This is a genomic window from Thiothrix lacustris DSM 21227, assembly GCF_000621325.1.
GTDB classification, from domain to species: Bacteria; Pseudomonadota; Gammaproteobacteria; order Thiotrichales; family Thiotrichaceae; genus Thiothrix; species Thiothrix lacustris.
On sequence record NZ_JHYQ01000018.1, the window covers coordinates 1 to 56924 of the forward strand.

A 56924-nucleotide genomic window follows, 5' to 3' on the forward strand; every position below is an offset into this window, starting at 1 on the left:
CGGGAGGACATACGTTGAGATAGGGAGATTCTTCCCGTCCACTAAACGCTGTTCCTGCTGTGGGTTCGTGAAAGAAAACATGCCGCTGGACGTGCGATCGTGGGAGTGCCCCGAATGCGGCACAACCCACGACCGTGACGTGAATGCAGCACGTAACATTTTAGCCGCCGGGCTGGCGGTGTTAGCCTTTGGAGAGAATGTTAGTGGCGATGGCATTTCGGTGTCGTCGTCCTGTTCTCGGTGAATTAGGAATCCCCCGGCTTTAGCCGTGGGGAGTAGTCAACCATCACTCCTTTCAATCGTTTCTAATTGCCGCTGTGCCTGCTGATAACTCAAGCCAGCGATACCTGACAGTTGCATCGACTTACCCAACGAACTCGCCAAAGCCGAGGCAAACACCCGCTGGTAAAACGGCAGCGCTTGCACGTAGACGGGTAACGCCTCATCCAATGATTGGCTAGCTTGCAAGGCTTGTTGAAAACGTTCGCGCCGAGTCGCGATAAACGCCATGAAGCTCTGATCATGGCTGGCTTCTTCACTCAAGGTCAGCGTCCACGCAAGGTCATTGTGCAACTCACAACAACCAATAACCTGATCAAACGTGCCTACACTCCATTGCTGTGGTGCCATCAAGGATAACTGGAAACGCTCACCGTAACGGTACAGCCAATAGCTGCGCCCCCTCACCGGCTTGAAGCTAAAGCGGCTTTCCAGAATAAACATTGATGTAAACAACTCAGCAGCAATCTGCTCAACCTGTTTGGGTAAGACAATAACCCCTGACTTCGCCCCACCCAAAGCAGCCAGCACCGGAACCAGCCCTTTGCCTTGTGGGTTTGGATTTTTATACGTCATGCTTTGCTCCTAACGAGTACGCTGCGATGGGCACACAAACCGCCCCACCCCAAACCCGCGCTTGCCGAGGTGCTTAGTGGTGCGCCCCGCCATGCGCTTGCGCCACATCCGAAAACTGGAGGGCTGCATCTGGTCGCGCATCAGTTTGATGACCGCCGCTTCATTGAGCGCGTATTGGGTTTGAATCGCCTCAAACGGGGTACGATCTTCCCACGCCATTTCAATAATCCGGCCAATATCGGCTTCTTCCATCTTCCCATCTGCCATTGCCAATTAATAGTGATATTATCCCGACAAAAACACATTTTGTCACACTCTTGTATAAATACCTGATACCTAGCAAGCCTAATTGCAAAGTTTAGGTACAATGAAGACACTTGTATAACCTTAATCACTAGACGGAACCCTATCATGCGCATCTGTACAGGCCACTAACCATGACACCCACGCCCCGCAATGTATTAGTCGCAGGCGCGTCGGGCGGTATCGGGCAAGCCTTTTGCCAGCAACTGGCAGCGCAATTTCCCGACATCCACCTGATTCGCTTAGCACGTGACACCGACGCGTTGTTACCGTTAAGCATTGCAACGCAAGACATAGGCTTTGATCTCACCGACGAAGCCAGCATGATCAGCGCACTGCAAGCCCTGCCCGCCAAAGCCGAAATAGATTGGGTTTTTATCGCAACAGGTTGGTTGCACGATAACACGACCCAACCCGAAAAAACCTGGCGCAATCTGGAAGCTGATCACCTGCTACGCGCTTTCACCCTGAACACCATCGGCCCCGCATTGCTGGTCAAACACTTGCTGGCAACACTTAACCCCAAACACCCGACCACTATCGGCGTGTTATCCGCACGGGTCGGCAGCATCAGCGACAACCGTTTAGGCGGCTGGCATTCCTACCGCGCCAGCAAAGCCGCGCTGAATATGCTGATTAAAAACTTTGCCATTGAATGCAATCGTATGAAGCGCCCAACCATTATCGTGGGCTTACAACCCGGCACCACCGCGACCGCGCTGTCCGCCCCTTTCCAACGCAATGTGCCTCCCGAACATTTGCAGACAACCGAATTCACCGCCAAGCACTTGCTTAACGTTATGCAAACGCTACAATTGAGCGATTCAGGGCAGCTTTTCGATTTCAAGGGCTTACCCTTCGCACCCTAGGCGTTGTGTTATCTGAAAGGAAACCTCCATGTACCGAGCCAAACTGCAAGCCCAACTCAAATCCCTCAGCACGATTAACCCCACCACCCAATGCTGGGAATGGCAGGGGCAAATCAGCAATAGTGGGCGTGGGCGCATCATGATTCAGGATGACGGAATGCCGCGCACTGTCGGTGCAGACGATGCCAGTTACATCGCATTTTTCGGGGAAATCCCGCCGAAATCGCTGGTACGCCAAACCTGCGGCAATCGCCTGTGCATCAACCCTGAACACCTCGAAGCGATGAAATTGCCATGAGTACCATTGACGAAAAACACAATGCCAGTGTCCCGGCCGGACGGTTGGCACGCATGGCACGCCTAGGCTCACTCGCTACCGGCGTTGCAGGCGGCATGATTGCCGAAGGCGCACGCCAACTCGCCCAAGGCAACCGCCCCACAGTCAGCGACTTGCTGCTCACCCCGGCGAATGCCAAGCGCGTGGCCGATGAGTTGGCACGCTTGCGCGGCGCAGCGATGAAAGTCGGGCAACTGCTGTCGATGGATGCGGGCGATATGCTTCCCCCCGAACTCACCGAGATCCTCTCGCGGCTGCGTTCCGACGCCAAACCCATGCCGTTAAGCCAACTCGCCAAAGTGCTGGATGAGAATTGGGGCAAAGGCTGGAACACGCACTTCCAGCAATTTTCTTTCCAACCCTTAGCGGCGGCTTCCATCGGGCAAGTGCATTCGGCGCAAACCAAAGACGGGCGGCATCTAGCACTGAAAATTCAGTACCCCGGCGTGCGCGAAAGCATCGGCAGCGATGTGGATAATGTCGCCACCTTGCTGCGCATTTCCGGGCTGATCCCCAAAGGCATCGACTACCAGCACCTGTTGGAAGAAGCCAAACTGCAATTGCATCAGGAAGCTGATTATTTGCAGGAAGCGGCGCACATGCGTCATTACCAAACCCTGCTGGCGGATAGCCCTGAATTTACGATCGCGACAGTGCATGACGATTTCACTACCGTGAATATTCTGGCGATGGATTACATTGGTGGTGTGCCGATTGAATCGCTGTCGAGTGCGCCGCAAGAAGAGCGTGATCGCGTCATGACCTTGCTGATGAGCTTATTGTTCCGCGAAATCTTCGACTTCCAGCTGGTGCAGACCGACCCGAATTTTGCCAATTACCGCTATGACCGCGCCACGCAGCAATTGATCCTGCTCGACTTTGGGGCAACCCGCGCCTACCCCACCAGCATTGCCGAAGGCTACCATCAGGTGATGCAGGGCGCTGTGCAAAAAGACCGCGCCATGATGGATGCGGGTGCGACGCAAATCGGTTTCTTCCAGGAATTTATTCGCCCGGAACAGCGCGAAGCGGTGCTGGATTTGTTTGTGCAAGCCTGTGAACCACTACGTTGGGATGGCGTGTATGATTTCGGCACGTCGAATCTGGCAACACGTATCCGCGATGCGGGCATGGCCTTGAGCATGGAACAGGACTATTGGCATACCCCACCGGCGGATGCGCTGTTTTTGCACCGTAAGCTCGGCGGGCTGTATTTGCTGGCGGCGAAGCTGCGGGCGCGGGTGGATGTGGGTGGGTTGTTTGCGCAAAGTACTTAGTGCAAAGTAAACGACTATCCTAGCGTGGACTCAAAGTGTGGACTACACTAAGCCAACTGCTATAGGAGATACTGCCATGTACGCAACCAATGTCCGTGAACTCAAGAAAAACCCATCCCTTGCTATGCGCCATGCGCGTACCGCCCCCGTGTTGATTTTAAAAGGAGATGAACCCGATTCGCTGCTAGTGCATCTGGATGAAACCCTCAGCTGTACCGAAAGTGGTTTGCGCCCCGCATTAGCTGCCAGCTTGTACCGTGAGGGGCTGATGTCCTTGGGCAAAGCGAGCAAACTCAGTAACTTGAGCATGAGTGACTTCATCCGGCATTTAGGGCATTTGGGCATCGAGATTGCACGAGTGGATGAAACAACCCCCTATGAAGCCAAAGATTTGTCTGCATGGCTGTCATAATCAGCGATACCGGCCCATTGCTAGCACTGGCAGGGGTTGGGCAATTGTCTCTGTTGCAGATACTATTCCAACAGGTGCTGATTCCGACGGCAGTGTGGCAAGAGTGCCAAGCACAAAGCGATGGCGCAGCACTGGCGCTTGCACAAGCGCAACAACAGGGATGGTTGGTAGTAAAAACGGTAACAGCACCACAAGATTTCCCAGTCTGTTTGGGGAATGGTGAACAAGAAGCGATGCAGCTTGCCGCCGAATATCCCACCCCATTATTGATCATGGATGACAGACTGGCACGGCGGGAAGCCCTGCAACGGCGACTGACATTTGTTGGGACAGTGAAAATTCTCTGGGTGGCGCAACAACGCGGTGTGATTACCGATGCTGTTAGTGTGTTGGATACAATGGCTGCCAATGGGTATTACCTGTCACGGCAATTACTGGAACAGGCAAGCCAAACGGCAACTGATATTGATGGCTACAACTGAAGCAGAGTATTGGTAATGCCATTTCTGCAAACGCTGGTTGCGGAAACATACCCGAAAAATTGTTGCAACAGCACCCTGATATTGCCCGTACACCCGCACGTTATGGTCTGCGGCCTTCGGAGTGGGAACACTGGTCTGCCTCGCAATAGACCTTCGGAACGCAAATTGTGCTACCCTTGCCGCCTTTTAGCCGAGGTTAAACCCCCATGAGCACTCTGCCAGCCTGCCCCAAATGCGCTTCTGAATACACCTACGAAGACGGTGCCATGTTCGTCTGCCCGGAATGCGCCCACGAATGGCCACAAGTCGCCACTGCCGATGACACCGACAAAGCCCGCGTGATCAAGGATTCCAACGGCAATATCTTGCAAGACGGCGATACCGTCACCGTCATCAAAGACCTGAAACTGAAAGGCTCATCACTGGTGGTCAAGGTTGGCACTAAAGTGAAAAATATCCGTCTGGTCGAAGGCGATCACGATATTGATTGCAAAATTGACGGTATCGGCGCAATGAGCCTGAAATCCGAGTTCGTCAAGAAGATCTAAGCGCTTGCGCCTGCGCCCGCATTTTTTCGACAATCGCATAAATTCCCACATGCCGCGTTGGGCTGAGATTTTCCGCCAGCCGAATGCGATCAAATAACACATCAACGTCCAGATCAATGATGTGTTGGGGGGATTTGTGTGCAAACAGATTGACCAGCAAGGCCACCACACCCTTAATAATAGCGGTGTCACAATCGCCCTGAAACACCAGATTGCCGGGGTGTTGCGGGTCGGGCAAAGCATTCACCCATACCTTGCTCATGCAGGCTTTCACCCGATTATCTTCGGTTTTCTCCGCTTCCGGCATCGGCTCCAAAGCTTCGCCCAACTCGGTCAGGTATTGGTAACGCTGTTCCCAGTCTTCCAGAAAATCAAAGTCGCTGGCAATGCTGTCGATTTCATCCATCGCTTGGTGCCTTAAAACATATCCAGTTGCAAACGGGCATCTTCGCTCATGCGCGATTGATCCCACGGCGGATTCCACACCAATTCCACGGTGACATCGTTGACTTCTACCGGGGAATGCGCCGCCGCTTCCACCATACCCGGTAAACTGCCTGCCACCGGGCAGCCGGGGCTGGTCAGGGTCATGCGGATATGCACGTTATTGCCCTCATCCAGCGCCAAATCGTAAATCAGCCCAAGGTCATACACATTGACGGGGATTTCCGGGTCATACACTTGGCGGATGGCGTTGATGATTTCGCCACGCAACCATTCGCGCTTGGCTTCCAGATCAAGCATCGTTCACTCCCGCAAGGGCGGTAACGCTTGCCAGCCGTTTAGCCAGCAGGGTTTGCGCCTGTTGCTGCAAGGCGGCAGCGTTACAGGTGTCGATGATTTCGCTGGCAAAGCCATCGCATACCATCAGGGTTGCTTGCGTTTGCGGAATGCCCCGCGCTCGCAAGTAAAACAGCATTTCCGGGTCAAGCTGGCCGACAGTCGTGCCGTGGCTGCATTGCACATCATCGGCGTAAATTTCCAGACGTGGGCGGGTGTCGATTTCGGCAGCGCGTGACAACAGCAGGTTATCGTTGCTGAGGCGGGCATCGGTTTTTTGCGCATCGGGTTTGACCACGATATTGCCGTTAAACACTGCCTTGCCATTGCCATACAAAATACCCTTGAAGCGTGCATTACTGCTGCAACCGGGCAAGTTGTGGATCACATCCAAATGCATGTCGTGCGTTTGCTGATCCCCGACGAGGTAAAAACCGTTGAGGTCGCAATGCGCCCCCGTGCCGCTGAAAGCGACGTGGAACTCGGTGCGTGACCATGCTCCGCCGAAGGCCAGCGTCGTACCGTGATAATGGCTGCCAGCCGCCTGATTCACATGCAAACTGGACAAATGCCGGGTACGTAGGCTTTCTTGCTGCAAACGCGGGTGTGACAGCCGCGCCCCCGCTTCCAGAAACACCTCCACCACCGCGTTATTCAGGCACAAGGTGTCGGATAAATGCGTGTATTGCTCGACCAGTGTCGCGTGTGCGCCCGCTTCCAACACCACCCGTAGGCGCGGCTGGGCGATGAATTCGCTCTCGAAGCTAAAGCTGACGTGCAGCACTTCCAGCGCTTGCGCCAATACGCTGCCAGCCTTGATGCGGATAGACACACCCTCGTCGGGTGAATCGGTATTCAGGGTAGTTGCCACCGTGACACTGCCATCCTGCGGTAGCGTCGACAGTTCTGGCATGAAAAAGCCGTTGAGCATGACCACGCGCAGGCTCTCCACCGGGGTCAGGCGCAATTGTTCCACGTCATCCGGGGTCAGCAAATCATCTTCCAGCGCAACGGGTTGGAAACTCCCCAGCAAGGTAGCAATGGCTTCGGGTGAAGTGGGTAAGGTATTCATGCTGCTTGCTCCAAGCCATCCTGAACCCAGCCGTAGCCTTTGGCTTCCAGTTCTAACGCCAGTGATTTGTCGCCGGACATAACGATTTTGCCGCCGCTCAATACATGCACCACGTCAGGCTCGATGTAATCCAGCAGCCGTTGGTAGTGGGTAATCACCAGCATGGCACGTTCCGGGCTGCGCAAGGTATTCACCCCACGCGCCACGATTTTCAGCGCGTCAATGTCGAGGCCGGAATCGGTTTCATCCAGAATCGCCAGACTCGGTTCCAGCAGCGTCATTTGCAGGATCTCGTTGCGCTTCATTTCGCCGCCAGAAAAACCGGCGTTGACGTAACGTTTTAGCAGGCTTTCATCCATTTCCAGCGCTTTGAGCTTGTCACGCACCAGCCGCATAAAGGCCAGCGAATTCAATTCAGCCTCGCCGCGTGCCTTGCGGATGGCATTCAAGGCCATTTGCAGGAAATAGGTGTTGTTGACGCCGGGGATTTCCACCGGATACTGGAACGCCATGAAAATACCCTGCTGGGCACGCACTTCCGGCGCCAACGCCAGCAAATCCTGCCCCTTGTAGGTCACGCTGCCCTCGGTCACGACGTATTCTTCACGCCCTGCCAACACTTTGGAGAGGGTACTTTTACCCGAACCGTTCGGCCCCATCAGGGCGTGGATTTCACCGGGTTTGATCTCCAGATTCAAGCCAGTGAGGATTTCCTTGCCGTTAACGACTACGTGTAGGTCTTTGACTGATAACATGTTCATTCTCCTGTATTACCCCACTGCGCCTTCTAAACTGATTGCCAGCAATTTCCGCGCTTCCACCGCGAATTCCATCGGCAATTCCTTGAAGACTTCCTTGCAGAAACCGTTGACGATCATCGACACCGCGTCTTCCGGCGATAAGCCGCGTTGGCGGCAGTAGAACAATTGGTCTTCACCGATTTTCGAGGTAGTGGCTTCGTGTTCAACTTTGGCGGTTGGGTTGGCGACTTCGATATAGGGGAAGGTGTGCGCCCCGCACTTGTCCCCGATCAGCAGCGAATCGCACTGGGTGTGGTTGCGCCCGTTTTCCGCGCTCTGGTTCATGCGCACCAAGCCACGGTAGGTGTTTTGCCCACGGTCGGCGGAAATGCCTTTAGAAACAATGGTGCTGCGAGTGTTTTTGCCGATGTGATACATTTTCGTGCCAGTGTCGGCCTGTTGTGCGCCACGGGTCACGGCAACCGAATAGAATTCGCCCACCGCATCGTCACCTTTGAGGATGCAACTGGGGTATTTCCAAGTAATCGCTGAGCCGGTTTCCACCTGTGTCCACGAAATGTGTGAACGGTCGCCCGCACACAAACCGCGCTTGGTGACGAAGTTGTAAATGCCGCCTTTGCCGTTAGCATCGCCGGGATACCAGTTTTGCACGGTGGAATATTTGATCTCGGCATCTTCCAGCGCAATCAGCTCGACCACGGCGGCGTGGAGCTGGTTTTCATCACGTTGCGGCGCGGTGCAACCTTCCAGATAGCTAACGTAGCTGCCTTTGTCGGCAATGATCAGAGTACGCTCGAACTGCCCGGTATTGCGTTCATTAATGCGGAAATAGGTAGAAAGCTCCATCGGGCAACGCACACCGGGCGGGATGTACACAAACGTGCCATCCGTAAACACGGCGGCATTCAGGGCAGCGAAATAGTTGTCGTCGGGCGGCACGACCGTGCCAAGGTATTGTTGCACCATTGCCGGGTATTCGCGCATCGCTTCGGAAATCGAGCAGAAAATCACCCCGGCTTCGGCGAGTTGCTTGCGGAACGTGGTCGCTACCGACACGCTGTCGAACACCATATCGACCGCAACACCTGCCAGCACTTTTTGCTCTTGCAACGGAATACCGAGTTTCTCGTAAGTACGCAGCAATTCCGGGTCGACCTCATCCAGGCTTTTGGGGCCGTCAGACGCCGATTTTGGGGCGGAATAATAGGAAATGGCTTGGTAGTCGATCTTGGGGTAATGCAGGTGTGCCCACGTCGGCTCGGTCATCGTCAGCCACTGGCGGAAGGCTTGCAAACGCCACTCGCACATGAACTCAGGCTCGCGTTTCTTGGCGGAAATGAAGCGGATCACTGACTCATCCACACCCGGCGGCACGGTGTCAGACTCAATATCGGTAATGAACCCGGCGGCATAACCGGCGTGGTTCATTGCATCAAGCTGTCGTTCTGCGGCTTCCATTCTCACTGCCTCTCAAATAGTTGAGTTGGTTAGTAGGAATATAGGCAAGTGAGGGGGAAGCCGCAAATAGGCTTGTAAGGAGTGGAGCTATTCCGATCCCCCTAAATACCCCAAATTCTCCAGCGCAAAGCGTTTCGGCGTCATCCTGAACGTTTGCCACGCGGAGTTATCGCTACAGGTATTCCCTTCCAGCAACATCACGATCTGGTCACGGGTAATCGGGAACCATGCCTGCTTATCCAACACACCAGCAACCACCTTGAGGATTGCCGCCGGGGCAGGCACGGCGAGTTTGCCACTGCGCCCGGAAGCCTGCGCCAAGGTCTGGATAATGGCTTTCCAGCTCACCGCATCCGCCCCGCACAACGCAAAGGTTTTGCCGATGGCAGCAGGATTATCCAACGCCCCTACGAACGCTTGCGCCACATCCGTCACATGCACGGGCTGCATCTGAAATTCACCCGCTTGCAAGATATTCACCCCACCGAAAAACAGCGGCGCGGGAATCGGCGGCAACACCAGTTCTTTCTGCAATTGCGTGCAGAATTCCATCTTGCCACGCGGCTCACCGAAAATGACCGAAGGCCGGAACACCGTCCACGCCAGCCCGGAAGCTTGCACACATTGTTCGGCGCGGAACTTGGTATCCTGATATTTCGTGCCGCCCGCTTTCACGCCGTTGGCACTCATCAGGATGAAATGTTTCACCCCCTGACGTTGCGCGGCCGCGACTGTGCGCTCCACACCCAGAAACTGGCTTTCTTCGTAAGTGATGCCCTTGGCGGGGAATTCGCGCAGGATGCCGATCAGGTAAATCACCGCATCCGTGCCTTGCAAGCAGTTATCCAGCGCGGCGCTATCACCAATGTTGCCAGAAACGGTTTCACACTGGCTGGCAGCGGCGAGTTTGCCCTCGCTCCCCGCCCGCACTAACACACGCGGGGTATGCCCGGCCTGTAACAACGCATCAATGAGGTAAGTGCCGACGAAGCCTGTACCGCCGATAATGCTGACATTCATATTTAAAATCCTTGTGATTGCTGCCTATTAGGAATTATCGCCCCATATCCACTGCAATAGCCATAAACACCAGTTTAATGATGGATGTTGTAAGACTCTTGTATAAATACCCGATGCATTATAGGACTAATTGCATCACTTTCGTACAAGAAAGACACTTAACCAACAATAACCGCTAGGAGAATTTGATTATGCGCGTCTGCACGCTTGACCCGATCACACTGGAAGATGTCACCGACCTCGAAAACGCCCCGTTCATCATGGATGGCGACCTGAAAATCTACTTCCAGTCCGAAGCCAACAAATGTGAATACCTTGATATTCCCATGCATGGCGGTGAAAACAGCCCCGGCTTGAAGAAAATTTTCGACGACATGGCTAACTGCTCCATCACGGGCAGCATCAACTAATGCCGCAGTACTGATACTTGAAATTTCCCCGGCTAGCACAATCTTATCCAATAAGAATAGTTGACCTTTTCACTAGGTTAATACACATACCATAGAGGCAAAAGCATGAACGAACCACTGATCCTGATCCCCATGCGTGACATTGTGCTATTTCCCGGCATGGCTATCCCCATCACCGTTGGGCGTGAACAATCACTGGCAGCCGCACAGGAAGCCGTCAAAAATGGCAGCAAAATCGGTCTGGTACTGCAAAAGCAGCCCGACATTAACGAGCCAGCTAGCGACCACCTGCACCCTATTGGCACGCTGGCCAATATTGTGCGCTACGTCACCACCTCCAGCGGCACACACCATTTAGTGGTGCAAGGTGAGGAACGTTTCCGCGTGCGCGATTACGTGGAAGGCTTGCCGTATCTGGCAGCACACGTCGACATGATTCCTGAAGCCGATGACGACGACCCCGAAATCAAGGCACGGATGCGCCACTTGCAGGAAAAAGCCATCGAAACCCTGCAACTGTTACCGCAAGCCCCGCCCGAAGCGGTAGCTGCTATCCAGAGCATGGAATACGCAGGCGCACTCGCCGATTTAGTCAGCAATTTCCTCGATATCAGCCCGCAGGAAAAGCAGGTGATCCTCGAAACCACCGCGCTGCGCGAACGCCTCGACAAGGTAGCCGAACACGTGCGCCACCAGCTTGAAGTGTTAAAACTCACCCGCGAAATCGACCAGCAAACCAAACAGTCGATGGATGCCCGCCAGCGCGAATACATGCTGCGCGAACGCCTCAAAGCCATCCAAAAGGAACTGGGCGAAGACGATGACGACAGCAACCAAAGCGAAATCGACGAACTGAAACAAGCGATTGCCGACGCCAATATGTCCACCGAGGCTGCCGAACAAGCCCGCAAGGAACTCAAGCGCCTGCAAAAAATGCCGGAATCCTCCGGTGAATATTCCATGATCCGCACCTACCTCGACTGGCTCATCGACCTACCGTGGAACACGCTGGAAGCGGAAAACATCGACATCGCCAAAGCCCGCGAAGTGCTCGACGAAGACCATTACGGTTTGGAGAAAATCAAAAAGCGCATCCTCGAATACCTCGCGGTACGCAAACTCAACCCGCAAGGCCGCAGCCCGATTCTGTGTTTCGTGGGGCCTCCCGGTGTCGGCAAAACCTCGCTGGGCAAAAGCATTGCGCGGTCGCTTGGCCTGCCCTTCGTGCGTTCCAGCCTTGGCGGGGTACATGACGAAGCTGAAATCCGGGGGCATCGCCGCACCTACATGGGCGCATTACCCGGCAATATCATTCAGGAAATGCGCAAAGCCGGAAGCCGCAACCCGGTGTTCATGCTCGACGAAATCGACAAACTCGGCGGCGGCGGTTTCCACGGCGACCCAGCAGCGGCTTTACTGGAAGTGCTTGACCCGGCGCAAAACGAAACTTTCCGCGACAACTATCTGGCGTTGCCGTTTGACCTGAGCAAAGTGGTATTCATTGCTACTGCCAACGTGCTGGATTCCATTCCAGGGCCGTTGCGTGACCGCATGGAAATCATCAGCCTGCCCGGTTACACCGAAGACGAAAAGGTCGAAATCGCCAAACGCTACCTGCTGTCACGTCAGCTTGAAGCGCATGGCCTGAAACCGGCACAAGCCCACGTCAGCGAAGCCGCTTTGCGCAGCATCGTCAGCGATTACACCCGCGAGGCCGGTTGCCGCAACTTGGAACGCGAAATCGCAGCCGTGTTGCGCAATGCCGCCATCCAGATTGCTGAGGGCAACACCGAGCGGGTAGCGATTACCCCGGCGGAATTGCCCGCGATCCTCGGCTCGCAACGCTTTGAAAGCGAAGTGGCCATGCGCACCAGCGTACCCGGCGTGGCGACTGGCTTGGCGTGGACGCCTGTGGGTGGCGACATCCTGTTCATCGAAACCACTAAAATGCCGGGGCATGGCAAGCTGATCATCACCGGGCAACTCGGCGACGTGATGAAGGAAAGTGCACAAGCCGCCCTGAGCCTGATCAAGTCGCAAGCCAGACGCTTTGGGGTTGACCCGCAAGTCTTCGAAAAACACGACATCCACTTGCACGTTCCGGCGGGCGCAATCCCCAAGGATGGCCCCAGTGCAGGCGTGTCGATTTTCACTTCGCTGGTCTCCTTGCTGAGTGATCGTAAGGTACGCAGTGATGTAGCAATGACCGGCGAAATCAGCTTACGCGGCTTGGTGCTACCGATTGGTGGGGTCAAGGAAAAATGCCTCGCCGCCTTGCGTGCCGGGATTCACACCGTGATGTTGCCCGCACGTAACCGCCGCGATCTGGAAGATGTGCCGGAAAATGCCCGCAAACAGCTCAACTTCATCTGGCTGGAACGGGTGGAAGATGCGATTGCAGCGGCACTGGAACTGCCGGAAGTGGCGATGCAGACGGCAGCTTGATTGACCCTACTCCGTTAATCTTTCAGGCAAGCATCCCGTAAGCGTGCCTCGACCCGTAACGCTGTCATGCGCTGCGGGTCAGCAACGGCTGGGTATAGATGGAAGCTGGCTGCCACTTCTTGTGCATACTGGCTGGCCATTTGCTCTACGCGGTCGCGGCTTTCCAGCGACAAGCCTTGCAGCATCAGCAGGTGCGGCGATAAGCGCTGTAGGTAACGTTCACACAATGCCTGTTCCGCTGGGTTATCCCAGGTTTCGCGTAATAACAGGGGGGGGAAATAGTCCGCTGGCAAGTGTGCGTCTAGCACTTCAGCAGCGGTATTCAGCGCTTGACCGCTACCATCCGCCGCACGCAAGAACCAGCGGGTTTGGGGGTTTTGTCCGGCACGCTGTTTGACGTTTTGTTCAAGTCGGTAACTGGGTGGGGGTGCGCCGCGCTGTTCTTCTTCGGGGGTGTTGTACAGGTCTAGCTGGCTGGCATTGAGCGCTTTCCAGATCGGGTGGATGCTGGTTTGCAGCATTTCGCTGGCAAGGCGGCAACTGGCGAGCAGCGCCAAAGGTTGGCGGTGTTTTTCATCCAGCAACCAGAATTCGTAGTGATCGTCTTGTGGCAGAGGTACGGCGGTGGTTTCGAGTGCCGTTACCAGTGGTCGGTAGGCGCTTTCTACTGCGTCACGCTCAATGCTGGGGTCGAGGGGATAGGGGCGGAAACCGTTGCGCTTTGTCCAACGCCCGATACGAGCGTACTGGATACCGCGTGGCGTATGACATTGGAATTGAAGTTCCCACTCCAATCCATTGTAACTTAAGGCACGAATCTGCTCTGATGCCACTACCTGAACAGCACCGTTAAAGGGATTGTGCAAGCGTTTGGCATAGGCTTTCATGCGGGAAACTCCTTAGACTTAACCGGCTGGGTTGGGGCGTCTGCGCCGCCGTCCACCGCCCCCCTGACCACCGCCACTGTGTTGACGGGGTGGGCGGTTGCCATCAGGGTGATGGTTGACCCGCTCACGCTGAGTGCGCTGCGGACGCTTCAGTTCAGTGGGGAGCAATTCGGCAGTAATCCGTTCCACCGGAATCGACTTGCCGGTGTATTCCTCAATATCCGGCAGGTAGAACGCGGTGTCTTCACACGCAAAACTGTGCGCCTCTCCCGATGCCCCGGCGCGCGCAGTACGCCCGATACGGTGGACATAATCTTCCGCCAATTGCGGCAAATCGAAGTTGAAGACGTGCGACACATCGGGGATGTGCAAACCACGCGCCGCCACATCGGTGGCAATCATCACTTGAAACTCACCCGCCTCAAACGCTTGCAGCAGCTTTTCACGCTTGTTCTGGCGTACATCGCCGGAAATCAGGTCGGAGGTAATGCCATTCGCCCGCAAGAAATCATCAATCTTTTCCGCAATGTGCTTGGTATTGACGAACACAATCGCCCGGAACGGCTGGAGCTTGCGAATCAGGCCAATCAACAGGGGAATCTTTTCATCATTCGCCGGGAAGTACACATGCTCGGTAATATTATCCGCCCGCACCGATTCGGTCTCGATTTTGACCTGTTGCGGGTTATTCATGTGTTCATACGCCAATTCCAGCACGCGCTGCGACAGCGTAGCAGAAAACAGCATGTTCAAACGTTTCGCAGGCGGCGGCATTTTGTGCATCAGGAAGCGCACATCTTGAATGAAACCCATGTCAAACATGCGGTCGGCTTCATCCATCACCAAAGCTTGGGTGTATTTTAGGGTGAAAACGTGTTGTTTCCAGTAATCAATCACCCGACCCGGCGTACCGATTAACACATCCACCGGCTCTTCAAATTGACGGCGTTGCTTGTCGTAGCCTGCCCCACCGTAGACCAGTACCGAACGTAAGCCGGTATGCTTGCCCAGCTCTTCAGCATCACGCGCAATCTGGATCGCCAGTTCGCGGGTCGGCGCGAGGATCATGCAACGCACGGTGCCTGCCCCGGCATCCGGCAACGGATTACTCAGTAAATGCTGGAACACAGCTACCAGAAACGCGCCGGTTTTACCCGTACCCGTTTGTGCCTGACCAGCAATATCCTGCCCTGCCAAGGTGAATGGCAAGGTTTCCGCCTGAATGCGCGAGCAAAATTCAAAGCCGGTTTCCCGAATAGAGGCTAATAAGCGTTCATCCAGCGGGAAATCGTCGAAACGTGTTTGACTTAAATACAAATTTTCCATTGCGTGAGAATATCACACTGCCTCAACAAGTCGTCACAAAAAGCACCGCAACTTTGACCTATTTTTCAAGAAAACCGTACACACGTTTGTATTGTCGACAGCTTTCTTGAGCAATGTCGACAATGAAGCTGATTAAACCTGATTTTCGGATGAAATGTATTCTAATAGTCGACACCATACGATATTATCTTTTGCCTTCTTTATACCTGAACGACATATTGTCGACATTACACAGCGCTACCGGAGGCGTCACATGAGTACAACAGGCACACTGGCACAACATCTTGCCAGCACGTTGGGACTGAAAACTTCACAAAATCTTTACTGGAACCAATCATCCCCGGTTCTATACGAACAAGCCCTAAACCGCAGCGAAGGCAAAATCAGCGAAGATGGCGTATTTGTTGCCTACACAGGCACCTTTACAGGCCGCGCCCCCAACGATAAATTTATCGTGGATGATGCTGGCTCGCATGACAAGGTATGGTGGGGCAAAGTCAACAAGGCGTTGAGTGAAGCACAGTTCAACCAAATTTTGGCAGATGCCCTTCAGTTCCTTGATGGACGTGAACTGTTTGTACAAGACCTGTTAGCAGGCGCAAGCGAAGCCGATGAATTGCCGGTGCGTATTATTACCCAATATGCTTGGCACGCTTTGTTTGCCCGCAATATGTTTATCCGCCCAGACGAATTGAACCGCACGCTAGATGTGGCTGAACCCAAATTTACCGTCATCCATGTGCCTGATATGCAGGCAGACCCGGAAACGCACGGCACACATTCCGGGGCTTTCGTCCTGTTGAACCTGAGCCGTGGGCTGATTCTGATTGGCGGCACGCATTACGCGGGCGAAATCAAGAAATCCATCTTCTCGGTACTCAACTACCTGCTGCCGCAACGTGGCATTATGTCGATGCACGCTTCCGCCAATGTTGGCAAAGAAGGCGACGTTGCTATCCTGTTCGGGCTTTCTGGCACGGGCAAGACGACCCTTTCCGCTGATCCAAAACGCTCGCTGATTGGTGATGACGAGCACGGTTGGAGCGACAATGGCGTGTTCAATCTGGAAGGCGGCTGCTACGCCAAGGTCATCAACCTTTCGGCAGAACAAGAGCCGATGATCTACCAAACCACCAAAACCTTCGGCACGGTGCTGGAAAACGTGGTAATGGATCAGGCAACCCGCAAGCTGAATCTGGATGATAACAGCCTGACCGAAAACACCCGTGCCAGCTACCCCATTACCCAGATTCCGGGCGCGTTGTACCCCGGCAAAGCAGGCCACCCCAAGCACATTATCATGCTGACCTGTGATGCTTTCGGTGTATTGCCACCGATTTCCAAACTGACCACCGAACAGGCGATGTACCACTTCATTTCCGGTTATACCGCCAAGGTTGCGGGCACGGAAAAAGGTGTAACTGAACCGACGGCTACTTTCAGCACTTGCTTTGGTGCACCGTTCATGGCCTTACATCCGTCGGTTTACGCGGATTTGTTGGGCAAGAAGATCAATGAACACGAGGTTTCGTGCTGGCTGGTAAATACGGGCTGGACAGGCGGCGCTTACGGCGTGGGCAAGCGCATGAACATCCATCACACCCGCAGCATGGTCAATGCGGCACTGAGCGGTGAATTGGATGGCGTAGCAATGCGTCAGGATGCCATTTTCGGCCTGAATATCCCGGTTGAATGCCCGGATGTGCCTTCGGCAGTGCTAGACCCGTCTTCAACCTGGGCAGACAAAGCCGCGTATGAAGCAAAAGCAACACATCTGGCCTCGCTGTTCCACCAGAACTTTGCGGAATACAGCGCGGGTGTGGCGGATAGCATTTGTGCAGCAGGGCCGTTGAAAGGCCAAGTTTAACCATACGCAGACAAAAGCCCGTGCGGATTAACATCTGCATGGGTTTTTTACGTTGATGCTGCTTTTGAAATAAAAAAGCCCTTGCAGAACACAGTCTGCAAGGGCTTTTGAGATTTCATGATACATCATGAAATCATTATATGGCGGAGAGCGAGGGATTCGAACCCCCGGAGGTTTAACCCTCAACGGTTTTCAAGACCGCCGCATTCGACCACTCTGCCAGCTCTCCGAAGGATGCGTATGTTACGTAAAACTCAATGACATTTCCAGTCTTTTTTCGCATAAAGCGTTACTTTTCTGTCTGTCAGCCTTGGGGTGGCTATGATAGAATCCCGCCTTTATGACTGCCCTAACAGAGACAGGCTTAATGGACTCAAGCAAACCCTCCCTAACTTACCGTGATGCTGGCGTTGATATTGATGCAGGCAACAATTTGGTTGAACGCATCAAACCTCTTGCCCAGCGCACTAGACGCCCTGAAATGCTGAGTGGGCTAGGTGGCTTCGGCGCACTCATGTCGATCCCCTCGCACTACAAAAACCCAGTACTGGTCTCTGGTACAGATGGCGTCGGCACCAAGCTGAAACTGGCGATTGATACTGGCATTTACGACAGCATCGGCATTGACCTCGTGGCCATGTGCGTAAATGACATTATCGTCAGCGGTGCAGAACCCCTATTTTTCCTCGACTACTACGCCACTGGCAAACTGGATGTAGCTGTCGCCGAACAAGTCATCAGCGGCATTGCCGAAGGCTGTGTACAAGCAGGCGCGGCACTTTCCGGCGGTGAAACCGCAGAAATGCCCGGCATGTACCACGGCGATGATTTCGATCTGGCAGGTTTCTGCGTCGGCGTGGTCGAGCGTGACAATATTCTGGATAATTCCCGCGTACACCGCAACGACGTGCTGATTGGCTTGGCCTCCACCGGCCCACATTCCAACGGCTACTCACTGATCCGCAAAATCATTGAAGTCAGTGGCGCGTCGCTGGACGAGCCGTTCGGTGACAGCACACTGGGGCGTACCCTGCTGGAACCTACCCGCATTTACGTCAAAGCCATACTCGGCCTGATGCGCCGTTACAACCTGCACGCAGTAGCGCACATCACTGGCGGCGGCATCACCGAAAACCTGCCACGGGTACTACCTGCCCGCACCAAAGCCAAAATCAGCCTCAGTAGCTGGCAGCGCCCAGAAATCTTCGGCTGGTTACAGGAAAAAGGTCAGGTATCCGATGATGAAATGCTACGTACCTTCAACTGCGGCATTGGTATGATTCTGGTCGTACCCGCCGATAAATCCGAAGAGATTATCAGCACTTGCCGCCTAGAAAACATCAAGGCATGGGAAATCGGCTCGATGGATGCTTCCGACAGTGAAACACCTTTTGTCGAATATGGCGCATAAACCCCTGACAGCACTGCCAACGTTGGTAGTGCTGATTTCCGGCAGCGGCAGCAACCTGCAAGCCATCCTTAAAGCCATCCAGACGGGTCGCTTGCAAGCCCGTATCGGGGCGGTCATCAGTAACCGCCCCGATGTCTACGGCTTGCAACGCGCGGCTGAGGCAGGCATTCCCACTGCAGTCGTTGATCACACCGCCTTCGCCAACCGTGACGGCTTCGATGAAACCTTGCAGCAGCAAATTGATAGCTTCAAACCTGATCTGGTGGTGCTGGCTGGTTTCATGCGCATCCTCACCCCCGCGTTTGTACGCCATTACCAAGGGCGGATGCTGAATATCCACCCTTCCCTGCTGCCCTTGTACAAAGGCATCCATACCCATCGGCGGGTACTGGAAGACGGTGGCGATGAACACGGCGTCAGCGTCCATTTCGTCACCCCAGAACTCGACGGCGGCCCGCTCATTATGCAAGCCAAAGTACCGGTATTACCGAGTGATTCCGAAACTAGTCTCGCAGAACGGGTACAGGTACAGGAACACGTCATTTACCCGCAAGTGGTGAAATGGTTCGTGGAAGGCAGGCTAAAACTGGAAGGCAATCAGGCAATGCTGGACGGAAACGCGTTAACACGCCCCATCCAGCATCTCAGCGGCGAATAAATCAGCCGAAATGGCAAACGTAGTGCAAATCTTCCAACGTCTCAATGTCGAAGGATGAGTTAGCACCCACCTCGAAAGATTGACCGCCTGCGTATTCTACCCAGGCGTCGTTCCCCGCCAGACGCACCTTGCAACGGCCTTGCAGCAATTCCATGATCTCCGGCGCACCGGTATTGAATTTCAAGGTGGATGGCAAAATCACCCCAACACTTTTGCGCGTCCCATCCGCCAGCGTCACGGTGTGGCTGACACACTTGCCATCGAAATACACATTCGCTGTCTTGCTAACGCTGACATTCTCAAACTGACTCATACACTTCCTTTCTAAAATGAGGGGGTAAACTATTGCCCTGCAATAGTCATCTTATCAATCAAAATCGAACCCGTGCGAATACTGCCACGCTCATCCACATCATCGCCGATCGCCACAATGCCTTTGAACATGTCTTTCAAGTTACCCGCAATGGTCACTTCTTCAACCGGGTGGACAATCATGCCGTTTTCGACCCAGTAACCCACCGCACCGCGCGAATAATCGCCGGTAATGCCGTTGATACCGTTGCCGATCAGCTCCGTAACCATCAAACCCGTACCCATCGCTGCCAACAGGCCGGGGAAACTCACCCCGGTATCCGCCAACAACAAATTGGTTGCACCACTTGCGCTGCCGGTGCTTTGCATCCCCAGCTTGCGAGCGCTGTAGCTGCCTAGGAAATAATCCTGAATCACACCATCCTTCACAATGTCACGCGCCTGTGTCGCGACACCTTCTGCATCATAGGAACGGCTACCCAAGGCTTGACGAATGAAAGGGTCTTCACGCAATTGCACGAAACCCGGGAAAGCTTGCTGCCCCAGCGAGTTCAGCAAAAAGCTGGCCTTGCGGTACTGGGAACTGCCACTGATGGCAGAAATCAATTGCCCCACCAGCCCACGCGCCATTTGCGGCACAAACAAGACCGGCGCTTCACGGGTAGACAAGGAACGGGCATTCAAACGCCGCACGGTACGCTGCGCTGCTTCCGCCCCCACACTATCCGCTGATTCCAGCAAACCCGGCACACGCGAGACGCTGTACCAGTAATCACGCTGCATCGACGCCCCATCCTGCGCCACCACGGAACAGCTCAGGGAATGGCGCGTCGCATGGTTAATGCCCATGAAGCCGTGCGAGTTGGCATACAAGCTCATCCCCGCATAGCTGTCAACGCCAGCACCTTCACTGTTGGTAATGCGGGCATCGTGTTCGCGGGCAACGGCCTCGGTCTGGAGCGCCATTTCGATGGCTCTATCCGCATCCAGTTCCCACGGGTGGTACAAGTCCAGCTTAGGCAGGTAGCTAGCCATACGGTCGGCATCCGCCAACCCATTGAAATCGTCTTCGGAGGTATAACGCGCAATCCGGCAAGCCGCCTCAAGCGTGTCTTCCAGCGCTTGCGGCGAGAAATCACCTGTGGAGGCATAGCCTTTGCGATGCCCGAAATACACCGTCAGGTTAATGCCTTGGTCGCGGTGGTATTGCAATTTATCCACCTGCCCCATACGCACTTCCACCGACAGACCCATGCCTTTGTCGAGATCCAGTTCTGCGGCGGTTGCACCTTTGGCTTGCGCTGCTTCTAATACGCGCTCTGCCATTGCCTGAAATTCGGTAGCAATGTCAAAACGGTTTTCCAATTCAATCATGATTCTTGTCCTTATGCTGTCGCAGTGCCGCCGACGGTGATACCGTCAATTCTGAGGGTAGGTTGACCCACGCCGACGGGAACGCTTTGCCCATCTTTGCCGCAAACGCCAATCCCGGTATCGAGTTGCAAGTCATTGCCCACCATACTGACACGGGTCAACACATCCGGGCCATTGCCGATCAAGGTAGCATTTTTCAGCGGCTTGCCGAGCTTACCGTTTTCGATCTGGTAGGCTTCGGAAGCTGAAAACACGAACTTGCCAGAAGTAATATCGACCTGCCCACCGGAGAAGTTCACGGCATAAATGCCTTTCTCTACCGAGGCAATGATTTCAGCCGGATCGTATGCGCCTGCCCGCATATAGGTATTGGTCATACGCGGCATCGGCAGATGCGCGTAAGATTGACGCCGCCCGTTGCCAGTGGATTGCGTACCCATCAGCGCTGCATTCTGGCGGTCGAACAAGTAGCCTTTGAGGATACCGTCTTCAATCAGGGTAGTGCATTGGGTTTGCGTGCCTTCGTCATCCACACTCAGGGAACCACGGCGCTGTTCCAGCGTGCCATCGTCCACCACGGTAATGCCTTTGGCCGCAACCTGTTCACCGATGCGCCCCGCAAAAGCGGAAGTGCCTTTGCGGTTGAAATCGCCTTCCAGCCCGTGACCAATCGCTTCGTGCAACAGAACACCCGGCCAGCCGTTACCCAGCACCACGGTCATGCTGCCAGCAGGCGCTGCTTCGGCATCCAGATTAATCAGCGCCTTGCGTACCGCGTCTTCAGCGTATTCCTGCGCCTTGTTACCATGAGTGAAAAAGTCGAGGCTGAAACGCCCACCACCGCCTGCGGTAGCACTTTCGGTTTGCCCATTACGCTCAACAATCACAGAAACATTGGCGCGAACCAATGGGCGGACATCGGCAGTCATGCGCCCGGTTTCATCCACGACCAGAATGATTTCATGCACCGCCACCATATTGGCCATGACTTGCTGCACGTAAGGGCTTGCCGCACGGGCAATGCTGTCAATCTGGCGCAAAAAGCTGATCTTGTCGTCTTCGGACAACGACGCCAGCGGGTCATCCATCCCATACAGTTGGCGTTGCGGAGCGCTGATTTTCCACGCATTCACCGAGCCGGATTGCCCGGCGCGGGTAATCGCGCGTGCCGCCTTAGCCGATTCCAGCAAGGCAGGCAGGGTAATTTCGCCGCTGTAAGCAAAACCGGTTTGCTCACCACAAACCGAACGCACCCCAACACCCTGTTCGATGCTGTAACTGCCGCTCTTGATAATGCTTTCTTCCAGCCCCCAGGACTCATAACGGGCTGACTGGAAATACAAATCTGCCAAGGTAGTGTCTTGGGTTAACAACTGGCTAAAAACCTGTTCCAGATGTTGCTCACTTAAGCCCGTTGGTGAGAAAAAAGCCTCACGGGCATAATCATATGCCTGTTGTTTACTATTCATGATGTTCCTTCGGTAATCGTTTGAGTGGAGCAGCGATGTGATAACACTGGAAATGTTTTTCGGGTTTGTTCCAATGCATCAAGGTCAATGTCCGCCAGTACTACACCTGCGCCTTTTTCGCGGACATCGCGTACCCGCCCCCAGTAATCTACGATCATGCTGTGACCGTAAGTGGTGCGCCCGCTGACATGGTAGCCACCTTGACCGGGTGCTATGACGTAACAAAGGTTTTCGATAGCGCGAGCGCGGATCAAGACATCCCAATGGGCTTTGCCCGTCAGTTCTGTGAATGCCGCCGGTATCACCAGAATTTGCGCCCCTTGTTCCGACAAACGTCGGTAGAGTTCGGGGAAACGCAAATCATAACAGACTGACATCCCCAGTTTTCCAAAGGGGGTATCCACCACTACCGGCTGGTGACCGGGCATCGTGGTATCGCTTTCGGTATACACTTCGTGATTTTCGCTTAACTCAACGTCAAACAGGTGAATTTTGTCGTAACGTGCCACGACTTTACCCTTGGCATCATACAGGATGGAAGCTGCGTATGATTTTGCTGGGTCTTCGGAACGGATCGGGATAGTTCCCGCCACAATCCATACACCATATTTGATCGCTTGTTGGCTGATGAAGGTCTGGATGGGACCATCGCCAAAGGTTTCGGCAATTTTCACCCTATCGGCTTCATCCGCACCCATCATGGCAAAAGTTTCTGGCAACACGACCATTCTGGCACCGCGTGCTGCTGCTTCCTTAATCAGACGCCCAGCCTCCATCAGGTTGGCCGGAACGTTTGGACCCGCTGCCATTTGTAGTGCTGCGATTAGCGCCATGCGAATGTCTCCCCTTACTTCTGCGTTTATATCGGTGATGTCATTGTCTGTTCAATGCGTTAAAACATCAACATCCGTCTTTTTGAATGGTAGTTTTAATTCGACAATTTCTGGTTTCTCCCACGATCCTGTTACTTGGTAGCGCCAGCCGCCGCCAGTCTTTAACTTGTCCGCCGCCTTTTTCTCGGTGAGGGAATTCAGCAACAACATGGCCGCGCCGCCGCCTATTCCGCCAACCGCTGCCCCGACTACTGGCAAAGCAGAACGCAGATTGGGTATAACCGTCAGGGTCTGGTCAAGCGTTTTACGGGCAAGATCAACCTTGCCCTGAATACCAGCCGTCATCGCAGCGGCTTCAATAACCGTATCGGTGGTTTGCAACACGCCTTGATGCAGTTGAAAATTGCCGGTAATGGCATCAAAGGCCACCCCTTTGCTGGTTATGTCACGAAAATCCAGCGACAAACGTCCGGGCAAATGTTCAACATCCAGCAAGCCCAGCAAACGCCCCACACCGGGGTCGACCCCGCTCAGGCTACCTTGGCCGAGACTGGCATGAATTTCACCATTCAAGCTGGGCAAGGCAAAACTGAACGGTGCACCCGCCCAATGTAGCTTAGCCTCTGCCTGCAAATGCCCGCCTTCCAGCATGGCTTCCTCACCCGGTTGCGCCAACAGTTTGCCGGGTTCAGGAATAGTGGCTGTCGCGCTGATAGTAGTATGGGAAGTACCATCAGCCGCCGTATACCAGCGACCACTGGAAGAAGACAGCTCCAGTAACGGAGAAAGCACTTCCAGCTTGTCGATATTCATGTCATTACGTACCTTGTTCAGGCTGAGCGTCAGTTGTTCGATAGGCAAAGCGCCTTTACGGCAATTCCGACAGGTAATCCGCATCGACGGGAAGTCGTGAGGGGCTATACTCTTACCAGCGGTTTTCCCGGATGTTGGCAGGTGATCAGCGATCTGGTCGAGGTCAATACCGTTCAGATCAAGGTTGACCCGTCCGCTGGCGGGTGCACTCAAAGGCAAGTGCAAGTTAGCTTGCAGCTTATCGGCACGCACATGGGCTTTCAATAACGTATCCGCCACCGCACTCACGCTGGCTTTACCCAGTGACTGTACCCCCAATTTAAGATCGCCAATCTTGAGATTCGCCTGAATGTCAGGCAAAGCAATGCTAGGCTTGCCCCCGCCACTTGCCACACCCAAGCTTTGCCACGCCAACAGATCCAGTTCCGCCAATTCCCCACCGACGTGAATGCCACGTTCAGGCAAACGGGCAGATTTACCCCCCAGACTGATACCAATCGCAGTGGGCAGCTTATCACTATGAGGCAAGCGTGCCAGAATACCCAGTTGCTTGCCCATTTCTACCAATACCTTCCAAGGCTTGGCAGAATCAAACGGCAGCTCAACCTGCACCGTCAAGTCACGCGCTTCTTGCGCTGATTTACCGAATGGTGCAGGCAGCGCAATCGTCACCCCCTGTAACTGGCTATGCGACTGCACCAGCAGGCTACTGAGCTGGCTGGTGTTGAACGCAGGCAACTCCAACGACGTCTCAATCGCGGCTTTACCGTGTAAGTATTGTTTCAAGCCCGCGAGATTCTCAGGCAGAAAAGCCCACGGCTCATTGGACTGCTGCAAACCGACACGAATAACCCCTTTAGCCTTATCGGTCTTCGCAGACAGTTTAACCGGCTGCTCACGGTATTCACCGCTCGCACCACTCACATCGACACCGTATTGGTCAAAGTGCACCTTACCGTTAAGCTCGGTAAAGTGCTGGTTATAATCGGGAATCGAAAAACGGTTGTTATGCAAACTGACTACTCCATCCACCGCCACACCTTGCTTGTCGAGCGTCTCTGTTTTCAAGGGAACATCCAGTTTCAGGTGCAAATCAGAACCACCAGAAAACTGCGCCACCTGCATAAAATCACGCAAGCTGCGCCCGATGGGTGCGTCCTGCAAGTAATTCATGTGTGCCTGCAAATTTCCCTCGGTATTCAAGTCGAGTAATAAGTGGTTATCATCAGTATGCATATCAGGAATGGCGACACTCCCCCCCGTCACTGCCAAATCCATAATTCGCGCACTGTGTACTGTGGCATTCATCTCAGCATTGTGGAAACGCAGCTCCCCCTTAACCTCGCGAGCTTCTGGCCATTCCGGCAAATACGCCAGCACCCCTTTTTCAATATCAAAACGGATATCAAACAAGCCCGGTCGTTGCTGGAACGGGAAATCCGCCGGATGCCCCCGCAACACAAATTCGCCCTTGGGCACATAGCCTTGCACAATCGCGGTTTTCAGCCACGCTTCAGTATTGTCGGGAACTACGGCGGGAATGTAGTTCCGCACATTATCCAGCGTGCGGCGCGTGGCAAACTGCATAGTGAGGTCTATATCGGCAGGTTTTTGGCTGGGCATTGCCAGCTTGCCTGCACCTGTCAGCTCAATATCGGCATTACGGGCTATCAGGCGCGGCATTTGCCAGTGCCAGCCGTCGGCTTGTACCTGCCAGTTCAGGTCAGCCTCCAGCGTCTCCAGCGGCAAGGTTTTTTCAAACCATTTGGGGTAACTGACCGCACTATCCTTGATATTGACCTTAACCTTGCCTTGAGCATTGTCAGCCGCAAACGTGGCATTCACTTCTTGCAAGGCAGGTACGTCGGCATTGCCCTTCCAACCCAGATGAGAAATCTCGCCTTCACCACTGATATGCAAAGGTTTACCGGCTTCTGCATTAATGGTGGCATCCAGTTTCAGGCCGCCCGCTGTCACGCCATACGATTTGAGCAAAGGGGACGGCAATGCTGCGAGGTTGAAAATCTGGGTGCGGGTATGCAACCTGCCATCCCATTGCGATGAGCCATCCGGCTTTTGCACCTGATGCAACACGGCATCCAGCGCCAAGGAATCGCCAATGGCAGGTGGAAATAGCGCATCGGCCTGCAACGTGATTTCATGCGGTAAAATTTCGCCGATAAATTGCAGATCACTGAGTGCCAATGTGCGGTGATTGACTACATCCATCCAGTGTACAAAGCCACTGTTGATACTGATGCGGATCGGCGACTGGCGCTCAATATTCAAGACAGTGTTTTTCTGCCCCGGTAACGGAAAACGCAACCCCTGAATATCTGGCAATTCATTGGCACTTTGGCGCAGGATGAATTCCACTCCTTCCAGCTTGACCTCGGCAGGTTGTAAACGCAGGGTGCGCAGACTTTCACGCCAGTCCAGTGTCAAAGCCAATTGGCGGATAAAGATAGGGGATTCGCCCGACGGCTCAGTAAGTTGCAGATTATCAATCACCCACAACAAATCATCGCCGTCACTATCGACACGAATTTGCCCGATATTGATCTGATTGCCGACGAAACCCGACAATTCAGCCTCCAGAATGCCCTTGTAGTCATTGACCATTGGCAACCAGAGCTGCGCCAAGCCCACTAGCGCAACCAGAAAAATAGCCCAATGAAAGAAAAACGTTAGTAGCAGGTAGGTGAGGCGTAATACAAAACCGCCCTGCCTCCTAGAGAAGTACAACGTCGAAATGCTCCTGCGTATAAAGTGCTTCTACCTGTAAACGGATCGGGATCCCCACGAATTGTTGTAACTCTGCCAGACTGTCGGACTCTTCATCCAACAACAAATCCACCACTTCCTGCGAAGCCAGCACCAGTAATTCGCGAGCATCAAACTGACGCACTGCCCGCAAAATTTCCCGGAACACTTCGTAGCACACCGTTTCCGCACTTTTGACAAAGCCGTTGCCATTACAACATGGACAAGGTTGGCACAGGATATGTTCCAAACTTTCGCGGGTACGTTTGCGGGTCATTTCCACCAAACCCAGTGGGGAAACGTCGCAAACATACGTTTTGGCGTAATCGCGCTCCAGTGACTTTTCCAGCAGCTTCAACACCTGCTGGCGGTGATCATGTTGCAGCATGTCAATAAAGTCGATAATGATAATGCCGCCCAGATTACGCAGCCGCAGTTGACGGGCGATGGTTTGCGCAGCCTCCAGATTGGTGCGAAAAATGGTTTCTTCCAGATTGCGGCTACCGACAAAACCGCCGGTATTCACGTCAATCGTAGTCATGGCCTCCGTCTGGTCGATAATCACGTAACCACCTGATTTAAGTGGCACTTTGCGTTGCAGAGCTTTCTGGATTTCCTCCTCAACCCCGTGCAAATCAAAAATCGGGCGCTCACCAGGGTAATGATCAATCACCTGCGCCAAATCAGGAATGTATTTCTCACTGAATTCAATAACTTTGGTAGCAGTTTCGCGGGAATCTATCAAGACCTTGCTGATCTTTTCCCCCACCATGTCGCGCAATACCCTCAACACCAGCGGCAAGTCGGAGTACATCAACATGGGTGCGGGTGATTCCAGCGAGGTTTTAGAAATGCTTTCCCAGAGTGTACGCAAAAACTTCATGTCACGGCGCAAGTCATCTTCGCTAATGCCTTCCGCAGCGGTGCGCACAATATAGCCGTGCTCATCACCAAACTCGACACGCAAGCGCTCGATAGTGGCACGCAAGCGTTCCCGCTCGGCTCCTTCTTCGATTTTGCCCGATACCCCCACATTGCTGTTATCCGGCATCAAGACTAGAAAGCGCGAGGGAATGGTAACGTGAGTGGTCAGGCGTGCGCCTTTGGTTCCCAACGGATCTTTAATCACCTGAACCAATAACTTTTTCCCCTCATACAACAATGCGCTGATCTGTACGGTGGGACGTGGAATCGTATGCCCCTGAAACTCTTCAAGCGAGGGGTGCGTTAGGTCAGACGCGTGCAAGAAAGCAGATTTTTCAAGACCAATGTCAATGAAGGCAGCTTCCATACCCGGTAATACCCGACAAACTTTGCCTTTGTAAATATTGCCGACAATGCCTTTACGGGAAGTACGTTCGATCAGCACTTCCTGCAAACTACCATTTTCAAGTAAGGCAACCCGTGATTCTTGCGGGGTAACGTTGATTAACAGTTCTGCGCTCATGAATCCGCCTGTGGTAATTTATGGTAATTGTTTTTCTATAATGTATGGATGCCTGCTACTGCCAACAATTGTGTTGTTTCAAACAGAGGCAATCCCATGACCCCGGAATAGGAACCTTGCAGGTTTTCGACAAAAATGGCACCAAGTCCTTGAATAGCATAGGCACCAGCTTTGTCATGCGGTTCCCCGGTTTCCCAGTATGCCAGAATTTCCGAGTCAGTGATGTTACGGAACTTGACCACACTACGACTCACTACACGCTGAACACCCGTGGTTGTCGCTAATGCCACAGCGGTCAAAATTTCGTGATGCTGACCAGACATTTGCCGCAGCATCTGCCGAGCATGTTCAAAATCACGCGGCTTTACCAAGAGTTCGCCGTTGAGGATGCCGAGGGTATCGGAACCGAGAACGGGTAAAACGGGCGTATGCAATACGCCCCTACGGGTATTCCAAATGGTTTCAGCTTTTAAAATAGCCAAACGTTCGACCAAGGCGGCAGGCGTTTCTCCCGGCAACGGCGTTTCATCCACATCTGCCGTTTGCACCACAAAGTGCAGGCCGATCTGCGCCAACAGTTCGCGACGGCGTGGCGAGGCAGATGCCAGAATAAGCTGCGGGGCGTGAACCTGCATTTAATCTCCCCGATGATAAGGGTGGTTAGTGAGAATACTCCAAGCACGAAACAGTTGTTCCGCCACCACGATACGCACCAGCGGATGCGGGAACGTCAAGGGTGACAATGACCAGCTTTGCTCGGCACGTTGCAGGCAGGCGGGCGACAAACCTTCCGGCCCCCCCACCAGCAAGCTGACATCACGGCCTGACATCATCCAGCTATCGAGTTGCTGGGAAAGCTGCTCGGTAGACCACGGCTTACCTTTCACATCCAACGTAACCACCAGATTGCCGTCAGGAATAGCGGCTAACAACTTTTCACCTTCACTCTGACGAATGCGGTTCAAATCACTGTTCTTAGTGCGTTTCTCGGCGGCAATTTCGCGGATCAACAACTGGCACTGGGGTGGCATCCGACTAGCATATTCCTCCGTGCCAGTGTTCACCCACCCCGGCATTTTCGTGCCAATCGCTAGCAAGTGAATGCGCACTCAGTCGGCTTCATCTTCAGAAGCAGTGGCAGCGTCCAACATGCCGGGGCGGAATTGTGGCAGACCTTCGCCCAATTCCCAGAGTTTTTCCAGATTATAGTAGTCGCGGGTACTAGCGAGCATGACGTGCAAAATAATGTCATTCAAATCCAGCAACACCCAGTCAGATTGACCGTCGCCTTCAACGCCCAACGGCTGCACACCGGCTTGTTTGACAGCAAGCTCGACAGCATCAGCCAAAGATTTGACGTGGCGGTTGGAGTTGCCCGTGACAATGACCATCATATCGGTAATGGCTGATTTGCCACGCACATCAATCGTCTTGATGTCTTGGCCTTTCATATCATCCAGGGTTTGTACAACTAATTGTTTAAGTGTCTCAAGTTCCATTAATTTTTTTCGCAGTAAAGTTGATGTCGTTGAATAGAATCCAGCACACTGTCTGGTAACAAATATCGAGGGGATTTTCCCTGTTTCAATCGCTCACGCACCTGTGTTGCGGAAATATCCAGTGCGGTTACGGGTAACAGGTAAATCCTGCCTGCGGGTGTGGTGCATAACTCGGCGGGGTTTGCGCTTAGGTAAGGCTCATACCAATCGTCAGGGGGCAGACTATACCCCGGACGGTGCACCACGACCAGATGCGCAAGCCCTAAAATTTCATCCCAACGATGCCAGCGCTGAAAATGCAGGAACGCATCAACACCCAAAGCAAAAAGAATCGGGCGCTCAGTGCCCATTTCATCACGGAACGATTGCAAGGTATCAATGCTGTAAGAATGCCCCTCACGCTGCAATTCACGGTCATCCGCCTGCAAACGCGGCTCAGAAGCCAGCGCCATTTGCAGCATAGCCAAGCGTTGTGCCGGGCTAGCCACCGGCTGCGGGCGATGTGGTGGCACATTCCCCGGAATCAGGCGCATGTCAGCCACGCCAAAATGCTCCGCCACCTCCAGTGCCGTGCGCAAGTGAGCGTAATGAACCGGGTCAAATGTACCGCCAAGAATACCAATCATCTAGCGATTATAACAGCATGACAGCAGACTGGCACGGCATACCACAACAGGGTTATTGGCATACATCCCCCTTAGCCTTGATAATCTTGACTCATTCCATGGGAAATCGGTACACACCTTGCAGCTTTCCAACGAAGACAACCTACGGCTCAACGTCCTGCTTGCACAACCATTACAGGCCGTGCGCATCAACGAGTCCACCATGACCGTCCACGCCCTGACCGACAAGGGTGAAGCCAAAGTGCGCCTCAACCCCACCGCACGTGATGAGCAATACCTGCGCTGGGTACGCGAACTCTTGTCAATGAAAGTCACCGGCTCACCCGGCGGCTACCCGATTTTCCTGAAGCGCTGGACACGCATGGGGCACGCCCGCAACAACCTCGCACAAATGCTGTTGCTCGGCGAACCCGAAGCCGTCGCTGCCGTGGTCTACACTCCCGGCCTAAGCCACGACATCGCCCGCCGCGCGTGGTGGGCAAGCCCCAGCTCCACCAACGCCCGCTGCTTGCTGGAAAACCCGGAAGTCGTCAACGGCGAACTTGGCAAGGAACTCACCGCCTACCTGCTGGAATTCCTGCCCTTTGAAGAAGTACAACTCGACGTAGTAGACACTGTGCGCCTGTGCCTGCAAGGTGAATTGGTTTCCGCCGAAGAACGCGAGAAACTCTGGAGTCGCGCCAAACGTAAAAACCCCTTCTACATTGGCTTCCTGCACGCTGATGCTGCGTACATTCCCTTACCCGACAAGCCGCATCGTCAGCACGCCGATGTTAGCGCACAACTGGCGGCATTGATCGAAACCAGCAACCCTTACGCCAACGCGTTTGCCAGCACGCTCAGCAATACCGGGCAAAACTGGTTACGCGCCTTGCAACTGGCCATGGAAAAACCCGTGGATCAGGAAGTGGTCATTTCGCTATTCATCGCCATCAGCAAACGCTTCCCGTTACCACTGCCGGAGCGCCGAGGCGTGCGCGAACTCAGCAGCGCCCTGCAACGTGCCGAACAGTTTTGCCACAGCGATGATTGCCCAGCAGAGGTAAAAGCCGTGCGTGACGCCTTGAATCCCACTGCCTTGCCCCTATTTAAGGCTATGTTAATATTGGCGCAAATGGGGGAAGATTCCCTTATCCCGTATTTTGGTGGCAATGACTCGGTAGGTTCTGTGATGCGTAAACGTCTCGAACCGCTAACCCAGCCCTTGCTCGCCCAAACCACCCTTTTACTGAAATAGGTAAATACACATGCCCTACTACGTTTTCAAAATCACCCAGCCCAACCCGATGATTAAAAATCTGGATCTACAGCAAGCCTGCGAAGCCTACCCGGAAGCGCGTGAACTGGCGCGGAGTCTGCGTGCACAACAGGAGCCGGGTGACAAAGCCATCGTCAAAATCGTGTTCGCTGCCAGCCAGCTCGAAGCCGAAGAAAACCTGCACGAAACCCGTGAAAAACCCATCCTGATGGAATGGGAAAAGTAAGCAGCTAGCCCTATGGACGAAGACCAATACCGCGCCGTTTACCACGAACTCAACGCCAACCGTTGCGTGTTCGAGAAAGCGCTCAACAATCGCCGCTGTGATTGCAGCCGTCACGAACGGTTTTTGCTGGCAACACGTGAGGCTGTGGGGTGCAAATCGGCAACCAGTCTTGCCAACTGCACGGTATTTTTGGACACATTACGTGAAAAATCCCGCTTTGCCCTGCGTGAAACCCTGATTGATGGCCCATTACCCCACAATAAGGAACTCAAAGTGCAGGCGGGCGGCACATTAGCCCTGCAACAGCACCTTTTTCCTGAGCAAATAGCGGAAAAAACCACGCAGGACATCTACGAATTGGTCAACATCGCGCTATCAAAATACGTTAATATTGCCGATTTCCCGTATGGCGAACTGGTCAAAGGTGTCGTCCACTACGAAAGCCGCCCCAAACGCGGCAAGTAAAGCAAGTCAACATACCCAGTTTTAGGTGACAAATGGATCGTTTTCCCGTCTTTCTCGACCTGCATAACCGCCCTTGCCTCGTTGTTGGCGGTGGCAAAGTAGCCGAACGTAAAGTAGACAGCCTGCTCAATGCTGGAGCAGCACTCACGCTGGTTTCCCCTGAGATAACGGCAGAAATGGACATTATCATCAGTGGGCAAAACGTCCAGCACCATGCGCGTCTGTTTGCTGACAGCGATATTGACGGGCAATTCCTCGTCGTCGCCGCCACCAATAATCCCAGTGTGAATGCACACATTGCCAGCCTTGCTGATGCGCGAAATCTGCCAGTTAACGTGGTGGATGACGCATCCGTGGGCAGTTTTATTATTCCTTCGGTCGTCGATCGCTCCCCCGTCACCATTGCCATCTCCACGGGTGGCGCATCGCCCGTCTTGGCGCGGCAATTGCGGATGCGGCTGGAAACCATGATTTCCCCACAATGCGGCGAACTCGCAGGCATTACCGAAGAATACCGCGACATCGTGAAAAAACGCCTGCCGGAAGCACAGCGCAAAACCTTCTGGGAACAAGCCTTGAAAGGCACCTTCGCCGAATTGGTGTATGCCGGGCACGAAGACGATGCCCGCCGCCTGCTGGATGAAATGCTAGCCGCCTACCCCAACGGCAAAACCATGGGCGAAGTGTATCTGGTTGGTGCAGGCCCCGGCGACCCGGATTTGCTCACCTTTAAAGCCCTGCGCCTGATGCAGCAAGCCGATGTGATGGTGTATGACCGTCTGGTTTCCAAGTCGATTCTGGACATGGCTAACCAACGCGCCGAACGCATTTACGTGGGTAAGGAAAAAGCCAATCACGCTGTTCCACAAGATAAAATCAACGACTTGCTAGTGGAACTTGCCAAACAAGGTAAGCGCGTGTTGCGTCTGAAAGGTGGCGACCCGTTCATCTTTGGGCGCGGTGGCGAAGAAATCGAAACGTTGGCGGAAAACGGCGTACCGTTCCAAGTTGTACCGGGGATTACTGCCGCTTCCGGCTGCTCGTCTTACGCGGGTATCCCGCTGACCCACCGCGATTACGCGCAATCTTGCACCTTCGCCACCGGGCATTTGAAAGACGGCACGATTGATTTGAACTGGGCACAATTGTCCCAACCAAATCAAACCGTGGTGTTTTACATGGGCTTAACCGGCATCGAAGTCATCAGCCAGAAATTGCAGGCATTCGGGCGCTCTGGTGACACGCCAGCAGCCCTGATTGAGCAGGGCACGACCCGTAACCAGCGTGTCCACATCGGCACGGTGGCCACCTTGCCACAACTGGTGAAGGACAGCGGGGTACGCGCCCCTACCCTGACGATCGTCGGCGAAGTCGTCAACCTGCACGACAAACTGCACTGGTATGAACCGCAACGCCACGTCATCGCCAGCGAATTCAGCCGCAACCCACCTGTGGAGGCATAAGCCATGTCAGAAACCCGCATCAACGTTGAAACCTTCAAGCAAAATCTACATGCTGTTGCGCAACCCGACTTCAAGCACAATATGGGCACCGAAGGCAGTTGCTCCGAAAATGAACCCTATGCCCTGCAAGTCATTGATGACAGCATGGAACCGGAATTCGCCAAAGGTTGCGTCATCGTCATCGACCCGACCGGCATTGTGCGTGACGGTGCATATGTATTCGCCGTGGATAACAAGGATGAATACATCTTCCGCCAGCTCCGCATTATCGAAGGCAAATACATCCTGACCGCGCTTCACGAAGATTACGAAGCCATTGAAATCAATGGGATGAAGCAGATTATTGGTGTCATCACCCAACGTGCGGGCAAGCGCCGCTCTTACCACAAGTGGTACGACAAATGACCGTTATGTATGGCATCCCCAATTGCGACACCGTGAAAAAAGCCCGCGCATGGTTAGGTGAACGTGGTATTGAATACACCTTCCACGACTTCCGCAAAGACGGTGTGAACCCGGTATGGCTACGTGCTTGGGTGGATGAGTTTGGCTGGGAAACGCTGGTCAACCGCAAAGGCACCACCTGGCGAAAACTGCCGGAAGAAACCCGCGACAACATGGATGAGGCCATTGCCCTCGCCGTGATGGAAGAACTGCCGTCGATCATCAAACGTCCGCTGCTCGATTTGGGGTCACGCCACATCGTCGGCTTTTCACCCGATACTTACCGCCAACTCTTTCAAAACTAAAACACGGGATTTTGTTAATGTCCGCTACCCTCGATCTTGCTATCGACCTGATTTCACGCCCCTCCGTCACCCCGCTGGATGAGGGTTGCCAACAATTACTGGCTGATCGCCTTGCTCCGTTAGGTTTCGTTGCCGAACATCTGCGTTTTGGTGACGTGGATAATATCTGGCTGCGGCGCGGCACGACTTCCCCGGTATTTTGCTTTGCCGGGCATACCGATGTTGTACCGACCGGGCCATTGGATGCGTGGGATAGCCCCCCGTTCCAGCCGGAAATCCGTGACGGAATGCTCTATGGGCGTGGCACGGCGGATATGAAAGGCAGCATTGCCGCATTCACCATTGCTTGCGAAACCTTCGTGCGCGAAAACCCCAACCATCAAGGTTCGATTGCGTTTTTGATCACCAGTGACGAAGAAGGCCCTTCTATCAATGGCACAGTCAAAGTCGTCGAATGGCTGGAACAACGTAACGAGAAAATCGACTGGTGTCTGGTAGGCGAACCTTCCAGCACCTGTTGCGTGGGCGATGTGGTGAAAAATGGGCGGCGCGGGTCGCTCAATGGCATCTTGACCGTGATTGGTCAGCAAGGGCATGTGGCCTACCCACATCTGGCGGATAACCCAATTCACCGTGCAGCACCTGCCTTGGCAGAACTGGTGAGCATTGAATGGGACAAAGGCAATGAATTTTTCCCACCAACCAGCTTCCAGATTTCCAATATCAAGGGGGGCACGGGTGCGAACAACGTAATCCCGGGAACGATGACGGTGGAATTCAACTTCCGCTTTTCGACCGAGCAGACCGAAGCAAGCTTACGTGAACAGGTGGAAGCGATTTTCCAGCGCCACGGCTTCAAGCATGAACTGAAGTGGACATTATCGGGGAATCCGTTTTTGACAGCGCGTGGCGATTTGGTCACGGCAAGCGTGGCTGCTATTCAGGCAGTCAACGGGGTAAGCACCGAACTGTCAACCGCAGGCGGCACATCCGACGGACGTTTCATTGCGCCCACAGGTGCACAGGTCATGGAGCTAGGCCCCGTCAATAAAACCATTCACCAAATCAATGAGTGCGTTGCGGTCGATGACCTGAACGCACTCACGATTATCTACCAGAAAATTCTGGAACGTTTATTGCCGGAAGCGACGGGCTAGCTGCATTATTTGAAGGTTTTACGCGGACGCCCACGCTTGCGCTGGGTGATCTGCCCTTCTTCCAGTTCCGCTGTTGCCCAATCCGTGAGGCTTTTGTGGATGTGTTCTGCCACAACGTGCAGACGTTCCTCTAAAGCCGATCGGAAAAAGGCTTCGCGTTGTTCGCTAGCCTTTAGGGCTTCACGTAACTCACGCACTTCTTCCTTATAATTGGCATCCATTTCATCAAACTGGCTACGCAATTGGGTTACTTTCTGAGTCAGCTCATCACGAATTTTGCGTTTTTCATCCGCAGCTTGTGATCGCACATCCGCTAGTGTACTGGATGTCGCGCCTTTGGGCCTTCCACGCCCGCGCTTATTAGACTCTTTTTCTATCTCTGGTTGCATGGACGTATGACCTTTTTTGTTGTCTTGGCTGTTATGTAAAGCCGTCATGCCTGACATTCCATTCATATAATCAGCAGTTCTCACTGTATTCTCCCTCACAAGAACAAATAAGTTGTTTGCTTTATTTTGACCGCTCGACTAGCTATTATCTGGGTAAATATTAATCATTTCAAGATAAATATCTTAAACAAACCCATAAGATTTATTTTATCAAAAAAATCGACCGTACAATATATGGCATTCAAAACAATTGTGCCGATGTTTAACATTAAGTTTCGCAAGTCGGCATAGGTTACACTTTTTTTTGTTACCGTTTCAATCAAAAAGAATGCTTTCAGGGAATATTTCCCATTGAGTCCCGATGCATTGTGTGCGATGTTAGGCCGCTTTAAATGCTGCATGGAAAGCATGGTAAATCAACTACAACAGCATTGCCTGCGTGGCATCCTATTTGGCTTAGCCTGTAGCCCCTCCACCTTGTTTGCCCAAACTGAATGGATGGCCTGCCCCGTACCTGAGGTAGCGGCTACCCATGATGCTCAGCGCCCAGCACATTTACCCTCCCAAGCCGTTTATATCGAAGCAGATTCAGCACTTTTTCGAGGCACGGGCATCTCCACCATGAGTGGCAATGTACATGTTTCGCAGGCAACACAACGTTTACAAGCGGATGAAGCTAGTTACGAACAACCCGCTGGTATTGTCAACGGCTCCGGTAACGTCAGCTTTAGCAGTGACAATATGCAGGTGCGCAGCAGTAAACTTCGCTATAACCTGACGACGAACACAGGGGAGATGCAAGAGGCGGAATACCACCTAAGTCAGGCTAACGGACAAGGTTTCAGTAAACGAGTGATACAGGAATCACCCAGCCTAACCCGCATGGAAGATTCCACCTATACCACCTGTCCTATCAACGAACCAGACTGGAGCTTGAATGCCGCTGCTATCACGCTAGATCATGCCGAGGAACGGGGCACTGCACGCAACGCCACGTTGAAAATTCGCGATGTGCCGGTATTGTATTTACCTTATTTCTCCTTCCCCCTGACTGATGCGCGCAAATCAGGATTTTTGTGGCCAACGATTGGCACCAATGAAAGTTCAGGGTTGCAACTCAGCGCACCCTACTACTGGAATCTTGCCCCCAACTATGACCTCACCCTAACCCCAACCATATTGAGTAATCGCGGCTTGCAACTAGGTGGTGAGTTCCGCTATCTGACACCTAAAAATAAAGGCTCAGCCTCTTACGTTTTGCTACCTGATGACAGCGCCAGCGACAAGGACAATCGCTTTTACTTCAATGTGAATAACGACACTCGAATAGGGGAATTATCCAGCCTACAGCTCAAAGCAGAGGGTGTGTCGGATGATCAGTATTTTGCAGATCTTGGCAATTCTCTAGAAGCAACCAGCGTCGTCAACCTAGAACGAAGACTGGAATACCGCACCGCAGGCAGCAACTGGTCTTTTTCTAGCCTATTACAAAACTATCAAGTATTGGATGGCGGTACTGCACCCCATGCACGCTTACCTCAATTACTGCTGAGCTACAACCCGCCACAGAAAAGTAACGGCTTGAACCTGAAAGCAGAAACCGAATACACCAATTTTACTGGCAGTAAAACCGAAACCAATGGCAAGCGTCTGGATCTGATGACGCGAGTCAGCAAAAAATTCTCCACTGATGCCGCCTATGTCAAACCATCACTGACGTTCCGCCACACGGAATACGCGCTGGATGACGCTAATAACACCCAGATCAGCCGCTCATTACCGACTGCCAGCGTGGATTCAGGGTTGTTTTATGAGAGAGAAATCAAACAGGGGCGTTATATCCAGACATTGGAGCCGCGACTGTTTTATACCTACACCCCCTATCACGACCAGAGTGCTATTCCGGTATTTGACTCCTCATCACGCAGCCTGAGTTACAACCAGCTCTTTGCTGAAAATCGCTTCACGGGCAAAGACCGTATTGCTGACACCAACCGGCTATCGGCTTCGATCTCCACTCGCATCCAGTCCCCTGATGATGGGCGCGAACTGTTCCGCGCTAGTATCGGGCAGATGTATCACTTCGATGACCGCAAAGTCACCTTGCCTGACACCGCCACCTTGGAAGGCGACCGCTCCGAGTTGATACTGGAAGCAGCGGGTGAAATCAACCCCCGCACCCGTATCAGCACTACCGCTTACTGGGATAGCGAAGAAAAAACCGTGAACGCCGGAGAAGTCCGCGTACACTACAAAGATGATAAAAAGCGTGTCCTGAATGTGGGCTATGCCGAGCTTAAAGATGAGTTCAAATCAGCCAATTTATCGTTTGCCGTTCCCATCAATAACAACTGGAAGGCCGTGGGTGCGTGGGAACGTGACTTAAAAAATAACCGTGACCTAGAAACGGTGATCGGTGCAGAATATGAAAGCTGCTGCTGGAAAACCCGCGTCGCCAGCCGCAATTATTTGCTTACCGACAACACGACCCGTGACAACGCCGTGTTTATCGAACTAGAACTAAAAGGACTAGGCAACTTTGGCAGTGGAACACGTGATCTGCTGCAAAACCGAGTGTATGGATATGAATAAATCAGCATTTGCCCTTGTACTAACACTATTAACGCAGCCTGTTTGGGCAGATAACGGCGGCACGGCACTCGACCAGATTGCTGCTATTGTGAACAGCGATGTCATCATGATGAGTGAAGCCCAGAAACGTGCAAACATCATGCAATCCTCTAGCAAATCGGCTGCCAACCTAGCACCGGGAAACTTGCTAAAACAAGCGGTTGACAGCCTCATTCTGGAAAATCTGCAAGTCCAAAAAGCGGAAACAGCAGGCATCCAAATTGATGACATCACCCTCAACAAGACCATTGCGGGTATTGCTGAGCAGAACAAACTCAACCTAGCTGACTTCCAACAAGCCTTACAAGAAGAAGGTATTGACTATACAGAATTCCGTGAACAAACCCGCCGCAAACTCATGGCCGATGCATTACGTAAACGTGAAATCCAAAGCCGCATCAAAACCACTGACCCTAAAGCGGCTAATGCACAAGCTGAAGAGTACTATCAGACTTGGTTACAGGAATTACGTAATGACGCTTATGTCGAATACCGCATCCCCGTTCCTGCAAGTAACCTAACATTGCAATAAGCGAAAGAAAATAATGGAAAACCAAAAGCTGCGCATTGCTATAACAGCAGGAGAACCTGCCGGGATTGGCCCTGACATCATCTTGACCCTGCTGCAACAACAACAATGGCCGGTAGATTTAGTGATAATTGCTGACCCTGCGGTATTGCGTGACCGCGCTCGGCAACTGGGTATTGCATTGCGTCTACGTCCCTATACGCCTGACGAAGACCAACGACCTTGCAATGCAGGGGAATGCTTCATCCTACCAGTAGCTTGCGCAGAGCCTGTCGAAACCGGCGTGCTCAACCCCGCAAATGCTGAATATGTCCTGCAAACCTTACGGCGAGCAACCACTGGCTGTTTGAATGGTGAGTTCGCTGCCATGGTGACAGCACCTTTACACAAAGGCATCATCAATGACGCAGGCATTCCCTTTACGGGGCATACTGAATTTTTGGCAGAATTGACGAATGCCTCACTGCCGGTGATGATGTTAACCACCGGAACGCTACGAGTCGCATTAGCAACCACGCATGTGCCACTTGGCATGGTCAGCTTCCTGATCACTCAGGCGTTGCTGGAAGAGGTCTTGGTCATTTTGCATCGTGACTTACAAGAAAAATTTGGCATTACTGATCCACATATCCTCATTTGCGGACTCAACCCCCACGCTGGTGAAGGTGGGCATCTGGGTATGGAAGAGATCGATGTTATCATCCCAACAATTCAGCACTTGCAACAGCAAGGCATGAGGCTGACCGGCCCATTACCCGCTGACACTTTGTTCACCCCACGGCATTTACAAGGAGCTGATGCCGTATTGGCGATGTATCATGACCAAGGCTTACCGGTACTCAAGTATGCGGGTTTTGGCAAAGCTATTAACATCACACTGGGCTTACCCATCATCCGCACCTCGGTAGATCATGGCACAGCACTGGATTTGGCAGGCACTGGGAAAGCAGAAACTGGCAGCTTACGTGAAGCCATTGAACTTGCTGTTCAATTGGGGAAAAACAAACAGAAGGCTATAGATTAAAAGGGGGCACCCCAAAGGATGCCCAACCGCTAGGAGGATACTGGCTACACCTACTTCAGAAGTGCTGCGAGTATCATCCTTGCAAGACAATCTATTGGTCGCTGTAGATACCACATTGGTTCATTATAATATTCATATATTATTAATTAGAATATAAACCAATACTAATATATGTGCTAGAATAACACAAGTATCCTGTCAAGAGGTTTATCGTGTCCAATAAACAGCAACTCCTTATCGTCGCCGCCCTGTTTCTCGGCCTTGGCCTACTGTGGTTTCTAAAACAAGATCCGGCGCTTAATCATCTGAACACCACCTTGCAAGCGGATAGTGAGTTACAAAGCTACCCCTACCAATTTCGTGCACTCAAAGTAGAAAATGGGGTTGCGACGTTAACCACACCGCGATCACCCGAAGTTTCCGTGCTGCAATTTCTTAAAATTGCCCAACCGAAACTGGATACCAGCAACCCTGATAGCCCCACGATGATTGCGGCTCAAAAAGCATTATCACGGATACAGGAAAAGGCTGGCAAACTGGCGAAGGCGCAGGAAGGCATCACAGAAGTGCAGTGGGAAATCGACCGCAGTTGGTATGCCAGCCACGGCCTGATTGTTGAATAGCGGGTTACACCGCCAATTCCCGCCCACCCAGCAATAACGCCAATTCCAACATCTCATCCCACAAGCGTTGCGGGTGGCGGGAAACATCCTGCCCGACCCCTTTGCTGTGCTGATCCAGCCGTGCTGCCAAATCAAATAAATGATTCCAGTCTGCTGCCACCATACGCCGCAAAGCTGTCAGGAACAGGTTCTGGCGGGTTTTCGGCATCCGCATCAACAGCGCCTGATTGGAGGCATTATTGCGCACGTTTTCACAGCCCATGTAAAGCTGGCGTAGCAAGTCAGCCAGCGCCCACACCAGCAACGGTGTGGCGGTATCCTCTTCCTGCAATACCAGCATAATGTGGCGGATGCGGCGGGTATCCTGCGACAAAATGGCCTCAGCAAGGTCAAACACACTGAAACGTGAATTGTCCGCCACCACCGCCATAATATTCGCTGCCGTTAGCGGGCGATTGCCATACAGCAACACCAACTTGCCGATTTCCTGTACCGCTGCCAGCAAATTCCCTTCCACTCGCTCAGTCAAGTAACGCACCGCTTCGGTATCTGGCTGCAAGCCAGCCTGCTTCATGCGCCGCGCAATCCACGCCAACGTTTGTGCCGGGGATAAATCCCACACCTGTACTAGCACTCCGGCTTGTTCGACCTTTTTCACCCAGGCGGCACTTTTACACGCCTTGTCGAGCCTGCCGCTTTGGATAAGCAAAATCTTGTCCGGCGGCAAGTAATCGAGGTAGTGCTGCAACGCCTTAGTGCCTGATTGTCCCGCTTTACACGTTGGCATCCGCACATCCAACAGTTTTTTATCGGAAAATAGCGACAACGCCCCCGCTGCGTCATACAAGGCTCCCCAATCAAATTGGGCATCTACCGTAAAAACATCGCGCTCACTAAAACCTTTCATCGCAGCGGCTTTACGGATAGCATCAGCGGTTTCCATCACCTGCAACGGTTCATCACCGCTGATCAGGTAAACGGGAGCGAGAGTGTGGCGAAGGTGTTCTTCAATCTGTTCAGCGCGGACTTGCATGAGTATTGCTTGGTATGCCAAAAAAGAAAAATACTAGCACATCCAGTTTTTCAGGTGCTTTTTGTTTAGAATCCACACACTAACGATATCCTTCTGTTGACTTTATACGAAACACCCATGAAAAGTAGCTATTTTTTATCCAGCCTTCTATTGGCAATGACCCTGCCAAACACCCCAAGCTTTGCTGCTGAAACCAGTACAATGGACAACACTTGCCAATCACAGGTATTGCTACCGGCACTCTTTCATCCCAGTACAGAAAATATTACGGTATATGAAGCCAGCACCCGTTATAGCACCACCCCCGTACAAATGGGCTATGGTGAACGCAAGGTAAAAGTAGCGGATGCTTATGTCATCTACGAAACTGTTCCCGCCACTTTCAGCGAAGTCACGGAAACCATCGAAGTAGAGCGCGAACGGGTAGAAGTCACGACCCTACCGGCTACTTATCGCACCGAAACCAAGCGCATTAAAATTAAAGATGCCACTCAGCGCTGGAACCCAATATGTCCAGCAGTCGCAACAAATGAGCAAGCCGTTCCAGCCCATTGCCTACTGAGTGTCCCTGCGGAATACACCGATGTCACCCGCGAAGTCGTCGACATGCCTGCCCGTACTGTCAAAACGATCATTCCAGCCCGCACCGAAACCATCACCCGTAAAGTCGTGGTTCAACCTGCGAAGGTGATCCGCAAAGAAATCCCAGCCGAATACCGCATGGTAAAACTGGCAAAAGTGGATCAAGCCCCCAAAGTCACCTCCACCCAACAAAATGCACGAGCGCAAGCCATCCCCTCACAACAAACCTTGCGCCCAGAACGGATCATACAACGCCCTGCACTCTGTGAAGCCACGGTTAACCCAGCCACTATTCTCAAACTACAACAACGTTTACAGCAAGGTGGTTACTACCAAGGAACGCCTGATGGCGTACTTGGCCCCAAAACCCGCGCTGCCTTAACCCACTTCCAAGAAGATAATCAGCTAGCTAGCGGTGCCATCACACTGGAAGCCCTGCAAAAATTGCAGCTTCAATAGAGACCCATCAGGGTTTCCTGTTAAACTTAGCAACACGTAAAAATATTAGAAACATAAGGAGTCATCATGTCAGAACAGAGCGGAATCCTGATCGGTAAAGGCGAAACGCAGGTGTTCCTGAACCCGCGCTTTGCCAACCGCCACGGCCTCATCGCAGGCGCTACGGGCACGGGTAAAACCATTTCCCTGCAAGTATTGGCGGAAGGTTTATCGCGTATCGGCGTACCCGTATTCTTGGCTGACATCAAAGGCGACCTCACCGGTATTGCTGCCCCCGGCAAACCTCACCCCAAAGTCGATGAACGTGTTGCCAAAATCGGCATTGACGATTTCCGCTTTGAAGGCCATCCCACCGTCATTTGGGATTTATCCGGGGAACGCGGGCATCCAGTGCGTGCCACGATTTCCGACATGGGGCCTTTGCTGCTGGCCCGTTTGCTCGACCTCAACGACACCCAAGAAGGCGTCTTGAACATTGCCTTCAAAGTGGCTGATGACCAAGGCATGTTGCTGCTGGACCTGAAAGACTTACGTGCCATGTTGCAACACCTCGGTGAAAACAGCAAAGCCCTGAGTAACAGCTATGGCAACGTCAGCTCCGCCTCCATCGGCGCGATTCAGCGCCAACTACTGATACTCGAACAGCAAGGTGCAGATCAGTTTTTCGGCGAGCCAGCCCTGGATCTGTGGGACTTCATGCGTACCGGAGCCAACGGTTACGGCAATATCAACATTCTCGCCGCAGACCGCCTGATCAACACGCCGCGCCTGTACGCCACGTTCCTATTGTGGTTGCTCTCAGAACTGTTTGAAAACCTGCCTGAAGTTGGCGACATGGATAAGCCACGCTTGGTATTCTTCTTCGATGAAGCCCATCTGCTGTTCAATGGCGCACCCAAGGCACTGGTGGATAAAGTCGAGCAAGTCGTCAAACTGATCCGCTCCAAAGGCGTGGGCATTTACTTCATTACCCAAACTCCGTTGGATGTGCCCGAATCCGTACTAGGACAACTCGGCAACCGCATCCAGCACGCCCTGCGGGCTTTCACCCCACGTGATCAGAAAGCTGTGCGCACCGCCGCCGAAACCTTCCGCCAAAATCCCAACATCAACACCGCTGAAACCATTATGCAAATGGGGGTTGGTGAAGCACTGGTTTCCGTGCTGGATGACAAGGGTATTCCCGGCATCGTGCAACACGTCCTCATCAGCCCGCCACACTCGCGCATTGGTCCACTCACTGATGCTGAACGTGCTGATATCCTACGTACCAGCCCGTTCTCAGGCCGCTACGACACCATGATCGACCGCGAATCGGCTTACGAACTCCTGCAAAAACGTGCCGAAACGGCAGCGGCAGAAACGGCCGAACAGGAAGCAGAGATGGCAGCTCAAAAAGCCACACGCACTAGCAACAGCCGTGCTCCCCGTGAACCTGAGAGTCTCCTCGGTAGTCTTGGTGAAGCCTTCGTGAAAAATGCGGTAAAAGCAGCCACATCCAGTGCCGGACGACGTATTGGTACACAAATCGTGCGCGGTATTCTTGGCTCCCTGTTCAAAGGACGCTAAGTATACGCTTTGATAATAGGCGCGATAAATCACGCATTTTCGCGCCCAATTGCTGCATATCCCCGCCGTTCGGTGTAGAATCTTCTGTTTTTACGGTTATCGACAGCAAAGGCAGATTTCAATGGCAAGCATTCTTTTGCTCAATGGCCCCAACCTGAACTTGCTAGGCAAGCGCGAACCAGGTCATTACGGCAACATGACATTGGCTGATATTGAAGAACGTCTAACAACGTTAGCAAGTCAGCAACAACAAACATTAGATTGCTACCAAAACAACTCGGAAGGTGCATTAGTTGATCGAATTCACCAAGCACTCGTTGAGCAGGTGGACTTCATTCTGATCAACCCGGGCGCTTATACCCATACTAGCATCGCCTTACGGGATGCCTTACTGGGTGTTGCCATACCGTTTATCGAAATACACCTGTCCAATGTGCATCGCCGGGAACCTTTCCGCCACCACTCCTATCTTTCTGATATAGCGGAAGGCGTTATCCTTGGGCTTGGCACATTGGGCTATGAACTCGCACTGTATGCCGCCATACAGAAACTCAACAAACACGACAGGGCATTAACCCATGATGGACGTTCGTAAAATACAAAAACTGATCAGTCTGCTGGAAGGCAGTGATGTCGCCGAAATAGAAATCAAAGAAGGCGAAGACTCCGTTCGCATCAGCCGCGTCAACTCAGGCATGACACTGTCAGCCCCACCACAGCAATACTACGCTCCACAAGCAACGCTAGCTGCTGCTGCCCCTGTTGTTGCTGAACCCGTAGCGCCTGCTGCCCCCTCCGGCCACGTGGTTGAATCACCGATGGTTGGCACGTTCTATCGCGCCTCCTCACCGACAGCCAAATCCTTTGTCGAAGTCGGGCACAGCGTCAAACTGGGTGACACCCTCTGCATTATCGAAGCCATGAAAATGCTCAACCAGATCCAATCCGATGCATCCGGCATCGTGAAAGCCATTCTGGTCGACAATGAACAGCCTGTCGAATTCGGGCAACCGCTGTTCATTATTGAATAACATTTGCACTTGGCCAACACCTGCGAGGTGACAACATGTTGAAAAAAGTACTGATCGCAAACCGGGGCGAAATTGCCCTGCGCATTTTGCGTGGCTGCCGTGAGCTCGGCATCAAAACCGTTGCTGTGCATTCCACGGCTGACCGCGACCTAAAACACGTGCGTTTGGCAGATGAATCCGTGTGTATCGGCCCACCGCGTTCCACCGATAGCTACCTGAATATCCCCGCGATTATCAGCGCAGCAGAAGTCACCGGCGCGGATGCCATCCACCCCGGCTATGGCTTTTTGTCAGAAAACGCTGACTTCGCCGAACGGGTTGAATCCAGCGGTTTCATCTTTATCGGCCCCCGTGCCGACACCATCCGCCTGATGGGTGACAAGATTTCCGCCAAAGATGCGATGATTGCAGCGGGCGTACCCTGTGTTCCCGGCTCAGAAGGTGGCACACCGGAAGACCCCGAAGAAATCCTCAAAATGGGCACGCGCATCGGCTACCCACTGATCGTCAAAGCCACTGGCGGTGGCGGTGGGCGCGGTATGCGCGTTGTACACACTGCCGATGAACTCGTTGCAGCCGTTGCCCTAACCCGTTCCGAAGCCAGAGCAGCCTTCGGTAATGACATCGTGTTCATGGAAAAATTCCTCCAACACCCACGTCATATCGAATTGCAGGTATTAGCCGACTCCCACGGCAACGCCATCCACCTGTGTGAACGCGACTGCTCCATGCAGCGCCGCAACCAGAAAGTCGTGGAAGAAGCCCCCGCCCCCTTCATTACCGAAGAGCAACGCGCCCGCATTGGCAATCGTGTCGCCGAAGCCTGCCGCAAAATCGGCTACCGTGGTGCTGGTACGTTTGAATTCCTCTATGAAGATGGAGAATTCTATTTCATCGAAATGAATACCCGTTTACAGGTCGAACACCCGGTCACCGAACTGATTACCGGTGTCGATCTGGTCAAACAGCAATTGCTGATTGCCTCTGGTGAAGTGCTGGCCTTACGCCAGGAAGATATCAAGGTCAACGGTCACGCCATTGAGTGCCGTATCAACGCTGAAGACCCGCAAACCTTTGCCCCTTCACCCGGTAAGATCACGCGTTACCACGTGCCTGGTGGCCTCGGTGTACGGGTAGATTCACACATTTACGCCGATTACAGCGTGCCACCGTACTACGACTCCATGATCGGCAAGCTGATTGTCCACGGACAAGACCGCGAGACTGCCATCAACCGGATGCACGGTGCACTGAGCGAAATGGTCATTGAAGGCATCAAAACCAATATTCCACTGCAAACCCGCATCATGGAAAACCCCACATTCCGTGCCGGTGGTGCTGATATCCATTACCTTGAAAAAATGTTGGGCATGAAATGAGCTGGCAACAACTGACCTGTCAAACCACATCACAACATCAAGAAGCCGTCGTTGATGCAATGGAAGCTGTTGAGGCCGTTTCCATCACGTGGCAGGATGCCGAAGACGACCCGATTCTGGAACCACGCCCCGGTGAAATGCGTCTGTGGAACAATCTGGTCGTCACGGCACTGTACGAGGCAGAAGCCAACCTCAGTGCCTTACTGTTGCTATTGGAAACCCGCAAAGCCGACTGGAAAATCGAATCAGTACTGCTGGAGACCGTCGAAGACCAGCCGTGGGAACGCGCATGGATGGACAGTTTCCACCCCATGTGCTTCGGTAAGCGCCTGTGGATTTACCCCAGTTGGTGTGAAACACCTGATGATGACAGCGTAAAACTGTTGCTTGACCCCGGTCTAGCCTTTGGCACAGGTACGCACCCCACCACTGCCCTATGCCTCGAATGGCTGGATGGGCAGGACGTGGCTGGTCAAGAGGTGCTGGATTACGGCTGTGGCTCTGGAGTACTGGCGATAGCTGCCCTTAAACTGGGGGCAAAACGCGCCGAATGCACTGACATTGACCCGCAAGCCCTACAAGCTACGCTGGACAACGCCGAACGCAACAGTATTTCCAGCACGCAATTCCATACCTGTTACCCCGAAGATTTGCCTAAGCAACGCTGGGATGTTGTTATGGCAAACATTCTGGCAGGCCCCTTGGTGGAACTTGCACCGGTGCTGCTAGCAGCATTACGTCCCGGTGGCAGATTGGTATTATCCGGCATTCTAGCAGAACAGACAGAGGCCATTAAACAAGCTTACCAGCCCGCACTCACTGACTTCAGTATTACTCAAAAAGATGACTGGATCAGGGTTACAGGCTATTCACCCATTATTTAGCCGTTAATCTGTATTTTTTGCTCAACTTTTTCAGCGGTGTTATTTTCTACACCCTTGAATAAGCATTCTTGAACAATAAGAACTAGAATAAAGCGATTACTCAAACGGCGCGGAGTCATGTATACACAGTGTAACCACTGCAACGCGATTTTTCGCGTCACAATGAAAGAGTTAACCGCTGCACAAGGCTTGCTACGTTGCGGCGAATGCGACAATATTTTTGACGCAATGAAAAACCTAAGCCAAACACTGCCTGAAGAGCGCCGTTTTGCCCAAAACCTGGTTAAGATGGCTCCTGTAGAAATACAAGAGCCAACCACCATCGAACATACCACACCCAAAAGCAAACGACTTCCCCAGGATTTAAAACATAAATTATCGAATGCACGGTATTTTATAAGCATAATAGTGGGCATTTTAGCACTACTACTGTTACTACAAGTTTTATACAGTAACCGCCATTGGCTCGCACAACAACCTATAACATCCCCTATCATCCGACAACTATGCACGCTAATAGACTGTGATATCACACCGTATCGAGATATCCGTAAAATCAAGCTATTAAGTCGTAATGTTTACTCGCACCCTAATACACCGAAGGTATTAACCATCAGCGCCTCTATCCAAAATGAAGCGACTTTTCCACAACCTTACCCATTGATTGAAATTAGCTTTCTAGACAAAAACAACAAAGTATTAGCATTACGGCGCTTCCCTCCCGAAGAGTACCTTCAGAATTCCAAAGGAAAACTAATGTCTACGGGTATGCCTGACGAATTATTGTTAAACATTACAGATCCCGGTGATGAAGCTATTCGCTTCCAATTTCGATTTATGTAAACTGATAAAATGATAAATGGCATTAACATTGCGATAAAATACCGGACAAATAATAAAAAACCTGTTCATTCCACACAATTCAGCTATAATTCGCACCGCGTAAATTATCGGTCAGCGTCAAAAGACAAGCTGTCAATAACCAAGTATAACTGACCGCCGCCACCCCATATGTTGGAGATAAAAATGGCAACCGACAATACAAATTACCTGAGAAGAAAAGCTGCACTGCCTGTTGATGGCATCGAGCCATACATTCCAGAAGCAGGCGAAGAGTATATGAACGAAAAGCAATTAGCGCATTTTCGTAACATTCTTGTTGCTTGGAAAAAATCTCTCATGGAAGAAGTTGACCGTACCGTCGACCACATGAAAGAAGATGCAACCAACTTTTCAGACCCGGCTGACCGCGCCACACAGGAAGAGGAATTTGCCCTCGAACTGCGAGCGCGTGACCGCGAACGGAAGCTTATCCGCAAAATCGAAAAAACCATCGCCCGCGTGGATGATGATGACTACGGTTTCTGCGATGCTTGCGGTATCGAAATAGGCTTACAACGTCTTGAAGTTCGTCCTACCGCTGAACTGTGTATTGACTGCAAGACCACCCAAGAAATCAAGGAACGGCAAATGGCCGTCTAAGGACGCCACGAACCTTGCTGACCATTGGCAGGTTTGCCCCATCCCCCACCGGACCATTGCATTTTGGCTCGTTGGTTGCTGCCACCGCTAGTTATCTAGCGGCTCGGCAGGCTGGCGGAAACTGGTTATTGCGCATCGAAGATCTCGATAAACCTCGCGAACAACCGGGTGCTGCGGATGTTATTATCCAAACACTGAGGCATTACGGCTTTGAATGGGATGGCGACATCTTATACCAAAGCCAACGCCACGAAGCTTACCGTGCCGCGCTTGCTGTCTTACAAGAACACACCTACGCCTGCACTCGTTCCCGCAAAGGCTTGCCAACATTGCCTTCCATTAGGCTGCGTACTCATAATGCTCCCATTTGTTTCAGCGACAGTATTCAAGGCTATTATTGTCAATGCCTGACCCGTGACGTAGGCGATTTTGTACTGCTACGCGCTGATGGCCTGTTTGCTTACCAGTTAGCCGTCGTCGTCGACGATGCATTTCAAGGCGTGAATCAGGTAGTGCGTGGTGCTGACTTGCTGGATAACACCCCCAGACAAATTTTTCTACAGCAACTACTGGGCTTTACTCAACCAACCTACGCGCACGTACCGCTGGTGCTGAACGAACACGGACAAAAACTCAGTAAACAAAACCTTGCCCCAGCACTCAACACATCTGCACGTTTACAAACGCTGGTATCTGCTTTACGCTTTTTGGGACAAACTTGCCCAAATGCTAGCGAGCTTGCAACCCTTTCCAACTTTTGGGATTGGGCCATTGCCCATTGGGACATTAGCACTATCCGTCATTCACAGGCATAGACATGGCAACAAATCATTGGCGCACCTTCCCTCGCTGGATGCTGGAAGAACATGAAAACGATCTCCGCCTCAATGCACAACTCTCTACTGGACGTGCCGCTGAGGTCACCGCCCAGCTTCAACATGACCCAACGTTAATGCGGGTACTGCTAACCTTGTTAGGCAACCCCAATACTGCCCTTAGCACCCGTATTGGCATCGGCGTCGTCATGGAAGACCTTGCTGGTTCCGACCTACTGAAACAACACATTGCCCTTCTCGGGCAACTCAGCCAGCATCAGGATGTCAGCATCCGTGCTGATGCTTGCTATTACCTAGGTTTAAGTGGTGACAGGAGAGCGATTCCTTTCCTACAAACTTGCCTGCAAGATCGCGATCTTGAAGTTCAAGAAGTAGCCACAGACGCCCTACAAAGCCTCAATATTTAAACAGGATACCCAGCCAAGCGGTTAATCGTTTGAGCAAGCTCAATATCCTTATGGCTAATACCACCTGCATCATGGGTCGTCAGGCTAATAGCCAACGTTTTGTAGACATTGCACCACTCAGGATGATGATTCATCCGTTCTGCGACCAGTGCCACTTGTGTCATAAAACCAAATGCCTCCACGAAATCAGAAAATGTCAACACGCGATGTAATTTTTCGTCACGCAATACCCAGCCAGGCAATCCTTCTAGAATAACGGCTAGCGCCTCTTCTGTTAATTTTTCAATCATTTGATACTCCTAATAAGATGACAGCGTGGGCAGCGATTCCTTCTTTACGCCCTGTAAAACCCAGCTTCTCAGTTGTTGTGGCCTTCACATTGATTTGCTCGACCTCACAACCAAAATCAGCGGCGATATTACACCGCATGGCAAGAATGTGAGGTGCCATTTTCGGTGCTTGAGCAATGATGGTACTGTCAAGATTGATAACAACATACCCTTTACTGCGCACCAATCCGTAAACATGACGCAGCAAAATACGGCTATCAATATTCGCGTATTCCGCCGCAGTATCGGGAAAATGTTGCCCAATATCACCCAAGGCCAACGCACCTAAAAGCGCATCACAAATCGCATGTAATAAGACATCTCCATCTGAATGCGCCTTGAAGGCATGGCTGTACGGAATACTAACGCCCCCCAAGACCACATGATCACCCGTAGTAAAGGCGTGAACATCATAGCCATGACCAATACGCATCATTCAGCGGCCTCCCGAGCTTCTTTCGCTCGCTCACCCAACACCTTGGCGGTCATAAAACTGCCCAGATACAAACTGGTACTAAACACTAACATAAGATAACCGTAGAGCTGTTCTGGTGGGCTAATCGCAAACCAAAACCCGACAATGATATACAGTAGTGAAATCAGAATAGCATGAACACTGGTCGGAATACGCCCATGCAGAATCCCCCTCACCAAATACATCAGCGGTGCAAGAAGTACCAGTAATTCCAGCCAACGTGGCACGTATTGTTCCGGTGTCAACCAGCCATTCCACAGGATAATCCAGAAAATCAATCCAAGCAGGCCACCCACCGATAAAGTACGCCACAGCATCAGTAATTTCATAGTTTGTGTGCCAAAGTTGCAAGACGTTTACCCAAGGCAGTACACAAGCGCTTTTCCTCATCCGTTAATGGACGGGCGCTGTCACTACCAGAAACATGCGACGGCCCATAGGGTGTGCCACCGCTTTGCGTACTGATTAGATCTGCTTCTGTATAGGGAAGGCCAGAGATAATCATGCCATGGTGTAACAGAGGCAACATCATCGACAACAAAGTAGACTCCTGCCCACCGTGTAAACTGGATGTGGACGTGAAGACACCCGCTGGCTTACCCATTAATGTACCCGATAACCACAGACTACTGGTTTTTTCGAGAAAATATTTCAAAGGCGCTGCCATATTACCAAAACGCCCCGGACTGCCAAGCGCCAGTGCGTCACAGGTTTTTAGATCATCCAGCGTGACATAGGGTGCTCCACTATCAGGAACAGTATCTGCTACCGCCTCACAGACTTCAGAGATTTCTGGCACGGAACGCAGGTAAGCCTCGCTGGCAGGAACACTTTCCACCCCACGAGCGATGTATTGCGCCATTTGACTCACAGAACCGTGGCGACTGTAATACAAGATCAAAATAGTTTTCATAATAGCTCCAATACCTTCTCTGGTGGGCGCCCGATAATGGCTTTACCATCCTTGACGACAATAGGACGCTCAATGAGGCGCGGATACTCAACCATGATCACAATTAATTGCTCGCGACTCAATGCTGGGTTGGATAGGTTTAGGTCGGTATATTCGGCTTCACCCTTACGCATCAGTTCACGTGGTTCAAGATTTAGCATATTGAGCAGGCTATTGAGGGTAGCTGCATCTGGAGGGGCTTCCAGATATTTCACAACCTTCGGGACAACACCTTCACCTTCTAGTAATTCTAGCGTCTGGCGGGATTTTGAACATTGTGGATTATGGTAAATCGTTACTGTATCGGTCATGGCGGAGCCTCCTGATGATTTGCCCTGCAATCTAACGGGATGAAGACTAGTGTGCAAGAGGCAGGCATTCTGCGAGGCAATCTCATGATTCATAGATTTGCCGCTAGCCTCATGGTAGAGAAAGCTTAATTAATGATGTAGTCATTAAAATTGTTGAGTCTATAGATATAAGTGATATAATCAATTATAAAATACAATAAATGAAATAAAGAAAAAGCCGAAAAATCATAATGATAACGGAATTATAAGAATGAAGCCCTCATTGCCTAAAGCTCGTATGCCTGCTGGATCGCTTGGTTTTGCTCTGCAAATCTTGCTTATGTTACTGCTGCTAGTTGTCCATGGTACAACGCAGGCAGCAGCAAGCTGCCCTACTGGAATGACCCTTTCCACCGACGCAGGCAATGCCGCCAGTGTCATTCTGGATACCGGCGTTGATTATGAAACTCAGGCAACAGGCGCACCCTCAGCAACGAATACAACCCCCAGTTCAAGCAATTCTGCACTGGTTGCCGCAGGTGATACCTTAGGGTTGGATTTGGACAAAATCATTCCCGAAGGCTCAACAATTGAAATTTCTTTAGGCCGAAATAATAGTTCAGGACGTGTTCGGATAGAAATGTCATTGGATGATAATACCTATACATCAGTAGGCACTTTTGGCGCTAGTGGCACATTAGGAACAGGCACTACCAGCAAACTCGGGCGAATCAACGTCACCATACCAACGGGCAGCGCACGTTATATCCGTTTTATTCGGGAGGCGGGGGGTGTCTGGATAGATGCTGTTTCATATACGGAAATTTGTACAGTTTCAACGCCTTATGATTACGGTGATGCACCCGATACAGCGAATGGTACATCGTCCAGTAACTATGAAACACTTAAGACTGATAATGGCCCTCGTCATATCATTACGCCCGGCTTAAATCTGGGTGCAACCGTGGATGCGGATAATGGCACGTTACAAAATCTTGCGGCGAACGCGGATGATACGTCTGGTACAACCGATGATGAAGATGGTTTGATAGCCCCTCCGATCATCCCAACGACCAGTGGCCAACCATATACCCTGACCAGCTATGTTAACAATACAATAGGCAGCGCCGCTTACCTAAGTGTCTACATAGATTTTAATCGAGACGGTGATTTTCTTGATGCAGGTGAGAAAGCGAGCACTCAAACCCTTTATGGCTCTAATTATGTCAATTCAGTGTTCACTACACCTACCGGTTTAACCCCCGGTGTAGTGTATGCTCGCTTGCGCCTTAGTTTTGATGAGGCAGCAGCAAATTCACCCGTTGGAGCAGCCAGCAGCGGTGAAGTCGAAGATTACGCACTCACCGTTTCCAGCGCCCCTTACTACGACTTTGGTGATGCCCCAACCTCTTATGGTAGTGCTCAACACACCATTAACAGCAATATTTACCTGGGTAGCATTGGTCCAGATGCAGAAGCAGCAAATCAACCGACCTATAACGCTAGTGGTGATGGCATTGATGAAGACGGCGCTCCACGACAAACCCAAAACCTAGCTATCACGCTATTTCCTATCTTAAAAGTTAACACCAGTAGTTATAGTGTAGACGTCAGAGCCACCAATACAACAGGCACTTCTGGAAAACTCTATGGTTGGATTGACTTCGACCAAAATGGGGTATTTGATCTTGATGAGGCAGCATCCGTCTCTGCGCCCAATAACACATCGGGCACTAACCTGACACTCACATGGAATTCAATTCCAACCGATATCAAAGTAGGAACAACCTTTATACGCCTGAGACTAACGACGGATACCAGTGTTACACTTAGCAAACCCACTGGCAACGCTAGTAACGGTGAAGTGGAAGACTATCCCATTGCCGTTGCCCTGGATATCCCACCTAATAGTCCTACGGTCACCATTATAAAAGGTGATACTTCAGCCAGCTGTGCTAGCACACTATTCACGGACAATTTTGACGACCTACCGAATGATAAATACTTTGGAGAATATACATCAGCAACGCCTTATGTTATTCGCAACTGGACAGCAACAGGCGGTGGTGTAGATACCTATGCCAGAACACTTTCAGTAGGTGCTTATGCCGCAACACAGGGCATATCAATCTATTTCGGAAATGGTACAGTCCGCAGGGTTTCACCTGAGGTTGGCACAGGCTTCACGTTTGATGGTAATGGCAAGCTCACCTCAGCACTAGACGCTATTGAACTGCGCGATGACGCAGATGATACAACGCCCGGATATCACTCCCATGAAGCAGACTGGGGGCCTAACCCTGTCAAATTCTCACGAACCTTTACTACTGTTGCAGGGAACAAGTACCGCCTGTATTTTTCAGCGATACCAGAAGATGCAGGCAATCCCACCTACGCATCAGGCATCATGCGAGTCGATACCCCCAGTGGTTCTATCCATTTTAAAGCGCCAGGTGGACAAGAAGGTCTACAAAAATACCGTATAGAATTTACCGCCACCTCGACATCCTCAACCATCAGCTTCATCAACTATGGGCATATTAGCACTGATGGTGGCTGGTGCGACCCTAGTTCATTGATATCAGGCGCATGGTGTACCGCTAATGGTCATTCCGTCAGCAAAACAGCCAATGAATTGATTATTGATGACGTGGTCATTGCCGCAGCATCGGCCTGTGCTACCAGCAATATTAGCGGGTTTGTGTATATTGACAGAAATCTGAACGATAGCTTTAACACTGCAACCGATGGTGTTCTTAATAACATTAGTGTGACGCTATATGATAATAATAACACGCCAGCTACCACTGACGATGATACCGTCATTGCTACAACCTCTACTGCCAGTAACGGTGCTTACAGTTTTACAGATGTAAGCCCCTCGATGCATTACCGCATTGAAGTAGACACACATGATACCGACTTACCCACCAATGCTTACAGTGGCACCTCCAATCCATTAATGGATGTGACGGTTGCATCAGGTAGTAACTTAACCAATCAGAATTTCGGTTTTGATATGACCTGTGAAGCCACTGCTGGACAGTTTGGTGGACTTGCGTTCCGCGATTACAACCAAAATGGTATTCATGAAAGCAATGAGGATGGCATAGCAGGTGTCACGGTTACCGCTTATGATGCCAGCAACACAGCGATTGCCAACGCAACTACCGACGTTCATGGATGGTATAAACTAAGTGGGTTAACCAACGGCACACAATACCGGCTTGAATACACTGGTTTGGCTGTAGACCTCTCATCCAGTGCTCACGGCACAGATACCGCTACCAATGTACGCTTTGTCACAGCAGCGGCCAGTTGTTCCAATCATTATGGGGTCAATGATCCTGTTGAATACTGCCAAGCTAATCCATCGGTAGCTACCTACAGTTATACGCAGGGAGATCCTGCGGCTACAAACGTTGGTAGCTACACCAGCATACACACCTTCCCTTATGACGCCAGTGGTACTTCATATTCCCAGACCATCGCGGCAGCGACAAAAGCCAGCATCGCCCAAACCGGTGCTTTATGGGGTATGGCTTATCAAAAGTCGAGTAAGACATTATTTGCTTCTGCTGCTATTCGTCGCTTTGCGGGACTAGGTTCACTCGGCACAGGGGGAATCTATAAAGTTGACATGAGTAACCCTACCGCCAATACCGGCGCCTCACCCTATATTGATATACGCAATATTGGCATTCCAACTGGGGCAGATATCGTGCGGGGTACTGATGCCTGTAACACACTGGCCAATAACCCCTGGGGTTCTGCTCATGACGTGGCAGCTTGGGATGCGGTAGGCAAGATCGGTATTGGCGACATTGACTACGATGAAGCCAACAATAAACTATGGCTTGTCAATTTAAATGACCGTAAATTATATGGCATCAAAAACGTAACCCCCAGCAGCACGCCTACTGCTGCTGATGTATTGGGTGGTTACAGCATCAATCTTCCCTCACCTTATACCTGTACCAGTGGCACATTCCGTCCTTGGGCGGTTAAATACTACCGTGGAAATGTCTATGTCGGCGGTGTCTGTGACGCAGCTAGCGATCCTTATACACAATCGAAAGTAAGAGGATATGTGCTGAAATTCAACCCGGCCAATACCGCCGCTGGTTTTAGCTATGTCAAAGACTTTGCACTTGACCAAACCCGTCCAGACTATAGTGGTTACGAGGCCACAACCCAGTGGAATGGCTGGATTCCACCCGCTGATGCGATTGGCTGGCCATACTTTCATTCACCCATTATTGGCAATATCGAGTTTGATACAGATGGCTCAATCATTATTGGCGTCATTGACCGAGCTGGCCTGCAAAACGGCAACAACTCTTATGATGAGCCATCCTGTACGGATACATCCCTCGATTACACCACCT

General features: G+C 52.2%; 61 protein-coding genes and 1 tRNA gene (1 of these 62 running past the window's edge). 34 read left to right on the top strand and 28 right to left on the bottom strand.

Translation table 11 applies throughout. The annotated features are described in order from the left end of the window. Positions 1-244, top strand: a 244-nt coding sequence (locus Q394_RS21920; protein ID WP_156946810.1) for a zinc ribbon domain-containing protein, incomplete at its 5' end; no start/stop codon positions are given. Between the two features lie 35 nt (positions 245-279). Here the strand turns inward: Q394_RS21920 and Q394_RS19760 are convergent. Continuing rightward, positions 280-855 carry a DUF2452 domain-containing protein gene (locus Q394_RS19760; protein WP_038141092.1) on the bottom strand — a complete coding sequence of 192 codons (576 nt, stop codon included), beginning with the start codon at positions 853-855 and terminating at the stop codon, positions 280-282. Between the two features lie 9 nt (positions 856-864). Further along, a complete protein-coding gene (locus tag Q394_RS0109555) occupies positions 865-1107 on the bottom strand; it encodes a TIGR03643 family protein (protein ID WP_156946812.1) in 243 nt (80 codons plus the stop codon). Positions 1108-1292: 185 nt separating this feature from the next. Between Q394_RS0109555 and Q394_RS0109560 the strand changes: the two genes are divergently transcribed. From Q394_RS0109560 to Q394_RS0109585, 6 genes are all read left to right on the top strand, one after another. After that, entirely contained in the window at positions 1293-2027 is a 735-nt protein-coding gene (locus tag Q394_RS0109560; protein WP_028489092.1) for an SDR family NAD(P)-dependent oxidoreductase, read from the top strand. Positions 2028-2055: 28 nt separating this feature from the next. Then, positions 2056-2325, top strand: a complete 270-nt coding sequence (locus tag Q394_RS0109565; protein ID WP_028489093.1) for an HNH endonuclease family protein — start codon at positions 2056-2058, stop codon at positions 2323-2325. Next, on the top strand, positions 2322-3641 hold the full coding sequence (locus Q394_RS0109570) for an ABC1 kinase family protein (RefSeq protein WP_028489094.1): 1320 nt from the start codon (positions 2322-2324) through the stop codon (positions 3639-3641). Before Q394_RS0109565 ends, Q394_RS0109570 begins: the two co-directional genes overlap by 4 nt. A 76-nt stretch (positions 3642-3717) precedes the next feature. Continuing rightward, positions 3718-4053 (top strand): UPF0175 family protein, encoded by a 336-nt coding sequence (locus Q394_RS0109575; RefSeq protein ID WP_028489095.1) that lies wholly within the window; start codon positions 3718-3720, stop codon positions 4051-4053. After that, positions 4041-4535 carry a PIN domain-containing protein gene (locus Q394_RS0109580; RefSeq protein WP_028489096.1) on the top strand — a complete coding sequence of 165 codons (495 nt, stop codon included), beginning with the start codon at positions 4041-4043 and terminating at the stop codon, positions 4533-4535. Before Q394_RS0109575 ends, Q394_RS0109580 begins: the two co-directional genes overlap by 13 nt. Before the next feature lie 206 nt (positions 4536-4741). Further along, entirely contained in the window at positions 4742-5083 is a 342-nt protein-coding gene (locus Q394_RS0109585) for a zinc ribbon domain-containing protein YjdM (RefSeq protein ID WP_028489097.1), read from the top strand. Here Q394_RS0109585 and Q394_RS0109590 read toward each other — a convergent pair. From Q394_RS0109590 to Q394_RS0109615, 6 genes are all read right to left on the bottom strand, one after another. Further along, on the bottom strand, positions 5070-5489 hold the full coding sequence (locus tag Q394_RS0109590) for a SufE family protein (RefSeq protein ID WP_028489098.1): 420 nt from the start codon (positions 5487-5489) through the stop codon (positions 5070-5072). The genes Q394_RS0109585 and Q394_RS0109590 overlap by 14 nt on opposite strands. An 11-nt stretch (positions 5490-5500) precedes the next feature. Beyond that, positions 5501-5827: a DUF59 domain-containing protein gene (locus Q394_RS0109595; RefSeq protein WP_028489099.1), complete on the bottom strand. Its 327-nt coding sequence runs from the start codon at positions 5825-5827 to the stop codon at positions 5501-5503. Next, positions 5820-6935 (bottom strand): Fe-S cluster assembly protein SufD, encoded by a 1116-nt coding sequence (gene sufD / locus Q394_RS19765; RefSeq protein ID WP_051543229.1) that lies wholly within the window; start codon positions 6933-6935, stop codon positions 5820-5822. Before sufD ends, Q394_RS0109595 begins: the two co-directional genes overlap by 8 nt. Continuing rightward, a complete protein-coding gene (gene sufC, locus Q394_RS0109605; RefSeq protein WP_028489100.1) occupies positions 6932-7690 on the bottom strand; it encodes a Fe-S cluster assembly ATPase SufC in 759 nt (252 codons plus the stop codon). Before sufC ends, sufD begins: the two co-directional genes overlap by 4 nt. A gap of 15 nt (positions 7691-7705) precedes the next feature. Next, positions 7706-9154: a Fe-S cluster assembly protein SufB gene (gene sufB, locus Q394_RS0109610; RefSeq protein WP_028489101.1), complete on the bottom strand. Its 1449-nt coding sequence runs from the start codon at positions 9152-9154 to the stop codon at positions 7706-7708. Positions 9155-9241: 87 nt separating this feature from the next. Beyond that, positions 9242-10174: an NAD(P)H-binding protein gene (locus tag Q394_RS0109615; protein ID WP_028489102.1), complete on the bottom strand. Its 933-nt coding sequence runs from the start codon at positions 10172-10174 to the stop codon at positions 9242-9244. Positions 10175-10365: 191 nt separating this feature from the next. Here Q394_RS0109615 and Q394_RS0109620 point away from each other — a divergent pair, with 191 nt between their 5' ends. Together Q394_RS0109620 and lon are read left to right on the top strand one after the other, a co-directional pair. Next, the gene (locus Q394_RS0109620) at positions 10366-10584 is read left to right on the top strand and encodes a hypothetical protein (protein ID WP_028489103.1); all 219 of its coding nucleotides are present in this window, start codon (positions 10366-10368) and stop codon (positions 10582-10584) included. Positions 10585-10689: 105 nt separating this feature from the next. Continuing rightward, on the top strand, positions 10690-13029 hold the full coding sequence (lon, locus tag Q394_RS19770; RefSeq protein WP_051543232.1) for an endopeptidase La: 2340 nt from the start codon (positions 10690-10692) through the stop codon (positions 13027-13029). 14 nt (positions 13030-13043) lie between these two features. Here lon and Q394_RS0109630 read toward each other — a convergent pair whose 3' ends face one another. Together Q394_RS0109630 and Q394_RS0109635 are read right to left on the bottom strand one after the other, a co-directional pair. Continuing rightward, positions 13044-13916 carry a hypothetical protein gene (locus Q394_RS0109630; RefSeq protein WP_028489104.1) on the bottom strand — a complete coding sequence of 291 codons (873 nt, stop codon included), beginning with the start codon at positions 13914-13916 and terminating at the stop codon, positions 13044-13046. 18 nt (positions 13917-13934) lie between these two features. After that, entirely contained in the window at positions 13935-15242 is a 1308-nt protein-coding gene (locus tag Q394_RS0109635) for a DEAD/DEAH box helicase (RefSeq protein WP_028489105.1), read from the bottom strand. Positions 15243-15495: 253 nt separating this feature from the next. On the opposite strand from Q394_RS0109635, the gene pckA reads away from it, so the two are divergent. After that, positions 15496-17109 (top strand): phosphoenolpyruvate carboxykinase (ATP), encoded by a 1614-nt coding sequence (pckA, locus tag Q394_RS0109640; RefSeq protein WP_028489106.1) that lies wholly within the window; start codon positions 15496-15498, stop codon positions 17107-17109. A 141-nt stretch (positions 17110-17250) separates the two neighbouring features. Here pckA and Q394_RS0109645 read toward each other — a convergent pair. Next, a tRNA-Ser gene (locus Q394_RS0109645) sits at positions 17251-17338 on the bottom strand. Between the two features lie 138 nt (positions 17339-17476). On the opposite strand from Q394_RS0109645, the gene purM reads away from it, so the two are divergent. Then, on the top strand, positions 17477-18520 hold the full coding sequence (purM, locus tag Q394_RS0109650) for a phosphoribosylformylglycinamidine cyclo-ligase (protein ID WP_028489107.1): 1044 nt from the start codon (positions 17477-17479) through the stop codon (positions 18518-18520). Next, positions 18510-19178: a phosphoribosylglycinamide formyltransferase gene (gene purN / locus Q394_RS0109655; protein WP_038141094.1), complete on the top strand. Its 669-nt coding sequence runs from the start codon at positions 18510-18512 to the stop codon at positions 19176-19178. The genes purM and purN overlap by 11 nt, the downstream gene beginning before the upstream one ends. A 1-nt stretch (position 19179) precedes the next feature. Here purN and ppnP read toward each other — a convergent pair whose 3' ends face one another. Genes ppnP through nadD form a run of 10 tightly spaced genes read right to left on the bottom strand, consistent with a single transcriptional unit; the run spans position 19180 to position 30314 of the window. Next, a complete protein-coding gene (ppnP, locus tag Q394_RS0109660) occupies positions 19180-19491 on the bottom strand; it encodes a pyrimidine/purine nucleoside phosphorylase (protein WP_028489109.1) in 312 nt (103 codons plus the stop codon). Between the two features lie 29 nt (positions 19492-19520). Further along, positions 19521-20864 (bottom strand): metalloprotease PmbA, encoded by a 1344-nt coding sequence (pmbA, locus tag Q394_RS0109665; RefSeq protein WP_028489110.1) that lies wholly within the window; start codon positions 20862-20864, stop codon positions 19521-19523. A gap of 11 nt (positions 20865-20875) precedes the next feature. Then, positions 20876-22333 carry a metalloprotease TldD gene (tldD, locus tag Q394_RS0109670; RefSeq protein ID WP_038141096.1) on the bottom strand — a complete coding sequence of 486 codons (1458 nt, stop codon included), beginning with the start codon at positions 22331-22333 and terminating at the stop codon, positions 20876-20878. After that, positions 22330-23166, bottom strand: a complete 837-nt coding sequence (locus Q394_RS0109675; protein ID WP_028489112.1) for a carbon-nitrogen hydrolase family protein — start codon at positions 23164-23166, stop codon at positions 22330-22332. The genes tldD and Q394_RS0109675 overlap by 4 nt, the downstream gene beginning before the upstream one ends. Positions 23167-23217: 51 nt before the next feature. Continuing rightward, on the bottom strand, positions 23218-26724 hold the full coding sequence (locus Q394_RS0109680; RefSeq protein ID WP_156946813.1) for a YhdP family phospholipid transporter: 3507 nt from the start codon (positions 26722-26724) through the stop codon (positions 23218-23220). Further along, positions 26711-28189, bottom strand: coding sequence for a ribonuclease G (gene rng, locus Q394_RS0109685; RefSeq protein ID WP_028489114.1), 1479 nt, complete (start codon positions 28187-28189; stop codon positions 26711-26713). The genes Q394_RS0109680 and rng overlap by 14 nt, the downstream gene beginning before the upstream one ends. A 35-nt stretch (positions 28190-28224) precedes the next feature. After that, positions 28225-28824 (bottom strand): Maf family protein, encoded by a 600-nt coding sequence (locus Q394_RS0109690; protein WP_028489115.1) that lies wholly within the window; start codon positions 28822-28824, stop codon positions 28225-28227. Next, positions 28825-29298 carry a 23S rRNA (pseudouridine(1915)-N(3))-methyltransferase RlmH gene (gene rlmH, locus Q394_RS0109695; RefSeq protein WP_028489116.1) on the bottom strand — a complete coding sequence of 158 codons (474 nt, stop codon included), beginning with the start codon at positions 29296-29298 and terminating at the stop codon, positions 28825-28827. After that, a complete protein-coding gene (gene rsfS, locus Q394_RS19775; RefSeq protein ID WP_051543234.1) occupies positions 29299-29688 on the bottom strand; it encodes a ribosome silencing factor in 390 nt (129 codons plus the stop codon). It abuts the gene before it with no gap. Beyond that, entirely contained in the window at positions 29688-30314 is a 627-nt protein-coding gene (nadD, locus tag Q394_RS0109705; protein ID WP_028489117.1) for a nicotinate-nucleotide adenylyltransferase, read from the bottom strand. Before nadD ends, rsfS begins: the two co-directional genes overlap by 1 nt. Before the next feature lie 55 nt (positions 30315-30369). Here nadD and Q394_RS0109710 point away from each other — a divergent pair, with 55 nt between their 5' ends. The 7 genes from Q394_RS0109710 to dapE are packed head-to-tail and all read left to right on the top strand — an operon-like array spanning position 30370 to position 35632. Then, a complete protein-coding gene (locus Q394_RS0109710) occupies positions 30370-31551 on the top strand; it encodes a hypothetical protein (protein WP_245606769.1) in 1182 nt (393 codons plus the stop codon). 10 nt (positions 31552-31561) lie between these two features. Further along, the gene (locus Q394_RS0109715; protein WP_028489119.1) at positions 31562-31798 is read left to right on the top strand and encodes a hypothetical protein; all 237 of its coding nucleotides are present in this window, start codon (positions 31562-31564) and stop codon (positions 31796-31798) included. A 12-nt stretch (positions 31799-31810) separates the two neighbouring features. Further along, positions 31811-32263: a hypothetical protein gene (locus tag Q394_RS19780; protein ID WP_051543238.1), complete on the top strand. Its 453-nt coding sequence runs from the start codon at positions 31811-31813 to the stop codon at positions 32261-32263. A 32-nt stretch (positions 32264-32295) separates the two neighbouring features. Continuing rightward, the gene (gene cysG, locus Q394_RS0109725) at positions 32296-33726 is read left to right on the top strand and encodes a siroheme synthase CysG (protein WP_028489120.1); all 1431 of its coding nucleotides are present in this window, start codon (positions 32296-32298) and stop codon (positions 33724-33726) included. A 3-nt stretch (positions 33727-33729) separates the two neighbouring features. Then, positions 33730-34131: a S24 family peptidase gene (locus Q394_RS0109730; protein ID WP_028489121.1), complete on the top strand. Its 402-nt coding sequence runs from the start codon at positions 33730-33732 to the stop codon at positions 34129-34131. Further along, on the top strand, positions 34128-34475 hold the full coding sequence (locus Q394_RS0109735; RefSeq protein WP_028489122.1) for an ArsC family reductase: 348 nt from the start codon (positions 34128-34130) through the stop codon (positions 34473-34475). Before Q394_RS0109730 ends, Q394_RS0109735 begins: the two co-directional genes overlap by 4 nt. Positions 34476-34492: 17 nt before the next feature. Next, positions 34493-35632 (top strand): succinyl-diaminopimelate desuccinylase, encoded by a 1140-nt coding sequence (gene dapE / locus Q394_RS0109740; protein WP_028489123.1) that lies wholly within the window; start codon positions 34493-34495, stop codon positions 35630-35632. A 5-nt stretch (positions 35633-35637) separates the two neighbouring features. Here the strand turns inward: dapE and Q394_RS0109745 are convergent, their stop codons facing one another. Further along, positions 35638-36069 (bottom strand): DNA-binding protein, encoded by a 432-nt coding sequence (locus Q394_RS0109745; RefSeq protein ID WP_245606770.1) that lies wholly within the window; start codon positions 36067-36069, stop codon positions 35638-35640. Between the two features lie 360 nt (positions 36070-36429). On the opposite strand from Q394_RS0109745, the gene Q394_RS0109755 reads away from it, so the two are divergent. The 4 genes from Q394_RS0109755 (at position 36430) to Q394_RS0109770 (ending at position 40828) form a co-directional block, all read left to right on the top strand. Continuing rightward, entirely contained in the window at positions 36430-38613 is a 2184-nt protein-coding gene (locus Q394_RS0109755; RefSeq protein ID WP_028489126.1) for an LPS-assembly protein LptD, read from the top strand. Then, the gene (locus Q394_RS0109760; protein WP_169735890.1) at positions 38606-39184 is read left to right on the top strand and encodes a SurA N-terminal domain-containing protein; all 579 of its coding nucleotides are present in this window, start codon (positions 38606-38608) and stop codon (positions 39182-39184) included. Before Q394_RS0109755 ends, Q394_RS0109760 begins: the two co-directional genes overlap by 8 nt. Positions 39185-39197: 13 nt before the next feature. Further along, positions 39198-40205 (top strand): 4-hydroxythreonine-4-phosphate dehydrogenase PdxA, encoded by a 1008-nt coding sequence (gene pdxA, locus Q394_RS0109765; RefSeq protein WP_084260417.1) that lies wholly within the window; start codon positions 39198-39200, stop codon positions 40203-40205. Positions 40206-40417: 212 nt separating this feature from the next. After that, entirely contained in the window at positions 40418-40828 is a 411-nt protein-coding gene (locus Q394_RS0109770) for a hypothetical protein (RefSeq protein ID WP_051543241.1), read from the top strand. Between the two features lie 4 nt (positions 40829-40832). On the opposite strand, the gene holA is transcribed toward Q394_RS0109770, so the two are convergent. Beyond that, complete coding sequence (gene holA, locus Q394_RS0109775) at positions 40833-41861, bottom strand: DNA polymerase III subunit delta (protein WP_028489130.1); 1029 nt, start codon at positions 41859-41861, stop codon at positions 40833-40835. Between the two features lie 117 nt (positions 41862-41978). Here holA and Q394_RS0109780 point away from each other — a divergent pair, with 117 nt between their 5' ends. From Q394_RS0109780 to Q394_RS19785, 10 genes are all read left to right on the top strand, one after another. Next, on the top strand, positions 41979-42902 hold the full coding sequence (locus tag Q394_RS0109780) for a peptidoglycan-binding domain-containing protein (protein WP_084260418.1): 924 nt from the start codon (positions 41979-41981) through the stop codon (positions 42900-42902). 66 nt (positions 42903-42968) lie between these two features. Beyond that, entirely contained in the window at positions 42969-44471 is a 1503-nt protein-coding gene (locus tag Q394_RS0109785; RefSeq protein WP_028489132.1) for a helicase HerA-like domain-containing protein, read from the top strand. A gap of 121 nt (positions 44472-44592) precedes the next feature. Then, the gene (gene aroQ / locus Q394_RS0109790; protein WP_028489133.1) at positions 44593-45066 is read left to right on the top strand and encodes a type II 3-dehydroquinate dehydratase; all 474 of its coding nucleotides are present in this window, start codon (positions 44593-44595) and stop codon (positions 45064-45066) included. Further along, complete coding sequence (accB, locus tag Q394_RS0109795) at positions 45050-45502, top strand: acetyl-CoA carboxylase biotin carboxyl carrier protein (RefSeq protein ID WP_245606771.1); 453 nt, start codon at positions 45050-45052, stop codon at positions 45500-45502. Before aroQ ends, accB begins: the two co-directional genes overlap by 17 nt. A gap of 35 nt (positions 45503-45537) precedes the next feature. Continuing rightward, positions 45538-46881 (top strand): acetyl-CoA carboxylase biotin carboxylase subunit, encoded by a 1344-nt coding sequence (accC, locus tag Q394_RS0109800; RefSeq protein ID WP_028489135.1) that lies wholly within the window; start codon positions 45538-45540, stop codon positions 46879-46881. Further along, positions 46878-47765 carry a 50S ribosomal protein L11 methyltransferase gene (prmA, locus tag Q394_RS0109805; RefSeq protein WP_028489136.1) on the top strand — a complete coding sequence of 296 codons (888 nt, stop codon included), beginning with the start codon at positions 46878-46880 and terminating at the stop codon, positions 47763-47765. Before accC ends, prmA begins: the two co-directional genes overlap by 4 nt. Positions 47766-47882: 117 nt before the next feature. Beyond that, positions 47883-48608, top strand: a complete 726-nt coding sequence (locus Q394_RS0109810; RefSeq protein ID WP_028489137.1) for a zinc-ribbon and DUF3426 domain-containing protein — start codon at positions 47883-47885, stop codon at positions 48606-48608. A gap of 183 nt (positions 48609-48791) precedes the next feature. Next, positions 48792-49247 (top strand): RNA polymerase-binding protein DksA, encoded by a 456-nt coding sequence (gene dksA / locus Q394_RS0109815; protein WP_028489138.1) that lies wholly within the window; start codon positions 48792-48794, stop codon positions 49245-49247. Positions 49248-49261: 14 nt separating this feature from the next. Next, positions 49262-50062 carry a tRNA glutamyl-Q(34) synthetase GluQRS gene (gene gluQRS, locus Q394_RS0109820; protein WP_156946815.1) on the top strand — a complete coding sequence of 267 codons (801 nt, stop codon included), beginning with the start codon at positions 49262-49264 and terminating at the stop codon, positions 50060-50062. A 2-nt stretch (positions 50063-50064) separates the two neighbouring features. Next, positions 50065-50490 carry a HEAT repeat domain-containing protein gene (locus tag Q394_RS19785; protein ID WP_051543244.1) on the top strand — a complete coding sequence of 142 codons (426 nt, stop codon included), beginning with the start codon at positions 50065-50067 and terminating at the stop codon, positions 50488-50490. Here Q394_RS19785 and Q394_RS0109830 read toward each other — a convergent pair. From Q394_RS0109830 to arsC, 5 genes are read right to left on the bottom strand one after another with little or no spacing between them, the layout of a single operon-like run. After that, the gene (locus Q394_RS0109830) at positions 50487-50780 is read right to left on the bottom strand and encodes a 4a-hydroxytetrahydrobiopterin dehydratase (protein ID WP_028489140.1); all 294 of its coding nucleotides are present in this window, start codon (positions 50778-50780) and stop codon (positions 50487-50489) included. The genes Q394_RS19785 and Q394_RS0109830 overlap by 4 nt on opposite strands. Beyond that, a complete protein-coding gene (ispF, locus tag Q394_RS0109835) occupies positions 50773-51252 on the bottom strand; it encodes a 2-C-methyl-D-erythritol 2,4-cyclodiphosphate synthase (protein WP_028489141.1) in 480 nt (159 codons plus the stop codon). Before ispF ends, Q394_RS0109830 begins: the two co-directional genes overlap by 8 nt. Beyond that, entirely contained in the window at positions 51252-51623 is a 372-nt protein-coding gene (locus tag Q394_RS0109840) for a DUF2069 domain-containing protein (protein ID WP_028489142.1), read from the bottom strand. The genes ispF and Q394_RS0109840 overlap by 1 nt, the downstream gene beginning before the upstream one ends. Further along, positions 51620-52207, bottom strand: a complete 588-nt coding sequence (gene wrbA / locus Q394_RS0109845) for an NAD(P)H:quinone oxidoreductase (RefSeq protein WP_028489143.1) — start codon at positions 52205-52207, stop codon at positions 51620-51622. Before wrbA ends, Q394_RS0109840 begins: the two co-directional genes overlap by 4 nt. Next, entirely contained in the window at positions 52204-52557 is a 354-nt protein-coding gene (gene arsC / locus Q394_RS0109850; RefSeq protein ID WP_028489144.1) for an arsenate reductase (glutaredoxin), read from the bottom strand. Before arsC ends, wrbA begins: the two co-directional genes overlap by 4 nt. 319 nt (positions 52558-52876) lie before the next feature. On the opposite strand from arsC, the gene Q394_RS0109855 reads away from it, so the two are divergent. After that, positions 52877-56924: the 5' portion of an SdrD B-like domain-containing protein gene (locus Q394_RS0109855; protein WP_169735891.1), read on the top strand. 9938 nt of this gene lie beyond the right edge of the window; the window shows 4048 of its 13986 coding nt (coding positions 1-4048); its start codon is at positions 52877-52879; the stop codon falls past the right edge of the window.

Excerpts from the sequence above, each read along its gene's own strand:
- Q394_RS0109590 (WP_028489098.1), bottom strand. The coding sequence starts at position 5,489 with ATGGATGAAATCGACAGCATTGCCAGCGACTTTGATTTTCTGGAAGAC.
- Q394_RS0109830 (WP_028489140.1), bottom strand. The coding sequence starts at position 50,780 with ATGATTGAAAAATTAACAGAAGAGGCGCTAGCCGTTATTCTAGAAGGA.
- Q394_RS0109630 (WP_028489104.1), bottom strand. The coding sequence starts at position 13,916 with ATGAAAGCCTATGCCAAACGCTTGCACAATCCCTTTAACGGTGCTGTT.
- Q394_RS19780 (WP_051543238.1), top strand. The coding sequence starts at position 31,811 with ATGGACGAAGACCAATACCGCGCCGTTTACCACGAACTCAACGCCAAC.
- Q394_RS0109785 (WP_028489132.1), top strand. The coding sequence starts at position 42,969 with ATGTCAGAACAGAGCGGAATCCTGATCGGTAAAGGCGAAACGCAGGTG.
- Q394_RS0109580 (WP_028489096.1), top strand. The coding sequence starts at position 4,041 with ATGGCTGTCATAATCAGCGATACCGGCCCATTGCTAGCACTGGCAGGG.
- Q394_RS0109635 (WP_028489105.1), bottom strand. The coding sequence starts at position 15,242 with ATGGAAAATTTGTATTTAAGTCAAACACGTTTCGACGATTTCCCGCTG.
- Q394_RS0109615 (WP_028489102.1), bottom strand. The coding sequence starts at position 10,174 with ATGAATGTCAGCATTATCGGCGGTACAGGCTTCGTCGGCACTTACCTC.
- Q394_RS0109810 (WP_028489137.1), top strand. The coding sequence starts at position 47,883 with ATGTATACACAGTGTAACCACTGCAACGCGATTTTTCGCGTCACAATG.
- dapE (WP_028489123.1), top strand. The coding sequence starts at position 34,493 with ATGTCCGCTACCCTCGATCTTGCTATCGACCTGATTTCACGCCCCTCC.
- ppnP (WP_028489109.1), bottom strand. The coding sequence starts at position 19,491 with ATGAGTCAGTTTGAGAATGTCAGCGTTAGCAAGACAGCGAATGTGTAT.
- pdxA (WP_084260417.1), top strand. The coding sequence starts at position 39,198 with ATGGAAAACCAAAAGCTGCGCATTGCTATAACAGCAGGAGAACCTGCC.
- sufB (WP_028489101.1), bottom strand. The coding sequence starts at position 9,154 with ATGGAAGCCGCAGAACGACAGCTTGATGCAATGAACCACGCCGGTTAT.
- Q394_RS0109780 (WP_084260418.1), top strand. The coding sequence starts at position 41,979 with ATGAAAAGTAGCTATTTTTTATCCAGCCTTCTATTGGCAATGACCCTG.
- cysG (WP_028489120.1), top strand. The coding sequence starts at position 32,296 with ATGGATCGTTTTCCCGTCTTTCTCGACCTGCATAACCGCCCTTGCCTC.
- Q394_RS0109745 (WP_245606770.1), bottom strand. The coding sequence starts at position 36,069 with ATGACGGCTTTACATAACAGCCAAGACAACAAAAAAGGTCATACGTCC.
- Q394_RS0109675 (WP_028489112.1), bottom strand. The coding sequence starts at position 23,166 with ATGGCGCTAATCGCAGCACTACAAATGGCAGCGGGTCCAAACGTTCCG.
- Q394_RS0109575 (WP_028489095.1), top strand. The coding sequence starts at position 3,718 with ATGTACGCAACCAATGTCCGTGAACTCAAGAAAAACCCATCCCTTGCT.
- ispF (WP_028489141.1), bottom strand. The coding sequence starts at position 51,252 with ATGCGTATTGGTCATGGCTATGATGTTCACGCCTTTACTACGGGTGAT.
- tldD (WP_038141096.1), bottom strand. The coding sequence starts at position 22,333 with ATGAATAGTAAACAACAGGCATATGATTATGCCCGTGAGGCTTTTTTC.
- pckA (WP_028489106.1), top strand. The coding sequence starts at position 15,496 with ATGAGTACAACAGGCACACTGGCACAACATCTTGCCAGCACGTTGGGA.
- prmA (WP_028489136.1), top strand. The coding sequence starts at position 46,878 with ATGAGCTGGCAACAACTGACCTGTCAAACCACATCACAACATCAAGAA.
- wrbA (WP_028489143.1), bottom strand. The coding sequence starts at position 52,207 with ATGAAAACTATTTTGATCTTGTATTACAGTCGCCACGGTTCTGTGAGT.
- holA (WP_028489130.1), bottom strand. The coding sequence starts at position 41,861 with ATGCAAGTCCGCGCTGAACAGATTGAAGAACACCTTCGCCACACTCTC.
- Q394_RS0109585 (WP_028489097.1), top strand. The coding sequence starts at position 4,742 with ATGAGCACTCTGCCAGCCTGCCCCAAATGCGCTTCTGAATACACCTAC.
- Q394_RS0109570 (WP_028489094.1), top strand. The coding sequence starts at position 2,322 with ATGAGTACCATTGACGAAAAACACAATGCCAGTGTCCCGGCCGGACGG.
- Q394_RS0109690 (WP_028489115.1), bottom strand. The coding sequence starts at position 28,824 with ATGCAGGTTCACGCCCCGCAGCTTATTCTGGCATCTGCCTCGCCACGC.
- Q394_RS19760 (WP_038141092.1), bottom strand. The coding sequence starts at position 855 with ATGACGTATAAAAATCCAAACCCACAAGGCAAAGGGCTGGTTCCGGTG.
- rsfS (WP_051543234.1), bottom strand. The coding sequence starts at position 29,688 with ATGGAACTTGAGACACTTAAACAATTAGTTGTACAAACCCTGGATGAT.
- Q394_RS0109755 (WP_028489126.1), top strand. The coding sequence starts at position 36,430 with ATGGTAAATCAACTACAACAGCATTGCCTGCGTGGCATCCTATTTGGC.
- accC (WP_028489135.1), top strand. The coding sequence starts at position 45,538 with ATGTTGAAAAAAGTACTGATCGCAAACCGGGGCGAAATTGCCCTGCGC.
- nadD (WP_028489117.1), bottom strand. The coding sequence starts at position 30,314 with ATGATTGGTATTCTTGGCGGTACATTTGACCCGGTTCATTACGCTCAC.
- Q394_RS0109760 (WP_169735890.1), top strand. The coding sequence starts at position 38,606 with ATGAATAAATCAGCATTTGCCCTTGTACTAACACTATTAACGCAGCCT.
- lon (WP_051543232.1), top strand. The coding sequence starts at position 10,690 with ATGAACGAACCACTGATCCTGATCCCCATGCGTGACATTGTGCTATTT.
- dksA (WP_028489138.1), top strand. The coding sequence starts at position 48,792 with ATGGCAACCGACAATACAAATTACCTGAGAAGAAAAGCTGCACTGCCT.
- pmbA (WP_028489110.1), bottom strand. The coding sequence starts at position 20,864 with ATGATTGAATTGGAAAACCGTTTTGACATTGCTACCGAATTTCAGGCA.
- Q394_RS0109595 (WP_028489099.1), bottom strand. The coding sequence starts at position 5,827 with ATGCTTGATCTGGAAGCCAAGCGCGAATGGTTGCGTGGCGAAATCATC.
- Q394_RS0109715 (WP_028489119.1), top strand. The coding sequence starts at position 31,562 with ATGCCCTACTACGTTTTCAAAATCACCCAGCCCAACCCGATGATTAAA.
- purM (WP_028489107.1), top strand. The coding sequence starts at position 17,477 with ATGGACTCAAGCAAACCCTCCCTAACTTACCGTGATGCTGGCGTTGAT.
- accB (WP_245606771.1), top strand. The coding sequence starts at position 45,050 with ATGATGGACGTTCGTAAAATACAAAAACTGATCAGTCTGCTGGAAGGC.
- Q394_RS0109620 (WP_028489103.1), top strand. The coding sequence starts at position 10,366 with ATGCGCGTCTGCACGCTTGACCCGATCACACTGGAAGATGTCACCGAC.
- Q394_RS0109735 (WP_028489122.1), top strand. The coding sequence starts at position 34,128 with ATGACCGTTATGTATGGCATCCCCAATTGCGACACCGTGAAAAAAGCC.
- Q394_RS0109730 (WP_028489121.1), top strand. The coding sequence starts at position 33,730 with ATGTCAGAAACCCGCATCAACGTTGAAACCTTCAAGCAAAATCTACAT.
- Q394_RS19785 (WP_051543244.1), top strand. The coding sequence starts at position 50,065 with ATGGCAACAAATCATTGGCGCACCTTCCCTCGCTGGATGCTGGAAGAA.
- rng (WP_028489114.1), bottom strand. The coding sequence starts at position 28,189 with ATGAGCGCAGAACTGTTAATCAACGTTACCCCGCAAGAATCACGGGTT.
- Q394_RS0109560 (WP_028489092.1), top strand. The coding sequence starts at position 1,293 with ATGACACCCACGCCCCGCAATGTATTAGTCGCAGGCGCGTCGGGCGGT.
- aroQ (WP_028489133.1), top strand. The coding sequence starts at position 44,593 with ATGGCAAGCATTCTTTTGCTCAATGGCCCCAACCTGAACTTGCTAGGC.
- arsC (WP_028489144.1), bottom strand. The coding sequence starts at position 52,557 with ATGACCGATACAGTAACGATTTACCATAATCCACAATGTTCAAAATCC.
- purN (WP_038141094.1), top strand. The coding sequence starts at position 18,510 with ATGGCGCATAAACCCCTGACAGCACTGCCAACGTTGGTAGTGCTGATT.
- Q394_RS0109555 (WP_156946812.1), bottom strand. The coding sequence starts at position 1,107 with ATGGAAGAAGCCGATATTGGCCGGATTATTGAAATGGCGTGGGAAGAT.
- sufD (WP_051543229.1), bottom strand. The coding sequence starts at position 6,935 with ATGAATACCTTACCCACTTCACCCGAAGCCATTGCTACCTTGCTGGGG.
- Q394_RS0109840 (WP_028489142.1), bottom strand. The coding sequence starts at position 51,623 with ATGAAATTACTGATGCTGTGGCGTACTTTATCGGTGGGTGGCCTGCTT.
- sufC (WP_028489100.1), bottom strand. The coding sequence starts at position 7,690 with ATGTTATCAGTCAAAGACCTACACGTAGTCGTTAACGGCAAGGAAATC.
- Q394_RS0109565 (WP_028489093.1), top strand. The coding sequence starts at position 2,056 with ATGTACCGAGCCAAACTGCAAGCCCAACTCAAATCCCTCAGCACGATT.